The following is a 57,671-nucleotide window of genomic DNA, read 5'->3' on the forward strand; positions in this document are numbered from 1 at the left end:
ATGGCAGTAAGGTAACATTTGTATTTGATGTAGAGCTATCTAAATGATATGACAAATAAGTTATACTGATGAATTCGCACCATATAGACATTGAATCGCGTGAACAGCTTGAAGCAACATTGAAGCAATTTGCTGGAACTATTCTCGCTGTTTAACACAATCTTTACTTTTTACAGCAGATTACAGAAGAACAGTTAGTGATTCGAGAGGGTATATTAACGAAAAATATGAGAATGCAAGAAATAAAACAGGATAACAGTATGGCATTACTAGCGCTCGAAACGGAGCGGCAAGTAGTATTAGGAAAATTAAGCCTCGTTAAAATGAGCTCTGACCAATATATGGAGCTCAACAAACGCTTCAACGAGTTGACGAAGGAAATAAATGCGTTGAAAAAGAACTAAATAGCCAAAATGAAAACGAGAGTAGAAAAGAATCTCTTTTCTACCCTCGTTTGTTTAAAATAGATTTTATTAATCCCAAAACCCAGCAGTAACCTTAGTAAATGCAGGGGCTAATTTATTAACGAAGAATTCTGCTTTGTTATTATCTCCATCAACCCAACCAGAAATATTACGGAAGACTACCTCATAATATAGTTCTCCACTAACTTTGAAAGGTTCTACCGTTGTATCCCACAAGTCGTCTCTTTCTTTTAGCTGATAAAGATACATTTCTTTTGTCGGATGAATCAAATTCACCATATAGTCTCCCCCTGCTGAAGGAAATACTCTAGATTCTCCAGAGAATACATCATCGCCTAAGTAATCCCATACGCCAGCTCCCAAAATAGAGATTCTATTAGAGAAGATTTGAGGATTATAATCTAACGCTCTAACTGTAATATTGCCAATCTCTATTTCTTTTTGTGTTCCATCAAATATAAATTCTGATGCTTTAATTTCTATTTCTTCTGATAAATCTTGTTCTGAGGCATTTACTTGAGTGCTAAAAAGCAAGCCAAATGATAAGAATGTACCTAAAAATAAAGATTTTTTCATGAACTTCATCTCCCTAAAATTAATATTGAAACTCCACTTTATAGTTAATATTTTGAAACTAGATATAATTATAACATAATAACTAATATATAAATATTAAAATATGGTATATTTTATCAGTTTTCGATATATTTGATGAAATTAATCTTATTATTTGTTATATTCATTTTAACACTATAATTACAAAAAATAGAAGAGGGTGGGAGTTTGAAAAAATTTCTAGTATTTTTGTTAGTCATTTTATTTTTAGCGGCTTGTCAACTTAAACAAGAAAAGGGTGCACCTAAAGGAGAGATTAGTGTTAATAATAAAGATTATCAAATGGTGTATGCAGGATATGAGTGGATTGATGGCAATTTGGAAATACGAGCACCGAGGATGGGGAAATCAATATTTGACTATACTAGTGATTTTGATACATTAACAGTCTCAGGTGGGAGTGAGGTAATCATAGATATTGAAAAAGCGCCTGATACGATAGAGGTCCAACAATACAATCTTGATGGTGAAATGGAAACTGTCAATCTAGTTGATAATAAAATTTTATTACCAGCTATAGAAGATTATTATGTATATGAAGTTGTTGCCAAATGGGAGAATGGTAGTGAAGTAACATTTATATTTGATATCGAGCTATCTGATTGAAGGAAGTTATTCGAAAAAATTCAAAAATACATAGAGTTTTTAGAAGAGGAAGGTGTCATCTTACTTTCCTGAAACTTTCATAATTTTTTTACATTTTTCCGAAACTTTAGTGGAAGTTATTCGTAAATAAGGTAATACATAAGAAAGGGGGATGAAAGAGTTGTTTGGATTTTCACTCACCGCCATTTATTTGACAGTGCTGATTGTCGTAGGGAGTTGCACATTGCTCTACATGTTATTCGCTGATTTAGCGGACGGCGTAACAGAAGGTATACCTTTTTTCGATCCAGCCGTTATATTATCCTTTATTTCTATAACAGCAGCAGGAGGTTATTTACTTGAGCGCTTTACATCTATAGCAAGCATTGTTGTTTTCATAGTAGCATTAATTATCGCAGCTATTTTAACAGCGCTACTGTATTTCTTCCTTCTCGTGCCACTGCGTTCAGCAGAAGTGTCGCTCGTTTATACGGATGCCTCATTGGAAGGGCAAACAGCGAAAGTCATCGTTCCAATACCACTAGATGGCTTTGGTGAAATTGTCATCGAATCTGTTAATGGTATTATATCGAAGCGTGCGGCAAGCTACCAAAGTGAAGAAATTCCTTATGACGCAAAAGTATTAATTATTGAAGTAAAAGAAGGGACAGCTTTTGTTACATCTTATAACAAAGGCTTCACAAACACATAGTTTGGAGGAGAGAAAATGACATTTGAAACTGAGATGATTGGAACTTTAATTATTATTGGTGTTGTTGTGTTTATCATAATAGCATTTTTAGGGCTTTATATTAAGAAATATCGCACAGCTGGTCCAGATGAAGCATTAATAGTAACAGGAAGCTACTTAGGCTCAAAAAATGTACACAAAGATGAGACAGGAAATCGCATTAAAATTATTCGTGGTGGAGGTACATTTGTATTTCCAGTGTTTCAACAAGCACAGCCATTAAGCTTACTTTCTAGTAAACTAGAGGTAACAACACCAGAAGTGTACACAGAGCAAGGGGTACCAGTAATGGCAGATGGTACAGCAATTATTAAAATTGGTGGTTCCATTTCGGAAATTGCAACAGCAGCAGAGCAATTTTTAGGCAAGGATAAACATGAGCGTGAAATGGAAGCACGTGAAGTGTTAGAAGGACATTTACGTTCAATTTTAGGTTCAATGACAGTTGAAGAAATTTATAAAAACCGTGATAAATTCTCACAAGAAGTGCAGCGTGTAGCATCACAGGATTTAGCGAAAATGGGTCTTATTATCGTTTCCTTTACAATTAAAGATGTACGTGATAAAAATGGCTATCTTGAATCATTAGGTAAGCCGCGTATTGCGCAAGTAAAACGTGATGCGGATATTGCGACAGCAGAAGCAGACAAAGAAACGCGTATTAAGCGCGCAGAGGCAGACCAAGAGGCGCAAAAGGCTGAGCTTGCACGTGCTACAGAAATTGCGGAAGCTGAAAAGGATAACCAATTAAAGGTAGCGGAATATCGCCGTGAGCAAGAAATGGCTAAAGCTCGAGCTGACCAAGCATACGAATTGGAATCTGCGAAAGCAAAACAAGAAGTAACTGAACAAGAAATGCAAGTACAAATTATTGAGCGTCAAAAGCAAATTGAGCTGGAAGAGCGTGAGATTTTACGTCGTGAGCGTCAATATGATTCTGAAGTGAAGAAAAAGGCGGATGCTGAGCGCTATGCAATTGAGCAGCAAGCGGCTGCAGATAAAATGAAGCAGCTTGCACAGGCAGATGCTGAAAAATACCGTATTGAAGCACAGGCGCAAGCACAAGCGGAGCGCATTCGTCTTGACGGTTTAGCGAAGGCAGATGCGGAACGAGCACAAGGTACAGCAGAAGCGGAAATTATTCGTCTACGCGGTTTAGCAGAGGCAGAAGCGAAGCAAAAAATTGCAGAAGCATTCGAGCAATATGGTCAAGCGGCTGTCTTAGATATGGTTGTACGCATGTTACCTGAATATGCGAAACAAGTTGCAAGTCCATTGGCAAATATCGACAAAATTACAGTTGTTGATACAGGAGGTGGAGAAGGTGGCGGTGCCAACAAAGTTACTTCCTATGCAACGAATTTAATGGGCTCTTTACAGGAAACATTAAAAGCTTCATCAGGTATTGATGTGAAAGAGTTAATCGAAACATATGTTGGTAAAAATGCAGTGAAACAATATGTACAGCAAATGCCTGTAACAGTACCAACACCAACACCTGTACACCAAAAAGAAGAGAAGTTTGAAATGGCAGCAACAGAAGACTAAAAAATAGGCTGATGGGAAAGCAAGTTTACACTTGTGCTCCCCATCAGCCTTCTAATTTTAGTTATACATTTATTCAAAGCTATGTGCGTTATCGATGACTTCCTGAGGTACTGTAATTGTAGAAACCGCATTAATATTTTCAAATACGATTGTTGTTTTTTGATCTACAGTCATTTCATCGTCTTGAACTTTTGGTTTCATTAGCCAGTCTAATTGTATCTTTTTCACATCAAATGTACTTTTATCAATGACTACTTGGTAAAATGCATCTTCGAACTTTGTGCTTCGAAGCTCTGCTGAGTTTGGATTTGCATCAGATATGGTAAGGGCTAGTTGTTCTCTACTTAACTGTGCAAGTTTTTCACTGTCCCCCTTTAATGTTAAAATATATTTTTCACCATTTTCTTCATATGTAAAATCCTCAGCATATTTTTCAAGTATTTTTAACTGTTCAATTGTATTAATATTTAATCCGAAAGCATCCAACATTTCATTTAGCTCGGGTCCCTTTGGCATTTGTAACCATTCATCTTCGGAGCCTTCATATAAATATAAATTTTCATCTGCTGTTAAATACATTTTAAGATTCAGAACCTCTTCTGATTCTCCACTTTCTAGCTCTGTAGCAATTGCCTCACTATCGACGAAAAATTGATAGGGCTCCATAATTTGGTCTGCCTGTAATTTAGACTTCATTTCTACATTAGTCCCATCTTCCATCGTAATCGCTTGTGTTGCAGAAACAATTGTAGTATAGCTTTGAAGGTTATCTTGTTTTTCAAGCGCTTTTGTGAATATTTCTGTTAGTGCTATCTCTGGTGTTTTTGATGCAAATTCTGTTCCTTTCTTAGATGTATTCTCCTGTTGCGTGGATGAAGTCCCACATCCAGCAGCTAATACTGTAATACCTGCTATTGCTAAAAATAATACCTTTTTCATATTTATTACAACTCCTTTATATAATTTACTATTATAGCAATTTTAAATAGAACTATAATAGAGGAATTTGGATTTATTAAATTAGAAATGGATAAAATGTAAATTTTAACTATAGACAAACAAAATAAAGCCTATCGAAACTAAGAAATCCCTATGATGATTGCAAGGTATATAAAAAACGACGGAAGCCCTTTTTGAAAAAGAGTACTTCCATCGTTTTAGAAAGGGGAGTCCCATCTATAGAAAAATGCCTCCCTTTGTGAACATATACCACAATAATTGATTTAATTATTTATTTCTTGTGCATTGTCCAGTGCTTCTTGAGGAATTGTAATTGTTGTATTATTAAAGTCTTCATACTTCGTTGTCGATTTTTGATCGATTTTTGCTGTTATGCCTTCCATTTCCATTGAGATAACCATATCTAGCTTCATTTCTTTCAAATCATATGTCTTTTTATCAATTGTTAATTGATAAGTAGTATCTTCAAAAGAGAGGTTTTCCAATTGTTCAACAGGCGCTTCAGGCATTGTCATCGCTAATTGCTCTTCAATTAATTGTTTAAATTTATCGCCACCTGCATTTAATGTTAAAATATATTCATTATTCGTTTGCTCGAATGTAAAGTCAGTTGCATATTTCTCTAATAGTTTTAGTTGCTCAGATGCATCTGCTTGTACACCCGCTTGATTTAGCATTTCTTCTAATGAAGCTTCTTGCTGTAGCTTTAGCCATGTTTCGGAAGTGCTGTCATATGCATATAAACCATCATTAGCAGTCATATACATTTTGAGAGGCATATCAAGCTTTTCACCGCTTGTTGGCTCTGTCATGGAAATTGTGCCATCAATAAAAAATTGCATAGGCTCTTTTACTGCACCCATTTTTAAATTAGCTGTCGTATCAGCTTTTGAGCCATCTCCAATATCCATTGCTTGTGTCATTGTAATCGTTGCGTTAAAGCTTTGAATTTCATTTTGTCTCTCAACGCTCTTCGTAAATACCTCTTCTAGTGATAAATCGCTTTTTTCAGTCGTATTTTCTTTTGGTGTTGCTGTAGTGTTGCAACCTGCAGCAATTACTGCTACACCTGTTAACGCTAATAACATTTTTTTCTTCATTTAAATTACAGCTCCTTTATTGTCAATTACTATTTATACTGTTTTGTATAAGTAAAAGTTTCAAGAAAGCTGCTTTTTGATAAAAAGGTCCTGCTGTTTATAAATAAAATAGCACACATCCTACCATACAGGCACAGCCTGCAATAACAAAAATATGCCAAATTGCATGATTATAAGGGAGTCGATGCCATGCGTAAAAAATAGCACCAAACGTAAAGAAAAGCCCGCCTGCTAGTAGTAATAAGAAACCTTCTAGCTGTAAAAATGCGTAAACAGGCTTTATAACGAAAATAATGAGCCAGCCCATGGCGATATATAAGCCTAAAGAAAATGCCTCAAATCGGTGAATAAATAAACATTTAAAAACTACTCCAAATATAGCAATTCCCCAAATAATACATAATAAAGTAATGCTTAAGAGACCATCTAAAGTAATTAATAAAAACGGTGTGTAAGTTCCGGCAATTAAAATATAAATAGCAGAATGGTCAAGAATCGCAAAAAAACGTTTAAAGCGCTTAGGCATACTATGTAGTAACGTAGAATTCAAAAATAATATGATGAGCGATGCCCCAAATATACTGTACGAAACAATGTCAACAGCACTGCCTTTTGCGACTGCCTGTAAAATAAGTCCGACACAGGCTGGGATGCTAATGAGTAAACCGATACCATGTGTGATGGCATTCCATAACTCTTCATTTTTTGTTTTGTAGTCAAAAACGATGTTTTCCATTGAAATCACTCCTTATAAAATACTATAGTAAAATAGAAGTTCGTAAGACAGGCATATTTGTCATTAGTTGTAACTACAATATGTCATATGGAAAAAAGACAACTATCAATGAATAGTGATTACATTTGTCACCTTTACAGTGGTAATTCAAGTTAATTATAATAGGTAAGAAGAACATAAAGGATGTGTCATTAGTGGGACGAATTCATATTGTAACTGATTCAACGTGTGATTTAACAAAAGAGGAAATTGCGAAGCACGGCATTCATATTGTGCCATTAACAATTCAAATTGGACAAAATACATATGTGGACGGGGTAGACCTTGAACCTGTCACATTCATGGATATAATGAAACAATCTGCTGAGCTTCCCAAAAGCTCTCAGCCGGCACCTGGGAAATTTAAAGAGCTGTACGATGAGCTTGGAAAAGATGGAGATCAAATATTATCTATTCATATGACAGGTGCAATGAGTGGTACGGTTCAATCTGCTCGCCAAGCTGCTGAAATGACAACTTCAGATGTGACAGTTGTTGATTCACGCTTTATCGCGTTCGGCTTGGCATTCCAAATTCGTGAAGCTATTCGCTTACGTGATGAAGGCGCTTCAATGGAGGAAATTGTAGCCCGTTTAGATGTAGTGCGTGCGAATACGAACTTATTTGTTGTAGTTGATACGCTAGAAAACTTAATTAAAGGTGGACGTATAGGTAAAGGGAAAGGTATGATTGGCTCACTTCTAAATATTAAGCCAATTGCTAGTTTAGAAGGTGGCGAATATACACCTGTATCTAAGGCACGAAGCCATAAGCAAGTAGTGAATTATTTATTTAAACAATTCCAAGAAGATACTGCTAGTAAGACGGTAAAGGCTGTAGGTTTATCCCATGCGGGAGGATTACAGACAATGGGGCAGCCATTGTTAGATTTAATTAAATCAACAGGTTTCGATAATGCTGAAATTGCCTTTACTTCACCAATTATTAGTACACATACGGGACCAGGGGCAATCGGTTTTATTTATTTTGCGGAGTAGGACTTTGGCATTTACAATGAAGAAACACGCTAAAAATACCTTTCTATAAGGATTTTAGCGTGTTTGTTTTCGTCATATGCATTATAATGAAATATACATAAGTCAATAGATAGGTAGGGAAAGGAACGAATGAGGTTATTTTTTAGTGTGTTATGTTGTTTCATATTACTAGCTGGTTGCTCAGTTACGGTCGATGAGTCTGAAATAGAGCCAGAAGAGTATGAGAGATCACTTGGTACAGAAAGTGTACCAATGCCAATAGAGGATGCCCTTTACGTTGAACAAACTAAAAAAGAGAGCATTGTAGAAAAGCTGGGCGAAATGTTTCAATTAGACTGGCTTAATCGAAAGGAAATAGATGCACAGGACATTCAATATATCGCATTTGGGGACTCCCTAACAGAAGGGGTGGGGGATGAGTATAAACGTCAAGGATTTACAGAACGTTTAACTGAAAAACTAGAAAAATGGCCTGCGATTGCAACTGTGAACTTAGATAATAGAGGAAAAAAGGGAAGACGGAGCGAACGGTTATTGGAACTTCTTGAAAAAGGGCATTATGATAAGGAATTAGCAGATGCAAATTTGGTTACGATAACAATGGGTGGCAATGATGTCATGAAAATTGTAAAGTCCGATATCTTCTCTTTAAAGAAAGAAATGTTCGATGCTGAAAGAGAGAACTTTAAAAACAACTATGAGCAAATAATAGAAAAAATACGTGCACAAAATGCTGAAGTGCCGCTTATTTTAATTGGTTTTTATAACCCTTTCTCAATTGTAGTAGATGAAACAACGCCATTTGAAAAGATTATTGAAGAATGGAATAATGAAATTTTACAATTAGCGGTCCAAGATGGCAATGCGTGCTTTATTCCGGTAGACGACTTATTTCATACAAATGAAGATTTAGTGTACCATACAGACTTTTTCCATCCAAATGCAAAGGGCTATGAGCGAATGACAGATCGTATTGTGTCTGCAATGACTGCATGTGGTATTGAGGAAATGTCGGACGGTTTGATTGGATTTGAGGAGTGATATAGGATATGAATAAATGGAAAGTCGCCTTTTTTTTACTTGCAGGAGCTGTTATTTTTACACTCGTTTTCATCGTTTATTTGGCGACTTCGAAAGTGGAAGAAAAAGCAATTCCAGATCAGCAAAAAATAACGGGGCATGTACTAACTGTACAAACGACAGCAAAAGAATTCGAAGCAATTGCCAAAAAATATATGGGCAAGGGACCATTAGAGAAATCACCTATCCCCGTTGAAATAGAAGTAAACGAACAAGTACAGCTTTTTAGTGAGCTTATTGTCTTTGGCATTACGGTTCCGATTTCAATGGATTTTGAGCCGATTGTTAGCGATGGCAACATACGTTTAAAGCAAACAGAGGTGAATGTAGGGAAATTAAATATCCCACCCTCTACTGTCTTGAAACTAATGAAGGATGCGATTGAATTTCCAGACTGGATGATAGTAAGACCGAATGAAGAAGAAATTTATGTTGATTTATCGCGTATTAATATTGCTTCAGGCTCGAGAGTTCGCGCTAAGGAAGTTGATTTGAAAAATGATAAAATATTATTAGAAATCATTATTCCAGCAGAAGAGGTGAAGTAAATGTCAGAACGTGCAACTTTTGCAGGTGGCTGCTTTTGGTGTATGGTAAAGCCATTTGATGAATTACCAGGGATTGAATCAGTCGTTTCTGGATATACAGGAGGACATGTGGAAAATCCGACATATGAGCAGGTTTGCTCAGAAACAACTGGACATTTAGAAGCGGTGCAAATTACTTTTAACCCAGATGTGTTTCCCTATGAAAAACTGGTGGAGCTATACTGGAAATTAATAGACCCGACTGATGCAGGTGGCCAATTTTACGACAGGGGTGAATCGTACACAACAGCGATTTTTTACCATAGTGAGGAGCAACGCGAAATAGCTGAGCGATCTAAGGAGGCATTACAAGCATCTGGCAAGTTTAATACGCCAATTGCTGTGAAGATTATACCTGCAAAGCCTTTTTATGAGGCAGAAACGTACCACCAGCATTATTATAAGAAAAATCCAGCGCATTATGAGCGCTACGCTTTTGGCTCAGGGCGTGTTGCTTTTAGAGAAAGACATTGGGGTGATGAACATGAAAAATAAAGAGCAGCGTTTAAAGGAATTAAATGAGATGCAATATTATGTGACACAGCAGCAAGGCACAGAGCCTCCTTATCGCAATGAATACGACCAGCATTTTGAGCATGGTATTTATGTTGATATTGTATCAGGAGAGCCGCTATTTTCTTCATTTGATAAATTTGATGCAGGCTGTGGCTGGCCAAGCTTTGCAAAACCGTTAGAGGCGGAAGAAATTACAGAGCATTTCGATGCATCGCACGGCATGCGCCGCGTAGAAGTACGTAGTAAAACGGCTGATTCTCATTTAGGACATGTTTTCCCAGATGGACCTAAAGATTTAGGCGGTCTGCGTTATTGCATCAACTCAGCTGCATTGCGCTTCGTGCCGTTTGCAGAATTAGAGGAGCAAGGCTACGGTAAATATAAGGCTTTGTTTGAATAAGAGGCAATAGCTTTGAACTGAAGATATATAACCTAAAAAGCGTGGACAATCAATTGTAGAGAATTGATTGTCCGCGCTTTAATAATTTTCCCTATATTTTGAATTCTCCGACAACACTGCGCAGATCATCGGCTTGTTTCGCTAATTCAGAAGCAGCTGCATTTATTTCCTCCATAGATGCAGAGCCTTGCATTGCTGCTGAAGCACTTGTTTCTGTACTAAAGGCGGTTTGCTCTGCAATGGCATTTACTTCAATAAAGGAAGTACTGACAATGTTGCTATAATCTAATGTAATATTAATTTTTTCGACCATTCGGCTAATAATTTCTGTTGTGTATTCTGTTTGTTGTAAAATTTTAGCGAGTGAAGTATTCGTCTCGTTCGCTACTTCTACACCTTTTATCACAGATTGTACACCGCTATGATTTTGCGCAATAATGGACTTGACTTCAGTCTGAATGGAAGAAATAATTCCTGTAACTTCCTTTGCAGCATTTTGCGATTGCTCTGCTAGCTTGCGTACTTCATCAGCAACTACAGCGAAGCCCTTACCATGTTCACCGGCTCTTGCAGCCTCGATTGCAGCATTAAGAGCAAGTAAGTTTGTTTGCTCAGCAATGCCAGTAATTGTACTAATAATTGAAGTAATTTCCCCAGATTTTTTTCCGAGTGCTTCAACAGTCATTGTCGTGTTCGCCATTGTTTCCTCAATATCCATCATAACGTTTGATGAATGGCTGACTGATTTACTACCATCATTTGCTACAATTCGCATTTCCTCTGAGGCTTGGCGAACTTCTGTAGCTTCTGCATTTAAGTCACGCATAGATTGTTCTAATAGCTGCATATTTTGTGCTGCTTGTCCCATACGGTCAATAATCGTATTGCTATCATTGGCAATATCATGTGTAGAATTGGCGATCGAATCAATCATACGTGCATTTTCATCTGCTAAGGCCATCAATTCTTGAGAGCTCCCAGAAACGTTTTCTGCTAAACCAGAAACGCGTTTTATAAGTGTGGAAATAGAATTAATTAATAAATTTGTTGAATCTGCAATTTGTGCGAATTCATCATTTGTTTTAACACGTACACGTCGTGTTAAATCGCCACCTGTGCTAGCAATATCTAAAATAGATGTATTAATTGAGTGCGTATTACGTCGAATAGATTTAAATAATACAAAGCCCGATGTAATAGTTAAAATAATAGCGATAATGGCTAAAAAGAAAAATGATATTTTGGATGTGTTTGCATATTGCTCCAGCTCTTTAATCGTTTCTTCATTTTTACTTTCTAATAAACCAATTAATTTGATTGAATAATCATCGATATATGCTTTTATTGATTGCCCGCCACCGTTTTGCATTAGTTTCTGAGCATTTTCGAAGCCATATTTAGTGCGAGTATCAATCATGTTTTGAGAATGTGTTAAATAGACGCTATAAAGTTGATTAATCGAAGCAATCGTATTAGAAGCTTCCTCATTATCTGCCAAAATTACTTGCAGCTCTGAAATATTATTATTAATATTCGTTTTCACTGCCTCGTAGTCTTGTAAAATTTCTTCTTTCCCTGTAATAAGATATGTTTGCTCGTGGCTGGAAAGCTTAGCAATATCACTTGCTAAATTGTTTATTTGGATTTGTTGTTGCAAATTTTTATTAGCAAAATCTCGCAAGCTTGCTTGTAATTTAGTAATATTAGTGTACGATAGCAATTGCATTGCGAAAATAATTGCTAATAATAAAGAGAAAATGAGTAATACACGTCCGCGAATAAGTTGATAAAATTTTGCTTTTTTCTTTATATCAACGGGTGCATCTTGTTGTTTGGCTTTTTTTCGCCTTGCAAAAAGCTTTGTTGGTGCAGGTTTTTTCAATTTATTCCTTTTAAGTAGCAAATTTGTCACCATCTTTCTATAGGATAAATTATTCATCACTTTAATCAGTTTACCTATATGTAAACGCTTTGTGAAGTAGATTTTTGTAAAAAGGGGAGAAATTTTTGAAAAAGTCATTCTATTCTTACATTTTAACATACCGAGGTGGGGCTGCAGGTGACGCAAAATCTCAGTTTGCAGAGGCATGCTTTCACGATGTGAGCTTTCCTAAAATGTCGACATCTTTTGAAGAGTTATCACAATATATTGAAATGCAAGGAGATGATATTTTAACAGCCGCAACATTTGATGAGCTGTGGTCTTTATATGTAGAAAGATATGGTGAATAAAAATTGAAAAGCAAGACGTCTAACCTTGCGGAAAAAACGTAAAACAAGTATGATGTGAAGTGACTATTAATGAAACGAGGGACAAAATTATGAGTATTCATATTAATGCAAAACAAGGTGAAATTGCTGACATCGTATTACTTCCAGGAGACCCTTTACGCGCGAAGTATATTGCCGAAACATTTTTAGAAGATGTAACCTGCTACAATGAAGTGCGTAATATGTTTGGCTACACTGGTACTTATAAAGGAAAACGTGTATCTGTTCAAGGGACAGGTATGGGTGTACCATCAATTTCAATTTATATTAATGAGCTTATGGCAGAGTACGGTGTACAAAAATTAATTCGCGTAGGTACTTGCGGAGCGATTCAAAAGGATGTAAAAGTACGCGACGTAATTATTGCTCAAGCTGCAACTACTGACTCAAAAATGAACGAAATCATTTTCAATGGTATTGATTATGCACCAATTGCAAACTTCGATTTATTATTAAATGCATACAATGCTGGTCAAGCAGCAGGCTTAAGCCTTAAAGTAGGAAATGTCATGACAGCAGATATGTTCTATTCAGAGGAAAATCAAAATGAAAAATTAGCGCGCTACGGTGTATTAGCAGTTGAAATGGAAACGGCTGCACTATACACATTAGCTGCTAAATACGGACGCCAAGCATTATCGATTTTAACAGTTTCAGATCACATTGTAACAGGTGAAGCAACTTCTTCAGAGGAACGTCAAACGACTTTCAACGACATGATGGTTGTAGCACTTGAGGCTGCGATTCAGGAATAGTAGGGTATCAAAGGTTTGAAATTTGAGATAAATTTCAAAGGAACTACAATAAAAATTAATTAGATTTTTAATCCTCAATGGGTGACTCAATAAATGAGAGCCTGTTGAGGTTTTTTATAAAGGGTTAAAAGCTCCGTAGCGCCCCTTTTTTGGTCTTGACCAACATAGGAGTACGTATTAAGTGTTTCACGTATTGTAGCATGTCCTAATTATTACTTTACCTTTTCTGTTATGATAGCTGTCGGGAAATAATACATACCGAGTTCATTTAATTATTTTTCAGATATGTTGATAGACACGGTTCCAATATCAATATATTCTATCGTTAATGTGTTCCAACTACCTTCTTCTAGTAACGTATCTGATATTTGACTGCACATAGACATAGCAATATTTTCTTGTAGTAAATAATTTATTTGACGCTAAATCTATTACAGCTTTAATCTTGCCGTTTTCAACAGTTAAACTAATTAATCTATCGCTCTCACTCATACCTGAATACTCAATTATTTCTTTCACTTTAGTTATTGAAATTTCTTTGCTATGTCTTCAGTTTCCTCTTTAGCTTTCTGTTCGGCATCATTTTTAGCTTGTTCGCTAGATTTTGGATGCTCAATTGTATTATTTTCAGGGATCGTTTTTTCAGCTTTTTTCTCACCACAAGCGGCAAGCAGTAGTGCTGACATGGCTCCAATGTAAATCAATTTTTCATTAATAAAAACCTCCTCCTATATTATTGTATTCGGGAATAAAGGATAAAAAGTGCATATAAAAAAACAGACAACTGTGATTAGTTATCTGTTTTATAATTAAAACAATTAAAATTACTATAAACGTGTTTTATAAAATAAAATTTATTTTGTAATCTTTACATTATTAAATCTGTAATCTGTCCAGTTAGCACGAATTAAAATATTTATTGAATCAGCATCAACAGGAGCATAGAAAATAACATCTTCAGCAGTTACGCCAGGCTCAATATAGGTATCAGCGTGAGGAACATTTTCTTTTTTATACCATCTTTCAAAATTGAATTTAGAATTATAACTGTATTGTTTTCCATTTGCGACAATCTTAGATAAATCGCTTCCATTGCTCATTTTATCATTAGAATTATTTACATATGTAACATAAATTTTTAATGAATCAGAGTCTTGCACAACTTTATCAATTTTAACTGTTAAGTTATCAATTGTTTTTGACATTTCAGATGGAGTAATTGACTCAGTAGCGTTTGATGTAACAGCGTATGTTTTAGATTTGCTATCATAAGTTACTTTTCCACCAAAAAGCTCAGTAACATCATTTAACGGTACGTATGCCTTATTATTAATTAACTGTACATCAATAGATTGTTTTTTTCCGTTAAAAGTAAAATTGTATTTAGTTGCAGCGTAAGCGCCCATACTAAATGTTAAGAGTAAAATAAATACACTAATTATAACTGTTGATTTTTTCAAAATAAATCCCTCCTCTTTTAACTATAATAGGAAATTTAACGAGATTTGTACAGTATAAAAAAACAGACAACCAATATTAATTATCTGTTTTATATCTTCGTACCGTCTACCATTACAAAATGTGTCTCAAACTGGCTTCATACAGCATAGAGCATCGAAAATAGAACATGCATAGAGTATAAGCAATGGAGAGACTTGGTTTTAAAAGAGATAAATATACTTGTCGATGCTACGGTGATAAATCTAGAGAGAACATCATTTCGATACATATAGTTTTGGAATCAGGTGAAAGTGTAAATGATATTGCTAAGGAATACGAATTGGTAGAGCTACTGTTTATAAAATATTGTAAGGATGAAATTCATTTTGTTGTATAATTGTGAAATCAAATTTAGTGGGTTAAATGATAATTTTAAAATGAATTAGCAAATTCAAGGTTATAAATATAAGTATAATGAATACTCTTTGGCGACGAATTATTTTACTAAGTTATTAATTTTTTTACTGTTGTATGCAAGATTAGCAGTACACTAATAAAGTTATAAGGTTTACTTCGGCAAAATTAGGTATATTATATTTGTTGAATAGATTCATGCATTGTAACGTGTCCTAATAACTCTTCAATGACTTTAATACTCTTATTACCTCATTGGTAAGATGATTTATTTTTGATATTTATGTTATTATCGTCGTAAAGATATAAGAAAAAATACACTCCTACTTATAATAAATTTTAGTCAAACAAAGTTTTTGGAATTTTATTCTGAAATCAATGTCTAAATATTAGAGGCGGAGATAATTTGAGAAGAATTTTTATAGTATTGGCGGTAATTAGTTTTGCAGCAGTTGGTTGCTCCCAAGAACTAAAAGGTCAAGCAGGGCAACCGACAACAGATTGGGAACCTACAAAATACGAAACGATTAACAACTTTGATGGAGTAACGATGATTGTAAAGAAAGGAACAGCATCTTCTACTGGATTGACGGTGATATGTGAGAATAACTCTGACAAGCAAATTATCTACGGTGAACATTTTTGGTTGGAAAAGAAAATCAAAGGGAAGTGGTATCAAGTTCCATTTTCCTTAACAGGGAACCATGCTTTTACGGATATTGGTTACAACTTGGATTCTTTTAGTACCAAGGAATGGACAGTTGATTGGGATTGGCTCTATGGAAGTCTAGATAACGATGAATACCGTATAGTGAAAGAAATGGTGGATTTTAGAGATACTGGTGACTATGATAAATATCATTTGACAGCGGTGTTTACAGTTGATTAGCTTAACATAATTAGTATGTAATAACATTGTGAAATATTGTCCTTAAAGTAACAATTCATTATAAAGAAGAGGTAAGCAGTGAAATTTTTGACACAGTTGTTTATCCAGAATAATCAGCTACTATTTAATAAGAGCTAATAGAACAGTGTTTTTCATTTGAAAAAATAAGCAGCCGACTAAAGTATATTGGTTGCTTTTTCTTTTTCTGCTAAATGGCTACAAGTATAATTCCCTTCTTTTAAAAACATACTCCTTTTAGGAGGTGTTGAAGATGAATAAAATACATGGCCTGTTGCTTGCTGTTGTAGCAATTGTTTTATTATGGTCATCTATTCGACCATTTTCCTATAGCACATGGCTTGTTGAAGTAGGTCCTGCTGTAGTGATTATTATTATTTTACTCATTACTTACTCTAAATTTCGCTTTACGACATTATCCTATTGCATCATTGCCTTTTTATCCATTCTTACATTTATTGGTGGGCATTATACGTATGAGGAGGTTCCTTTGTTCAATTGGTTAAAGGAGGAATTCCACTTAAAGCGTAATGACTATGACCGATTTGGCCATTTTTTTAAAGGGCTTATGGCGATTGTCCTCCGTGAAATATTATTGCATTTTACACCACTAAAGCCAGGAGCATGGCTATCAACGATTTCCGTTAGCATGGTGCTAGCTATCGCTGCTCTTTATGAAATACTTGAGTGGCTTAGTACAAAAATTGCGCCACATAGTAAAACATCGAAGGACTTCCTCGGCATGCAGGGCGATAAATGGGATGCACAGTGGGATATGACATTTGCTTTTTTAGGAGCAATTTTGGCTATTTTATTGTTAAGCCATCTTCATGATCGCATATTACAAAAAAAACGAGAATAAATATTATTTTAAGCCGAGTGGAATTTTATGCTTTTCTTTCAACAGCACTGTGCCGTTTACTTTAATACAGCAATTTAATGTGATTAATCCGCCAAGTTTTACGGTCACCTTTGATACAGTACCATCTGCTTCCGCCATTTTACCACGTAGAGTCACAAAAGGGAGCAATTGCTTGAAGATGCTGTCACGACTTTTACAATCAACAATTTCATTATTAATCGCAAGCGTTTCCTCTGCCATCGCATTTGTAACACGAATGATATGACCATTGTAATCAACTTGCCAAACTTTAAAAGCGTCTTTTGCTAAATCTTCTTTAGCAATTGCCATTTCTTTTTTCATTTCTTCGCGCAAATTTTTAAACATCATTGAACCTCCGTAGCGTATACTTTTCATCTATATTGAATTATTGTACAAAAAATCCCACATATTGTGAAACTAAATAAAAAAATAAACGTCTAAGCTTTTCGAAGACTGTATAAACTGTTAAGATAGGTATAGTGTGCCGTACATAGTGGAAAATGAGAGTGGTGAAAGTAATGGATGAACAACAACGAACTGAGGAACAACAGGTACAGCAAAATGTACAGCAGCCTATAAAGCCTGCTGGGAAATTTATACGCATAAAGCCTTTTAAATTCATTATGCTGATGTTCCTGACAATTTTAGTAACAGCAGGTTTAACGATTTTTGCATTAACTTTTGGAGAACAGAAGGTAGTGGAAGTAAAAGTACCTGTTGAACGTGCAGAATTTAAACAGCTTTATGATGCATTTGATGAACTTAAGAAAAATTACTATGTCGAAATAGATGATGAAAAAGTAATTCATGGTGCAATTAATGGTATGTTTGATGCACTGGAGGATCCGTATTCTGATTATATGAATAGTGAGGAAGCAACAAACTTTAATGAAAGTCTATCTTCTAGCTTCCAAGGAATTGGCGCGGAAATACAAGAGCGAGACGGCTACATTATGGTCGTGTCACCAATTAAAAATTCACCTGCAGAAAAAGCAGGAATATTACCACAGGACTTAATTTTGTCTGTTGATGGTGAAAGTTTAAAGGGCTTAAGTGCCTCAGAAGCAGTTTTGCGTATTCGCGGTGAAAAGGGTACGTCCGTTACATTAATGATTCAACGTGGCGTTGAGGAAGAGCCGATGGAAATAAAACTTGTGCGTGACGATATTCCAATTGAAACCGTACATGGTGAAATGGGATCAGATAAAGTAGCACACATTCAAATTTCATCATTTAGCGAGCAAACTGCAGAGGAAGTAGCTAAAAGTTTAGCTGAATTTGAGGAACAAGGCATGAAGGGCGTTGTACTAGATGTCCGTCAAAATCCAGGTGGCTATTTAACGGCAGCGTTAGATATTTCGAATTTCTTTGTGCCAGAAGGCAAGCCAATTTTACTTATTCAAAGTCGTACAGGAGAGCCTGAAGCAATGGTTGCAGAAGGCGGGAAAAAATATAAAATTCCTGTTACAGTATTAATTGATGAAGGAAGTGCGTCTGCATCTGAAATTTTAGCAGGAGCATTACAAGAATCGGCTGGTGCCAAAGTAGTTGGTAAAACATCATTTGGTAAAGGTACAGTGCAAACAGTCGCAAATTTACCAGATGGTGCAAACTTGAAGTTTACTACAAGTAAATGGTTAACACCGAATGGTAATTGGATAAATGAAAAAGGTATCAAGCCAGATGTTGAAGTAAATACAGCACCTTATGCTTCATTACCATATATTGATCCAAAGCAAGAGTTGAAATTAGAAACAAACTCGAAGCTTGTGAATGCGGCTGAACAAATGTTAGAGGTACTTGATTATAAGGTAGGGAAAGTTGATAACGTCTTTGATCAAGATACTGAAGCTGCAGTGAAGCAATTCCAAGCAGCAAACGAGCTGGAAGAAACAGGTATTTTAACTGGCAAGACAACATATGCATTAATGGATGCATTACGTGAAAAGCTACGTGCTGATGATCCGCAATTATTGAAAGCGAAAAAGCTTTTAATCGGTGAGGAATCGGAAACAGAAGCTAGCGATGAGTAAAAGCTGAAAAATCATTTTGATGCGTTCATCGTAAAAATATAAATTTTTATCAAATAATTAATGGGCTGTTGGGAGAGGTGAAAACTTTCCTAACAGCCCCTTTCTTGAGGTGTGAAAATAATGAAAGATGTTTATTTATTAAGTGGATTTTTAGGAAGTGGCAAAACATCGCTTTTAACAGATGTTATTCGACAGTTTAAGGAACAGGGCTTGAAGCCAGCGGTAATTATGAATGAGCTTGGTAAGCTACCTTTTGATTCCCAGGCGGTCGAGGAAGATGTCCCGCTAAAGGAAATGTTGGAAGGGTGCATTTGCTGTACAGGTGCTGAAAAAACGGAGGCACAAATTCAATCTTTGCTATTTGACCAGCAATTTGATGTGTTATTAATTGAAACAACAGGAGCAGCTCATCCTGTAGAAGCGTTAGATGCGGTTTTTTCCCCTTTATTTGCTGAGCAATTAAATATTAAGGGGATTGTCACAGTTGCGGATAGTAAGCTTTGGTTAAATCGTTCCACATTATCACCGCAAGCACGTTCGCTATTTATGGAACAAATTCGTCATGCGCACGTACTGCTTGCCAATAAAATTGATTTATTAACAGAAGAAGAACAAGCACAGGTAGTTTATGAGCTGCAAAGCTTTAATTCACGTGCGGTGCTATTACAAACAACAAATGGGCGAGTGCCTATTAAATTTCTGCAGCAAATGCAATCAATGGTTCAGCCTACTAAGGATGAGATTACGCCAGCACAAATTGGCAAAAGCTTTAACTTAGGCTCACGTTTAGTGCAGTTTAAAACAAGCTTTAGCGAGGAAGAGTTTGAGGCGTGGGTCCGCTCATTGCCTGAGACGGTTTATCGTATGAAAGGCTATGTACCTATTACAGGTGTGCGCAACCCGATGCTATTCCAATACGCATACGGGATGGTTCAATGGCTACCTGAATACGTAAAAATGGAACCGAAGCTCGTTATTATTGGAGAAAATATTAGCTCTATTTCGATTATCGGAGATTAAAAATCTAGCAATATTGAAAAGTGTCAACCGCTTTTAAAGTGTAACTGTTGCATGCAATGGTAAATGGTACCTGAAAAGTGGAATAACAAACACTGTTTTTTCAATATTTTTTGTTGTCAATGGTTTCATTGGTAAAGTTTAGCGAAAAATGCGGCGATTCTTTCTTGTATGCTTACTAGCGTAAAGGAGGAATTGCAAAATGAAAAAAACATTAACAGCAGTTTTTGCAACTTTTTTATTAGCAGCACCAATTCAAATAGGTTCTGCATCAGCAAATGGATTTGAGGGACAACAAGGACAAGTGAAGCAAGCAACAGATTGTAAAGTGATATATAAATGGCCAACAAATCATAAATGGCAAATATTTATGCCATCTATGGATAAGCAAATAGAATTTAAGTTTCCGAACTTTGTACCAGCACCACCGGCTAAAGAAAAGCCCAAAGGTTCCAGCACCACCGGCTAAAGAAAAGCCGACAGATTCAAATGTGGTAACAGAAAAACCAACTGTACCAACACCACCGGCTACAGAAAAGCCATCAAATTCGAACACAGTTACAGAGAAACCATCTGTACCAACAAATTCGAATATTAATGCATTTGAACAAGAAGTTGTTAAATTAACGAATGCAGAACGAGTAAAAGCTGGTTTAGCACCATTTAAAACAGATGATGCACTAATGGCAGCAGCACGCGAAAAATCACAGGATATGCAAAGCAAAAATTACTTTTCACATACGAGCCCAACATTCGGTTCACCATTTGATCGAATGAAAGCTTTAGGAATTGCGTATAAAAGTGCAGGAGAAAATATTGCACAAGGTCAACGTTCACCACAAGAAGTAGTTCAAGCTTGGATGGATTCACCAGGTCACCGTGCTAACATTTTAAATGCACAATTTACGCATATCGGTGTTGGATATGTAGCAAACGGTAACTACTGGACACAACAATTTATTCAAAAATAAATTAAGACGTGGCACTGCTGGAAATAAGTGTCTAAAATAGGATTTAAAGAACGATCGCAGAGACAATAGAAAGAGTCATTGGGAAAATACTTCATTTTTCCCAATGACTCTTTCCGCATTTTTATCTTGATTCAGTAGAGGTTTATCAAATATTCGAGAATTCGTCTAATAATAGTCTAGGATGGTTTTTACAGTAAGCTAAAAAATGTTAGTCAAGGCATAATTGATTAAGATACTCACATCGAATTTTCCTATATCATCTATATCTTTTTTGTTGCATATAGTACAATAGGGAGTTGTAAATCATTGTACTGGGTTAGAAGTGAACTTAATAAATAAAGCAGTCGGTTAAATATAAGCATGAAAGAATAGGGGAATTGATGTGAAACAACAAACAATTATTTTAACAGGTGGAGGAACCGCGGGGCATGTATCTCTTAATGAAGCAATAATACCTTCGTTAATAAAGGAAGGCTATGAAGTTCATTATATTGGTTCTTACGATGGCATAGAAAAAGAGTTAATCGGCAATAATTTCCCTGAAATAAAATATCATAGCATTTCGAGTGGGAAATTGCGTCGCTATTTTTCAGTCAAAAATTTTACAGATCCATTTCGTGTTTTATATGGAATTAGTCAAGCATTTTCGATTATTAGGAAAGTAAAGCCTTCTGTTATTTTTTCAAAAGGAGGGTTTGTTTCAGTTCCTGTAGTAATGGCAGCGAAATTAGCCAATATTCCTGTTGTTGTACATGAGTCAGATGTAACGCCAGGTTTAGCTAATAAACTTGCATTACCGTTTGCTTCGCATGTTTTTACGGTATTTAAAGAAACAATGCAACATTTACCAAGTGATAAAGCTACATGCACGGGCTCAATTATAAGGCAGCAATTATTTCAAGGGTCGCGGGAAAAAGGATTAAAACTATGTCAATTTGAGCAAGCATCTAAAAAAATATTACTCGTTATGGGAGGGAGCTTAGGCTCTGTTGTTTTGAATGATGCACTGCGTATGAATTTGGCGGATTTACTACAAAAATACAACATAATTCATTTATGTGGCAAAGGTAATGTGGATTCGTCGTTACTAACACTAAAAGGCTATAAGCAATTCGAATATGTGACAACAGAGTTGCCAGATTTATTGCATGCAGCAGATTATGTTGTATCTCGTGCTGGTTCAAACTCTATTTTTGAATTTCTAGCTTTGCAGAAGCCAATGTTACTTATTCCGTTATCTGCTAGCAAAAGTCGTGGTGATCAAATATTGAATGCCAATTTATTCAAAAAGCAAAAATTTGCTCATGTACTGGAAGAGGAAGCTTTAACGAAGCTATCATTTATCGATGCATTGAACTATCTAGTGGAACATGAAAGCGAAATGATTGATGCGATGGCTGATGCAGAGCGACCTAAAACGCCAGATGAAATGGTAGTACTTATCACACAATATGAAAAATGACTTATAGGAGGTTAGGGAGGCTAGTTTGATTTGTTTTTCCTAAACACTTTCTATACTCGAATTACATTATAGAAGGGGGTGTTAGAAAAGCTTTGACTTTTCCAGCACCCCCTTCTTATTACATCGCTTGTTCTTCAGCGTCAACTTGAGCATTCGCTGTAGTTAAGTAAAACAAATCTTTTGGAATTTTAAATAAATCAAATTGGGCTTCTCCTCGGTTAATTTGTTCTAAAAGAGCAGGATGTGATTCCGAAGCACAAACAACGTATGGTAGCTTTAGAGCTGCTGCCTTTGACCGGCTATTTTCTTTACGAATACGTAAAAAAACTGTATGGAAATCATAGATGAAAAAAAGCTCTTGTAAAAACAATAACTTCGCTTTTTGATTGTAGCCCATTCCTTGAAATGGCTGCCCAATCCAAGTGCCTAGGAAGCCCGCACCGTCTTGAATATCATAAATGCTAATTGTTCCAATTGGCTGTCCCCAATCATCTACTATTGTTCTAGAAATCGCAGTACCAGCTTGCTCTTCTTCAATTAGTTGTTTCGTCATAAATAAATATTCTTCAGCTGATGTTGCTTTTTGGCGAACAAAGGGAAAAACAGATGGATGGCTTAATAGTTGATAAAGTTCAGTTGCTTCATGTACATCACGGTGTTTCAGCATGCGAAACGCCTCCTTTAAATAGGGAATAGGTAAAAAATCACAAGGCATGCATTTCGAACTTAACTCCTATATAACCTAGACACCTTACTATGTTACAACCTTTAGTTATTCGCTACTTTGCATATGAAATTATGGTTAATTATGCCCTGGCTATTTTTAGTTCTGCTTTTCAAGCATTAAAAGTTGAAAAATAACCGTTATCAAATTGCCAACGGTTATAGAAGCCCAAGATATGCGCCAGAGGCAATCTTTGGATTTCAACAAGCGTCTGAACACCTGCCGAATAAAGAGATATTTTCGTGAAAATATCATATAATACTATAGGTTGTTTCTGCAAGTATTTTTCTTGAAAAAACAAAATTAGTTTCAAGTAGCCTTATTATTCAAAATTGTCAGATAATAACATAACTTTAGGGGTGAAATAAAATAGTAAATCTATAGTGTATTTTTTTCAAAAATATCTATTTTGTTAGGGCAAAGAATGTTGATATAATATATTTACAAATGTAATTTTTTATTTATATTTATTTCCTTTTTTGTTGAATTTAAAACATTAAACTTGAGTTGTCAGATTATTTTGCATCAAAAATAGCACTCTAGTACATGCTTTTTTATCGCGAAAACTTAGTGACAGCAACATGCAAGACACAAATAGAAGAACGAGATTGTCTAAAATATGGAGAACAATATCTACTCTCATGGATTGTAAGAGTTTGGACATAATAAAGCTAAAGAGAAATGGACTTTGTACCGATAATAGGAACTGAGACATAATAAAAAAACAAAGCGATATATTAATTTTATCCCGTTGTAGACGAGTAATAGAAACGATAATAAATCTTTATATAGATTTCAAAATATAGTATGGAGCAAAAAATAGATTACTTGGTAATAATGCTCTTTAATTACTTTACCTTGCTAATATGGTAAAATAGTGATTTTTTATCTGAGTTTACTTAATATTTTAGCTTGTGAAAGTGAAGATGCATATAAAGCAAATTCTGGCCTTTACAGGTAGAGTATGAATACTTTCATTCAACGAGTATCGAATATCTCGTTGGGTGAAAAAAGATTTGTGGCGTAGCTCGTGTGAAATTGGGGGAACCAGGCTGAAAATTAGCCATAATGTAAATTATATAGACAGAGTATAGGGTAGGTGTCACAAATGATGGTGCAGCCATTTCTTTCGGAAATCCAATTTAATATAATGTTTAAAGATAGTAAAGATATGGTCTTTTTTATGAAAAAAAGAGGCGATGATTTTGAGTATTTGTATGTAAATACTGTTGCAAGCCTCCTTTTTGATACTGCTCCATGCGGGAAAACGGTTTCTGAATTGATGCCTAAAAAACCAGCAAACATGATTTTAAATTATTATAATTTGGCTGTTGAAACAAAAGAACAGCGAAATTTTCAAGATTACGATTATTATACTAACGAGGTACGAAAGCACGAAACAACAATATTTCCGATATTTTTTAATAATGAAATTTTCATTTTGGCTATATCAAAGGAAATTGCTTTTGATCGTGACTTACAAGATAAATATTTATTTATGCGCTCGGTTTTCTTTAAAACGTTTTTATCAACTGTTTTAATATCAAGTGATTTAACATTTTTAGAGGCTAATGAGCGTTTTATTGATGATTTCGGAATTTGCGCAAAAAGTATGCAAGGTCAGCCATTTCTAAACTTACCTCTAATTAGAGAGCCTTATGTATCTGAGTGGCAACACTATTTAGCAGATGCGCAAAAAGGTGATAATTTTACGTCGAAAATTGTTAAATTTATTGATAAAGAAAACAAAGTACGCAGCTTTACAGCAACCTTTTCACCTCTAATAGATGAAAGTGGCAGCGTTATTGCAATCTTTTTAATTTTGCAAGAAATTACAGATTTTATTGAGCAACAAAAGGAACTACGTGAAACATCACATGGCTTAGCGATTATAAAAAATGCAATTAATAATGCTGTAGAGTTGTCAATTGTAGATGGTAATAGGAAAATTATTGATTTAAATGACCGCTTCATGGCGCGGACTGGTTATACGAGAGAAGAATTAATTGGTCAAACGCATGATATATTGGATTCGGGTTATCATCCACCTGAATTCGGTAAAAAAATGTGGGAAACATTGCGTCAAGGAGAAATTTGGCAAGGTGAAATATGCAATCGCTCAAAGTATGGTGAATTGTATTGGGTAGATACAACAATTATTCCTTTAATGAATGCTGCTGGAGAAATTGATAGTTATTTCTCGGTTAATTACAATGCATCTGATAAAAGGCGCTTGATGATTGAACTGCAAAATATCGAGCGTACTTTCCGCATTATTACTGAAAATATGAATGATTTTATTGTTATTATGGATGACAATGGGATTATTCAATATGTTTCACCTTCATATGTTCGCACCTTCAAATATTCAGAGGAAGAATTGATTGGTAAAAATTATTCATCCTTTTTAACGCAAGAAAGTGAAGGAACTTGGTTGTCACAATTGAAAAATATGGAACGCAGTGAAATGACGATTGAGTTAGCATTACAGGCGAAAACAGGCGATATTATTTGGACGGAAGGGAAATATAAAGCTGCTAAAAATGAACGAAAAGAAGATACCTATCAAATTATTATGGTATCACGTGAAATAACGGAACGTAAAAAACTTGAAAATTCTTTGCGTTTTATGGCGTACCATGATAATTTAACGCAACTGCCAAATAGAAGATATTTGGAAAAAGAATTTCCGCGCGTGCTCCATTTCGCAAAGGAAAATGCTCGCTCTATCGCAGTTTTATACATTGATGGAGATAATTTTAAAGATGTTAATGATCAATATGGTCATGATGTTGGTGATGAGTTTATCAAATTGACCGGTGAGCGAATTGCATCAAGCATTCGGGCAAGCGATTTTGCTGTGCGAGTAGGTGGAGATGAATTTGTTGTAGTATTAGCGGATCTTTCTATTATAGAAAATGAGCGCAAAAAGGTGATTAAAGATATCATTGCTCGTATTCAGGAAAACTTGCAGTTTGGTGCAGACATACAGGGAAATCATTTTAAACCGACCGTATCAATTGGCGCAAGCTATTACCCTGATCATGCTACGACGTTAGAAGCGTTATTGGAGAATGCAGATAAAGCGTTGTATAAAGCAAAAACCGTAGAAAAAAATGGCTTCAAAATTTATGATGACGTACAATAAGGATAGAGGTTGATTCAATAATGACTCCAGCTATCCATAAAAATGTCCTAAAGGCTTTTATGGAGCCTTTAGGACATTTTTTTAGGAATCAGAAGACAATTCAAAGATGGTGATATCAAGTGAAGAAAATATTGTTAGTGGAAGATGAAAAAAATATTTCGCGTTTTATTGAATTAGAACTAAAGCATGAACAATTTGAAGTGAAGTGCGTGTTCGATGGACGGGAAGGTTTATCTGAGGCACTTACAAATAATTATGATTGTGTATTGCTTGATGTCATGTTGCCACAATTAAATGGTATCGAAGTATGTAGACGGGTTCGCCAACAGTCTGATGTGCCGATTATTTTGTTGACGGCTCGTGACGCAGTAATGGACAGGGTTGCAGGGCTAGATGCCGGTGCAGATGATTATATTGTCAAGCCATTTGCTATCGAGGAATTACTTGCACGTATACGTTCAATTATGCGGCGTGTTGGAAACCAAACAGTGGACAAGCTTCTTATATGTCGAGATTTAGAAATTGATATGGAAGCATATGAAGTAACATTTGAAAATAAAAGGCTCGATTTGACAAAAACCGAGTATGACTTGTTGGTGTTTTTAGCACAAAGTCTAAATAAAGTATGTACACGTGAGCGCATTTTAGAGGCGGTGTGGGGCTTTGATAGCGAGGTGGAGACAAATGTCGTCGATGTGTATATACGCCATTTGCGCACAAAGCTGAATACTAGAGAACAGCCTTATATAGAAACTGTGCGTGGCGTTGGCTATGTGATGAGAGGCTGAGTAATGAAAAGACTATTTAATCTGTCACTTAAAGAAAAATGGATGCTTTCGACGGCTATAACAATTTTCATTAGCTATGCGATTATTTGTGTAATTTTATATATCTCTTTGCATACATGGCTATTGAGTAATGAGGAGCGTAACGCATTAAGAACTGCAGAGGATATTAGCGTGTTTTTTGAAACGCCAGCAATTACAATCCAACAATTGCAGCGTAATACAGGATTGATGAAAGCAATTACGAATCAGGAACAAACAGTGCGCATTATGAATTTAGATGGAGTAGAGCTTCTTAGCATAAGCCCCCGCGTTGATGATGCGCTTCCAGCAGTGCCTACAGCAGCAAGCTATGAGGAGTTACTGCGTACAGTAATTCGTAAGACTGCTGTTCAAGGTACGGATGCTTATGTGATTGAGCGCATTGTACAAATTGGACCATTCCAAGGCTATATGCAATTAATTCATCCACTTACAACATTTCATAAAATGATGCAGTATGTTTTAACAACAATGATTATTGTAGGTATAGGTGCATTATTACTCGTTGCATTTATTAGCTATTACTTAGCGAATCGTTTAATTCGCCCACTTCAACAACTACGCGATTCAATGCGACAAGTTCGTGACAAAGGTTTAACAGAGCGTGAAGCCTTTACTTATCACGCAGACGATGAAATTGGTGATTTGCTAACGATGTATGATTCCATGTTAGAGGAGCTGAATATTTCGTTTACACAGCAGCAGCAATTTGTTGCAGATGCGTCACATGAGCTGCGCACACCTATTCAGGCTGTTGAGGGACATTTATCGCTACTCGCACGTTGGGGCAAGAACGACCCGCAAATTTTAGATGAATCCATTGAGAGCTCCTTAATTGAAGTGAAAAGAATGAAGAAGATGATTGAGGAGCTATTACAGCTAGCTAGAAGAGAGCAAGTTGTAATTTCTGAAGCAAACGTTGCCATTGTTTTACCACAAGTTATCAATGAATTAATAACAGTATATCCAGACACTGTATTCAACGTTGAGGAAATAGCACACAAGGAATTAGTAGCAATTTCACCTGAAGCGCTTGCACAAATATTGCGCAACATTATTGAAAATGGAATACGATATAATGAAAGCGTTCCTAAAATTATTATCTCTACAGCACAAATTGATGGTTGCTTTTATATTGAGATTAAGGATAATGGTATAGGGATTGCAGAAGAGCACTTACCGTTTATCTTTGATCGTTTTTACCGAGTGGATGAATCACGTCAGCAAAATGGTGGAGGTACTGGACTTGGTTTAAGCATTACAAAAATGCTGGCAACAAAATATAATGTCGAATTGAAGGTGCACAGCAAAATTCATCAAGGAACAACATTTTTGTTAAAAATTCCTTTGAAAAAGTGAGGAATTTCGAGAAGATGCTTTCGTTTTTCTATAGTTAGCTAAAAATTTGACTTATTTATTGAAAAATAGTTGTATTTTTTGTAGAGAGTAGTAAGATTGAAGTGGAAAAATGTTCTCCGCTAAACAATGGAGAATATAAGTATACAAAAATAAATAGGCTCAGCTATTTTTTAAGTAGTAGAGAGCCAAGAAATGTTTATTTTAAAATGGAACTGCCATGCAGGCAAAATTTGGAGGTTATTTTCATGTCGAACAATGTATTACCTGGTTCCCCTTGGTCAGCGTTTGCAGGCCCTAACTTAGGTTATGTCATGGAGCAATACGACTTATTTCTACAATCTCCCGAAGAAGTAGAACCAGCTTTAGTTGAATTGTTCCAACAATACGGAGCGCCTGTTGGAGTAGAAGGTGAAGTTGCTGTAACTGGAGGAGCGGTTACTTCACAAGCTGATTTTGGCAAAGTGCTAGCTGCAGTAAAACTAGCAGATACAATTCGCTCTTATGGTCATTTAGCTGCAGATATTTACCCATTACAAAACCGTGCACTTAATACTGCTAAAATCGAAGAAAGCACATTTGGATTAACTCAAGCTGATTTAGCTGAAATTCCAGCTACAGTATTCTTTAAAAATGTACCTGCAGGTATTCAAAACGGTCGTGACGCAATTGCTTATTTAAAATCTGTCTACACAGGTAAAATTGCATTTGAATACAACCATGTAGGGACAAATGAAGAGCGCGAGTGGTTCCAATCTCAAATCGAGTCAGGTGCGTTATCAACAGCAATTTCTACTGATGAAAAGAAAGCGCTATTAGATCGTTTAACACATGTTGAAAACTTTGAAAAATTCATTCATAAAACATTTGTAGGTCAAAAGCGTTTCTCTGGTGAAGGTTTAGATACACAAATCGTTTTATTTGATGAAATTTTAAAAACAGCTGAAGCAAAAAATGTGAAAAATGTACGCATCGGTATGGCTCACCGTGGACGTTTAAATGTATTAACACATATTTTAAACAAGCCATACGATATGATGTTCTCTGATTTTGCACACGTTTCAAATGATTTATTTATGCCGGAGCATGGACGTTTACAAATTACAAAAGGCTGGACTGGCGACGTAAAATACCATATGGGTGCATCTTATGTACGCGATTCAGGAATGAATGTAAAGCTTGCTTATAACCCATCTCACCTAGAAATCGGTAATCCAGTAGTGCTAGGCTCAACTCGTGCGACACAAGATGATGTATTCGCTAACGGACGTGCCAAGCATGACGCTACTTCAGGATTAGGTATTTTAGTGCATGGTGACGCAGCATTCCCAGGTCAAGGTATCGTAACTGAAGTAATGAACTTTGCGAAAACAGAAGGCTTTACAACTGGCGGTACAATTCATATTATTGCGAACAACATGATCGGGTTTACTACAGAGCTATATGATTCTCGTTCATCAAATTATTCATCAGACCCTGCTAAAGGCTATGATATTCCTGTTATTCATGTGAATGCAGATCACCCAGAGGCAGTAGCACAAGTTGGTCGCTTTGCAGCAGAATACCGTCAAAAATTCGGTAAAGATATTATTGTTGATTTAATTGGTTACCGTCGTCATGGTCATAATGAAACGGATGACCCAACTGTAACAAACCCTGAAACTTATAAATTAGTATCAAAGCATGATCCAGTGCGTGCACTTTATGGCGCAAAATTAGTTGCTGAGGGAATTGTAACTGAGGAAGAAGTAAAAGCGCTTGACAGTGCTGCATACGCAGAGATGCAAGCTGCATATGATCATGTGAAGGAAATGGCAGAAAAAGATGAGCATAAGCATCTTGAAATGCCAGAGGAATTAAAAGTAGACTTCCCACAAATCGACACAACGACAAGTGTTGAACGTTTACAAGCAATTAACGAAGATTTACTAGTATTCGCAGAAGGCTTTGAGCCACAAAACAAACTAGGTAAAATTTTAGAAAAACGCCGTGATGCATTTGCTACTGGCAAAATTGACTGGGGTCATGCAGAAACATTAGCATTTGCTACAATGCTTCAAGATGGCACGCCGATTCGTTTCACTGGTCAAGATGCACAGCGCGGTACGTTCTCTCAACGTCATTTAGTATTACATGACAAAAACAATGGTAACGAATTTACGCCATTGCACCATGTTCAAGGTACAAACGCCTCATTCTCAGTATATAACTCACCTTTAACAGAGGCTGGAGTAGTTGGCTTTGAATACGGCTATACTTTAGAAAATGACAATGTGTTAACAGTTTGGGAGGCACAATTTGGTGACTTTGCAAACATGGCACAAGCAATGTTTGATAACTTCATTTCAGGTGCTCGTGCAAAATGGGGGCAAAAATCAGGCTTAGTCCTTCTTTTACCGCATGGTTATGAAGGTCAAGGTCCTGAGCACTCATCAAGCCGTATTGAGCGTTATTTACAAATGGCTGCTGAAAATAACTGGTTTGTTGCGAACTGTTCAAATGCAGGGAACTACTACCATTTACTACGTCGTCAGGCGGCATTGTTAGGCACTGAGGGTGTACGCCCATTAGTTGTGGCATCACCAAAATATTTATTACGTCATCCTTTAGCAGCTGCTAATGCTGAGCAATTAGCAGACGGCTCATTCCAAGAAATCATTGAACAACCTGGTCTAGGCACGAAGCCTGAAGCAGTAGAGCGTATCGTCTTAGGTACAGGTAAAGTGATGATTGATTTAGCAGACCGTGTGAAAGATGGAGAAGGCTTTGAACACTTACACATCGTTCGGGTAGAGCAATTATATCCATTCCCAAGTGCACAACTTGCTAATATAATTGCGCAATATCCAAACGCGAAAGAAGTTGTTTGGGTACAAGAAGAGCCGAAAAACCAAGGTTACTGGAACTATGCAATTGAAAAATTATATGAGCTTTCAGAAGGCAAAAAACTACGCTATGTAGGTCGTCCTGCAATGAGTTCAACATCTGAAGGTGATGCAGATGCTCATAAAGAAGCACAAGCAGCAATTATTGCAGAAGCCGTAACAGAGGCAGCAAAAGTAAAATAATAGTATAATGTTGTTAGATGCAAGAATAGGCTACTAGCCTTGTGTGCAGTAGCCTTTCTATATGTTGTTTAATTAAAGGAGGAAATGAAAGTGGCTGAAATTAAAGTCCCTGAATTAGCAGAATCGATTACAGAAGGTACAATTGCCCAGTGGGTGAAAAAAGTTGGAGACCGCGTTGAAAAAGGCGAGTTTATCGTTGAATTAGAAACAGATAAAGTAAACGCAGAAATTATTTCTGAAGAAGCAGGTGTATTAACACAAATTCTTGCTGCAGAAGGCGATACTGTGCTTGTTGGACAAGTAATCGCAGTAGTAGAAGCAGGTGAAGGCGCTGCTCCAGCACCAGCAGCACAAGAAGCTACACCAGCACCAGCAGCTCCTGCTGTGGAAGCACCAAAAGCTCCTGCAACACCAGCTCCAGTTGTTGAAACAACTTCAAATGAGCGTGTAGTAGCTAGCCCAGCAGCTCGTAAATTAGCGCGTGAAAAAGGTATCGATTTAGCGGCTGTATCTCCAGTAGATCCACAAGGTCGCGTTCGCGTTCAAGACGTAGCAGCACATGGTACAGCGCCAGTTGCAGCACCTGTAGCAGCTCAAACAGGCGGCCCAGTTGTATTTGCTCCAGCAGCAGAAACTGACCGTGTGACAATTGAAAAAATGTCTCGTCGCCGTCAAACAATTGCAAAACGTTTATTAGAAGTTAAGCAATCAACAGCGATGTTAACAACATTTAACGAAATTGATATGACAAACGTTATGGCATTACGTAAACGCAAACTAGAGCAGTTCGTAAAAGATAACGATATTAAACTAGGCTTCATGTCATTCTTCACAAAAGCGGTTGTAGCAGCACTTAAGAAATACCCTTATGTAAATGCACAAATCGTTGGTGATGAAATCCATTTAAACAACTTCTTTGATATCGGTATTGCGGTATCTACTGAAGAAGGTTTAGTAGTTCCTGTAGTACGTGATGCAAACAGCAAAAACTTTGCAGAAATCGAGAAGAGCATTGCGGAGCTTGCAGGGAAAGCACGCGACAAAAAATTAGGCTTAAACGACATGGCAGGCGGTTCATTCACTATTACTAATGGTGGTGTATTCGGTTCGTTAATGTCAACACCAATTATGAATGGTACACAAGCTGGTATTTTAGGTATGCACTCAATCGTTCAACGCCCAGTAGCGATTAACGGTGAGGTTCAAATCCGCCCAATGATGTACGTGGCATTATCATATGACCACCGTATTATCGATGGTAAAGATTCAGTTGGCTTCTTAAAAACTGTTAAAGAGTATATCGAGAACCCAGAAGATTTATTATTAAATTCTTAATAAAATAAAAGCAGTCAGGCAAACCGCCTGACTGCTTTTTTGTAAGAAAAAAGTCCCGTTTCGCCCAAGCAATGCCGAAATTCGCTCATTGAGGGTAAGGTGGACTTGAAATCGATTTGATGCTTTTTTTAAATTCAAAGATAAATGATATTGACAATGATTATTTCATAGTATAATATATTACCTAATAACTTTATAAAAATACCTCACGTTCTAGTGAGGTAGAGGCGCGATATTTAATAGTTTTTCATGGAGTTTTGAGCAACAGTGAAATGAAGAAGAAGGAAATATCGCCGAAGTGTATCGGAGAGCTCGCATTCGATATGCTGGGTCTGTAGTGAATAACTGCAGGACTGTCTTGGGTATTTCTTTCCAGCTTACTCAAGTTGCGCTATCTCAACAATGGAACTAAGAGGATTTGGGCTTTTATTTTATTAAATTACAGCGACCTAAAATTCTTTAGGTCGCTTTTTTGTATATGAGAAAGCCCAGAAAATTAATAAAAAGGGGAAATTTAACATGAGTAAAAAATGGTTATTGTTACTTGTTGCGATGTTAACAGCTATGGTTCTAGTTGCATGCGGCAATGGAGAAAAAGAAGGAGCATCTTCATCGGAAGGTGGAGATGGGAAAAAGGTTTTAAAGGTTGGTATGGAAGCGGGCTATCCACCGTTTAACTGGACACAGCAAACAGATGCAAATGGTGCAGTAAAACTTAGCGGCTCTGCTGAATACGCGGGCGGTTATGACGTGCAAGTTGCGAAAAAAATTGCTGATGAACTTGGTATGGAGCTAGAAATTGTTAAAACAGAATGGGACGGCTTAGTGCCAGCATTACAATCTGGTGTTGTAGATGCGATTATTGCGGGGATGAGCCCAACAGCAGAACGTAAACAATCAATCGACTTCACATCAAATTACTATACATCTGATTTTGTCATTGTTGTGAAAAAGGGCAGCCCATATGAAAATGCTAAAACATTAGCGGATTTCTCAGGAGCAAAAATTACGTCACAACTGAATACTTCAAACTATTTAGTAATCGACCAAATTCCAGGTGTTAAAAAAGAAGTAGCGATGGATAGCTTCCCAGCAATGCGTGTAGCAGTTGAATCAGGCGCAATTGATGGCTATGTAGCAGAGCGTCCAGAAGCGATTTCCGCTGCAATGGCAAATAAAAATTTCGCATATGCTGATTTAGAAGAGGGCTTTGTAACAGACCCTGGTGCTACAGATGTTGCAATTGGCGTACGTAGAGGCTATGAGCTTACGGATAAAATGAGTGAGATTTTAGACAGTATTTCAGCGGATGAGCGCCAAAAATTAATGGAAGAAGCTATTGCTAACCAACCAGCATCTGCTGAGTAGCAAACAAGTTAAGTTCATCTAGGGTATTTAGAAAGTATGTATTATTTACTTTCAATGTAACCAATTAAGCTTCGGTATAATTGTATCCTGATTTTTTGAACTTGCGAGAGAAACTTCTTCAAAAAGGGTGAGGGGGTGTCTAAAATGACTTTTCAGGCACTCCCTTTTATAGATAATAACGGCTTGCTGTTAGGAGGATATTTATGAATTTAGAAACGATTATTTCAATTTTGCAAAATAGCTGGCCGATGTTTTTACGCGGTGCATATATGACACTTGCTATTGCGGTTATTAGTACAATTATTGGTGCGTTTATCGGATTTTTTATCGGTATTATGCATACAATTCCAATGAAATCATTGTCATTGAAAACGGTATTGTTAAAAATCGGTAATTTTCTTTTAACATGCTATGTAGAAATTTTCCGTGGTACACCAATGATTGTACAAGCAATGGTTGTATTTTATGGTCTATATGCGTATGGCATTGAATTAAATCGCTTTGTTGCAGCACTTGTAGTTGTTGGTTTAAATACAGGGGCATATATGGCTGAAATTGTTCGTGGTGGTATTGTATCAGTTGATAAAGGGCAATATGAGGCTGCACAAGCAATCGGGATGAATCATGTTCAAACAATGATTTATGTTGTACTACCACAAGTTGCTCGTAATATTTTACCGGCAACAGGAAATCAATTAATAATGAATATTAAAGATTCAGCCGTATTGAGTGTTATTAGTGTAGCAGAATTATTTTTCCAAACGAAATCTGTGGGAGGCGCGAATTTTAAATATGCGGAGTCCTTTTTAATAGCAAGTATTATGTACCTTATTATGACATTTACAGCGACACGCCTTTTACGTGTAATGGAGCGTAGGCTAGATGGTCCAAATGCCTATAAAGTAGATAAAGAAAGTGAGGGGCAAATACAGTGACAAATGTTATTGAAATTAAAAACTTAAGCAAATCATTTGGCTCTCATGAAGTATTACGCGATGTGAATTTTTCAGTAAAAAAAGGTGAGGTTGTATGTTTAATTGGCTCATCTGGCTCAGGTAAATCAACGCTTTTACGCTGTGTCAATTTATTGGAAACACCTTCAGGAGGCAATATTATTTACAACGGTGAAAATATTTTAGATAGCAAGCATAATGTGGAGCAATATCGCACGCATTTAGGTATGGTATTTCAGCAATTTAATCTATTTAATAATTTAAATGTTATCGATAATTGTACTGTTGGTCAGCAAAAGGTTTTAAAAAGGAGCAAGGCAGAAGCTATCGAGAAGGCAATGAAATATTTAGAAGTCGTTGGCATGGCACAATATAAAAATGCGAAGCCTCGCCAGCTATCTGGTGGACAAAAACAGCGCGTAGCGATTGCCCGTGCATTAGCAATGGACCCAGATGTTATGTTGTTTGATGAGCCGACATCGGCATTAGACCCTGAAATGGTGGGGGAAGTATTAAAAGTAATGCGTATGCTTGCGAGTCAGGGAAATACAATGTTAATTGTGACACATGAAATGGAGTTTGCACGTGAAGTAGCGGATCGCATTGTCTTTATGGATAAAGGCGTTATTGTTGAGGAGGGCCACCCAGACCAAGTGCTTGTTAATCCTCAGCATGAACGCACAAAGGAGTTTTTAAAGCGTACTTTGAAAAGCTGATATATATCAGCTTTTCAATATGTATAGTGACGTGTCTAACGTCTAGAGTTCCATTCAGAAATGATAATGAAAACAATAGCAAAAGCAATTGCTAAAGCCCAAAACCAGCTTGGTATGCTTGACATAGTATTCACCTCATGTATTATTTTAACATGCTTGTAAAATCGCTTCAAACAAGTGCTAACGAAAGTTAAATTATTTGTGTGAAATGCTATCATTAAGGAAAAAAATCGTATAAAATAATAGGGAAATCAATTACACCTTGATAAATTCTCGTTCAGATTTTTGGTACTCGTGCAGGGAGTCCTCTTCAGAATCTGTGACATTTATAGAAACAAGGTAAATGTTAAGCAAATAAAGTGAGGTTTCGTTCATGTTACATTTAAAATGGAAAGATGCGCCTACAATTCGCACGGTGAAATGTGTGCATACAAATGCAGCAAAATATTTAGTATCAAATGTACTAACAGTCGGAAAAGAATACGAAGTAAAAAATGAAACTGAGGAATTTCTATTTGTAGTAGACAACACAGGAAAAGTTGGAGGCTATTACAAAGATTATTTTGAGTAATTATCAAAAAATGACCAAAACCAGCAATGGATTTGGTCATTTTTTTATCTCGATTTGGAAAAAGTTTTCTATACCAAAAGCTCCTGTCTCTCCAGGTAGCTAAAAATAGACAAAGAACAAATAATACATCTCTCGTTAAAATTCCCTAAATATATATAGTTCGTTTAAAAATTTTACGTTCCTATAAAATTAATTACCAATGGAATTAGCTAGCTGAACTAATATTTCAGGTGTTAGTTTATTAGATACTCTTTTATCAATACCGAATATATATTGCCAATTATCTCGTTCAAACACAAATAAATTAAAACCTATTTGGGGTAATTTTTCTAGATACTTTGCCTCAATTCCATTGTTTAATTTGAAAATGTTAGCGGTATATTTGTCGTTGTTAAATTCAATTTTATGCTCGATAGGTCGAACCTCAATTTTGAAATGATTTTTGGGTGATAGATTATTTATAAATTTCACTTCAAAATAATCATTCGTTTCTCCATCTAAATTATTTAACCTGCCAACTTGATGGGTAAAACTTATTGGTGGTACCAAAAGTGGTAACTGAAGTTTTTGTTTAAAATGCTGTTCAAAATCTTGTGAGGCTTCTATTACTGTTTTGTATCCTATTTCAGAAAGAATCTCTTCATAAGGCTGTGGGGAATCACTTAGGGTAGCAGAGATTGTACTATTGTTTGTAATTAAGGGTGCTAACGCAAATAAAAGAAACAGAAAGCTTTGCATTTCATCTCTCCTAAATTATATTTAAGCATATTATCCACCAGTTCAATTACAACTATTCTTTTCTAAATTAATCAACTGTTCGCAAATATATAGTGACTAATAAGAAAAAATCCTGTATACACACAGGATTTTTAATCAAACTATTTTGTGAAATTATAGTAAAAGATATGGTTAGTCAATAATAAGACTTTATATGGAGTCATACATATCACTTGTTTTTGCATGGACACGGAGCGTTTCTTCAATATCTTGCAATAATTTTAATTGCGTTTGCTTAAATTGATCGATATCAGAATGTGAAATGCCGCTTTGCTTTGACTTCATTTGAAGCATTTTTCCATTTTTTCGTGCTAATTCATCGGATGCGCGCATTAACTTATCCTGTGCCTCTGCTACGCGGCGCTGTTGATTCATTGTTAGCAACATAGAAATTTGCGTTTGCCACATCGGAATTGTTGTCATAACAGATGCCTGTATTTTATCGATTAATAGCTGGTTTGTTTGCTGCATTAAACGAATTTGAGGGGCAGCCTGAATAGCGATTTCTCGTGATATTTGTATATCATAGAGACGACGATCAAGCCATTCAATCGCCATTTTTTGATCATTTAATCGCTGTAATTCCATTGGGTCAGTCGGCTCAGTCATAGGAAGCTGTTTTTTTGCATCAGCTAGCTTTAATTCACCTGCTGCAATATATACATTAATTTCGGCAAAATATTGCTCGTTTAAGGCGTATAAATCATTTAATAGCTTGAAATCACGCAATAAACCCATTTGTGCATGCTCTAATTGAATTGCCAGACGGTCAATCTGTGTACTTAGTCTTTTGTAATGTGTCATTACTTCTTGTGTTGACTGTTTTTGCTTTGAGAAAAGTTTACTTAAAAAACCTTTGTCTTGTTGGATCAGTGCATCTGGGTTAATTTGCTCTAAATAAGAGACAAGCTGCGATAATACCTCGCCAACTCTGCTATGATCTTTGCGCTCAATATGGACTGCCATATTTGCGGTAAAATCACGAAGCGCTTGCTGGGCCTTTAAGCCGAAAGCAAGCACATTTTCATATATGTTGATTTTTAGTTCACTCGCCAACCCAAGTGCACGGCTTTTATCATCTTGGCTTAATGCAGCGTAAAGAGGGCTTACTGATTGGCTTGCTTGTGCCAGTTGAAATTCTTCCTCAGCAATTTCAGCGAAGCGACTCCCCGCATTTTTAAAGGCTTCAAATGGATTTTGTTGCATGATTATTCACCACCGATTAAACGATCTTTCCTTTTTTTATTTTCAAGCTTTGCATAATCAAGCTCAAGCTTTAGATGCTCAATATCAGAGCTTAATGCAAGCTTTAAGTCATCTTCCATTGTGACATACAGCTCTTTCAGCGTTTTGCGTGTTTCTTCTAATGCTAAATGAATATCAGTACCACCAACCTGCTCTTTTGTTAATAATGTGTACTTGTCTATTAGCTGTACAGCGGATGGTAGGTGAGAGTAGAAGAAATCCTCTACTGCATAAAATTTTTGCGGATTTGTTTGGACAATATAAATAATTCGCTTTGCCAGCTTATTCATTTCATTAATTAATTTAAAAGAGCGAACAGAGCGAACGCGTACATATTGTTGCATTAATAGGGTTAAGTCATTTTTTGCTAGTTTGATTTGTTGTTCAATAAGTTGATATTCCGAGCGTGTTAAGCCAAGCATTTTGCTACGTTTTGCCTTTTGGAATGCTAAGATTCCTTTATTACTTGCATAATAGCTTGCGATCGTTAACAGCGGCACGATAAAAATGCCTAAATCAAAATTAATAACAGTAATAACAAATACAGCAAAGCTAATGATTAAGCTGAGTCCATGTCGGTTGATAAAATTCATTGTGCTAAGCATTTTCGTACCTCCTATATATATTATTACTACTAAATACGAGCTAGCTGAAAAAAAGTTTCATCAATATATTTTTTCTTATACTTTATGCTAAAAATACATATAGACAAAGCCCCAAATGGCTTTGCCTACACATGTATTTATCTTAATACGGCAAATCTGTTGTATTTTATGCGAAGATACCATTTTTAAAGTTTTGGTTGGGCAAATTAAACTAAATTCGTTTTAAATAATGTCAGTTTTCATTGTTTTATAGCCTTTTAAGCTATCAAAGATTTCTAATGTAAAACGATTAGATTGTGCTTGCAGGCTAACACCTTGCTCAACAAAATGAATAAATTCATCAACTGCAGCGGTTGTACCTTCAATTTCCGCCTCAATATTATTTTTTTCATTTAATATGCAATAGCCTTTTAAGCCAAGCTCAAATGCTTTTTGTTTAATGAAAAATCGATGTCCTGTTCCTGTAGCATCTCCAGAAAATATCACACGTACACGTTTCATAGTGAATCGACACTCCTTTTGCATCAATTACGCCTTGGCGTAATTGCGTCCAGATTTTTTTCGAGCTCGCTCGAAAAGCTCCTCTTCAAAAATCTGTGACATCCGCCGGGGCGTTTATCTTGATTCAGTGCGTGTTTGCACACTCACTGAACCATAGAAAACAAAATATAGCATTCATCTCACCACCTGTAAAGGTGGGAGTTTTCTGTTGAATCAAGATAAAAGTTTTTAGCTGATTGTGCATTATATGAGCCGAAGCATCATTTAGGTAGCTTGTCTTTCCTTAGAAATTATTGCAATTAAATCATTAATATAATGTAGCACTTGCTCAGATGCTTGGTTAATTTCTTTTAAGCAATCGTCTGCAACTTGGATATTACCATTATTGTACGCCTCTACAGCTTGTTTCGCAAATACATGGACTTGCTCATGATAATAGTCTAAATCAATAAATGATTGATGTGAACCTAGACGACGCTGTGTTTGTTCATTTAAATACCATTTGCCAAGACGGCATTCTTTATGTGAGGACACATCGCTAGGCTGCAAATGCTCTAGCCCTAAAAACATATTGTAAACGCGCCATTTCCATAAAATATGGTCAGCTTTTGATAGCTGTAATAATGCAATACTTGATAATGAAACATTATGATCTGAAATAAGCTCAGTGCGGAAACGATTAATTTCTTTCCCTAAATAATGAATATCATGGGATGTAATATCGCTAAAGTGTTGAATATCCTCTTGAATGCTTGAAATATCTCCAATGCGGGCAGACATATCATCAAGTGCAGCTGCTTGTTGCTGAGAAATTGCTGCAGTATTTGTAACATCCGCATCAATCCCCTCAATTGCTTCAACAATTGAAGCTAGAAGTGGCAATGATTGTCTCGCCTCAGTCGTGGCATCCTTAATTGTCATCGTTGTTTCTTTGATTGATTGTGCTACAGAATTCGAATAGGATTTTAGCGCATGTACATTATTGGAAACTTCCTCTAATGCAGAGACCGTTCCTTCGGCCAGTTTTCGAACTTCCTGTGCAACGACAGCAAAGCCTTTGCCATGCTCGCCAGCACGTGCCGCTTCAATGGAGGCATTAAGCGCTAATAAGTTCGTTTGGTCGGCAATTTGATTAATTAAAATGACTACTTGTTCAATGTCATCGATGTACTTTTGTAGGTTCGTAAAGCCATCAACAATTGCTGTAAACGTTTCCTCTGTTGTGAAAATCTCTTGCAGTGCATGCTCAATTGCCTGCTGACCTTTCGCTGCATAAGAAACAGATTCATTCGTTTTTTCTGCAATGCGAGTGGAAGTACGTGCAACTTCTGCAATGGAAGAAGTGAGCTCTTCAATCGCTGCAGAAGAGGAGGCAATTTCCTTCGTTTGATTATTTAAGCTAATTACTAAATCCTTCATATGCATAATACGTGCATGGGCATCAGTTAATGTCGACACTTCTGTAACGACATCTTCCATAAAACGCTCTGCAAAAATTTCCGTTAAAAGCTGTAACTCAATATTAATTGCTGCGGCAATTGTTTTTAAAAAATCATTTGAGGTAGACTGCTTATGTAATACGTGTGAAAGTAGGTAAAACGACAACTGATTCCAAACGACAACTAATTTACCAATTTCAAATTGCTGTTCTCGAAGCATATTAAAAAATATAATTCGCTGATTTAAATAGTCATTATCCCGTTTATCATTAAAAAAGCTCTGTAAATACGCTGAAATTTGCTGAGACGATACAGAATGCCGCGCATTTGGTGCAATTTCATCTAAATGCTGCGCTAGAAATTGCTCTAAAGAGGGATTTGAATCTTTTAGATGTTGAGATATTTTTATTAAATTTTGTTCATCTTGCTGGGAGAAATGATTAAAAGCGAGAATGTCATAAAAACGCCCTGCAGCTTGTAAATCCGTACCTCTTGTGAAGAAATCATGAACATTTGCTTTTCTTTTGAATGCTGTAAACAAAAAAATCACTCCAATTGGCATTTTTAATTTGTGAGAAAAGTCCCCTTTATTGAAGTCACATTACGGCTATTTTATCATAGCGAGTTGGGGAATAATAGACAGAATAATGAAATGCTTTTGAAGGAATAGTAATATTGATAATCACCAATGATTAAATCCGAAAGAAATTGCACATACTAAAATCGTAATTCACCTACAAATGTATGTATTTTTATAATGAAAAAACCTATTTTCATAGGTTAAATTTACGTATTAATGGATGTACAATGTATGTAACATAATATTAAGGAGATGTTTTTTATGTCATTCAAACATATTACAATCGCAGGATCTGGGGTATTAGGTAGCCAAATTGCTTTTCAAACTGCATTTTTCGGCTATGATGTAACAGTTTACGATATTAATGATAAAGCATTGGCTGCTGCAAAAGAGCGCTTTGAAAAATTAACATCTGTCTATGGTGAATATTTCAACGATCAAGCACGTGCTGAAAAAGCATTTGCTAGCCTTTCATATAGCTCAGATTTGGCTGATGCAGTAAAAGATGCTGATTTAATTATTGAAGCAGTACCTGAGGTAGTTGATATTAAAGTAAATTTCTATACACAATTAGGAAAAGTAGCACCAGAAAAAACAGTTTTCGCTTCAAACTCATCAACAATGCTGCCAAGCCAGTTTGCTGAATATACTGGTCGTCCTGAGAAGTTTTTAGCATTGCATTTTGCGAATGAAATTTGGAAAAATAATATTTCAGAAGTGATGGGACATGCTGGTACAGATCCAAAATATGCTGATTTAGTAGAGGAATTTGCGAAAACAATCGGCATGATACCATTCCGTCTTCATAAAGAACAACCTGGTTATATTTTAAATACATTATTAGTTCCATTTTTAAATGCTGCACAATATTTATGGGCAAACGAAGTTGCTGATCCACATTCAATTGATAAAAACTGGATGATTTCAACTGGTGCTCCAGTCGGTCCATTTGGCTTCTTAGATATTATCGGTATGACAACACCTTATAATTTATCCAATGCGAAAGCGGAACAAGGCGACCCAATTGCAAAATTAATTGCTGATAAATTAAAATCAGAGCTAATCGATCAAGGTAAATTAGGTGTAGCGTCAGGTGAAGGCTTCTACAAATACCCAAACCCATCTTACAAAGAACCAGATTTCTTAAAATAATATCGAAATCCAAGGCTGTCGAGTCAATTTCTCGACAGCTATTTTTATAACTCCGTTTTTCCAATAAAGGTATTAGAAAAAATTGAAGTTTACCCATTCAAAAAAACTTTATAATACTGCATTTTTAGTTATTCTCTTGCTTCAGGTCTACACTACTCGACTTAAATTGATTTAAAATGTTAAAATTATAAATATTAAAAGGAGTGTTGTCTATGAAGGAAAATAAATTTCAAATTACTGCCGCAACTGTTGCGATTGTTATCATCATGGGCTTTGTAGCTACTCATTTTATCAATATAGAAAATACATATAGATCAAATCAGCAGATTATCGAAGAATGCTTTCAGGATTTTGAGCAAGGAAGCACAATAACAATTACAAAAATAGGAACTAATCAACCAGTATCGTGTGAAAAACAATAATGAAAACTCCACCTCCATTTTGATAGGAGCGGAGTTTTCATTATTTAATATCTATTACCAATGATTTCACCTGTTACAGCATCAATACAAGCGATTTTCTTTTTCGATTTTTTCTCACAAAGCTTATAAACTAATTTTTCATAAGGCTCATCCTCATCATATTGAAGATCCCATTTTAAAATTGCATCAATGCTACTCCAAACATTTTTGAAGTGTTCTTCGGTAATAAGAGACTTTTTATCAAAGGCTTTTATTTCATCGACTGTAATGTATGGATGCATTAAAAACTCGATAAAACCTGTTGTCATATTCACAGATAGGTAAAAGTGCTCGCCATCAATTAATTGACCGTCGCCAATATGTAAATAAAATTTGAAAAAGGCGCGCTGACTCTCTTCGTTCAGACTTGGCTCGCCATCCTTTATTAGCATAAATGGTACGAATTCTTCAAAATGAGTTGCTATAAAAGAATAAGCAATTTCCTTGCACTGCTCATAGCTTAACTGTAAATTCCCAGCTCTTTCCTTAAACCATAAAAATTCCTTTAGCTTTTTTGTTTCTTTATCAATCTTCACTTTTACTGTATTTTCACTGCGCTCGCGTATAAAGCTATCAAAGGTAAGATCATTAGGAGAATCCCAATTTTCGTCACGCCATACGATTGCTATACAATCATCCATTTCTTCTTCACGAATACGAGTCATGGAACGGGGGATACCAATAATTTCTTCAATAATATGTTGTTTTGCTTGGGCTGGTATATGAGGAAAAGGAAGAAACGATTCTGGTAGCTCCTCTTCATCCTCTGCAAAGCTAGTTTTTCCAGTAACAGCATCGAATGCTTTATAAAACTGTTCATTTTCATAAATAAGAAATAGGCCAGATTGTTCAATTGTGTAAACATCTTTTGAAAGAAATCGCAATTGTAGCTGCCATTTTGCTTGTTGAATACATTGTGTTAGTAGCTTGTCTTTATCAAAAAGCTGTTTTGGTACATTTGGTATAGTCTTTGTAAAACTGCGATAATTAAAATTAATAACTTCCCCAGAAGAGCTTACCTCGATTTTACAATACGGTTTTGATAATGGGGAACCAGCGACAAATTGTTCATAGGTAAACTTGCTGCTCTTCTCTTTTTCTTCCGTTGATGAAAGGGTGAAATATTGTAATGCCTCTGGATGCTCTTTATGTAAAAAATTTTCTGCAATCATTCGTTTTTCGACAATAGATAGCTGCATATTTAAATCGGCATAGCTGTCTATTGAAAGCTCTATTAGTTTCCCTTCATTATTTAATGTTACTGCAATGCCATCATTTAAATAATCATCGGCAGCCCAAGCAAATGAAACTTGGTCATCACTATAATCCTCAATAATAAGCTTAAAATCATCTGGCATACTCACAAATTTTAATGCTTTTTCAGCTAATTGCTCCTTTAACATATTAATCATCACTTCTTTCTCAATTGGTTTATACATAATTGTTTCCATCTGATGTTTTAAAGATAGCCGTCCACGATACAAATACATTTTAATTGTATTTAGCGGTTTATTTAGCATTTCACCTATTTGAATAAGCGAAAAGTCATAAAAATAATGTAGTACAATGGCAGTACGATACTCATTTCTTATGTAAGTTAATGCTTCATGCACAAAATCATATGGTAAAGGTGAATTGTCTACATGATCTAATTGTTGCAATATCTGCTCTGTTTCAACAACAAGAGTTCGTTTTCTTTTGCTTAAAGCAGCGTAGCATTCATGAATTAATATTTTAAATAGCCATGTTGAAAAATATTTTGGCTCCTTTAATTGATAAATTGATTGATAAGCCTTTAAGCATGTTTCCTGTACAATATCAAGCGCATCCTCTTGATTATCAACATAGGATATTGCCTTTGCCAAAAGGCGTGGCTTTTCTTGCTCAATTATTAAATCAAAAGCTTTAGTGTCTCCTTGGATTGCTTTTTTCACTAACTTTTCCAATAACTCATCCCCCCTATATACTTAGATATGTAAAGGAGCAAAAAGGTTTCAAAATTACTTACACGAATATTATTATAATGCTTCTAAATAGTTAATATTTCAATCAAACAGCAAAAAGCTGTCAGAAAAGCGGCGCGCTAACCTGCTTTTCAGACAACTTTAAGCTTCTAATTATTCATATCTTTAAGACCAGGGCTATGTTCGTTTGGCATCTCTGGCATTACTGGTACTGGGAATCCTTTTGGTGGAGGTGTCACTTCAAGTGTTCCACCATTTCTACTTGGCGTTTGCCCTTGGAAAATTTCTTGGATACGTGTTTGATCTAATCTAAAATTAAATTGAGCATTATGGAATCCCATTTCCACGAACTTTCTGCATTCTGGATATTTATTGATATCGTAGTTCGGTACAGGGAACAGTTTTCCCCAATCTACACCTAAAGTTTCCAATGCTTTAGCAAATGCATTTTGATGAGCGTTGTCCCGCACAATCAAAAAAGCAAGTGTTTCTCTAAATGTCTGATTAGAGCTCATTTCATAAATACGTGTTTTTTGAAGCACACCCGTAGATTCAAGTACTAAATTGTCTAATAAATCTGCAATGAGGTTCCCGTGGGCGTATACCCATGAACCATTCCAAGGGTTACCTGCAGCATCCACAGGTAGAGATGCTTGTGCTCCTATAATATAGTGATGTGGATTAGCGTGTCTAACCGCATCATCTAATGGTGCTTGATCCATACCACTATTGCCAGGGAGAGAAGACTCCCCAGAATCATTCAGTAATTGGTTAATGGTATTTTGTACTAGTTCTACGTGGGCAATTTCTTCTAAGAAAACGCCGCGAAGTAAATCGCGGTATTGAGTTTCTTTTCCTCTAAAATTTGAGCTTTGGAAAAAGTATTGCATCATCGTTCTCATTTCACCATAATGGCCACCTAGTATTTCTTGCATAACACGAGCTGCTTCAGGATCAGGCTTGTCTGGTTTAATGATGTTGATTAATTCCTCTTTGTAATAATACATTCATACACCTGCAATCATTTTATTTTTTTGGATAATCTACATGCAGTGGAGGAGGTACGAGCCAACCTTTATTTTTATTTAAACGTAAAAGTTTAGCACCAAGCTGAGCTTTAGCGATATGGAATTGACCGTACATAAAGGCAATATCTTCTCTAGTGGAAGAAGCCATTGCTTGGCTACATGCTACTAATCCAACAGCAATGTCCGCAGAAAGCGCAGCGCTAATTTCTGGATCATTGAATTTTGCACCTGGTGGTATGTCTTGTGGTCTTGCTACAGGTCGCTCAGGTGGTGCAGGAGGTAACCCAATACCGTTAATTTTTAAAATCTTTTCTAACTGTCTTACTTCTTCTCTGCAAACGTCGATGATATCTTCAATAATTTTTTTGAGATCTTCGTCACCAGCATGATTGTAAAATGTTTGTTTGCCAGCAATCATGCCGTAGTTTGCCATTAAATTTGACCAAATGCTAAATACTTCACCATAATGCAATGGTTCATCTTTTGGATTGCCACTAAGTATACCCATACTACACTTCCTTTCAAATTTGTGCACTTGCATGCAGTTCTAGTATGGGTTAGTACAGAGGAAAAAATACAACTATTTAGGCGACCTATTTAGCAGAACAAGGAAGCGGTAAGTTAGCAGAAAAAAACCGGCAAAAAAATTGCCGGTTAGGGGTAATAATCAACTTATTTTGTACCGTTTTGATTACGGTTATTTGTGAACTTACCTGATGCTAGTTGCTTGTTGGCTTCTGCTTTTTGTACTTGTTGTCTAACTTCGTTTACATCAGTTTCCGCCCCAAACTCCTCATTCATTTTATTCGGAGTTTTTGGATTAAAGTTTTGATTATTATTTTTTGGCATGAAATTCACCTCCCTGAAAACTAGTCTGTACAAAGGAGGTTTTATTATGCGTAAATTTTTTTATTAATGAAAAATTACTTAATGACAAATAAAATTGTCCCTAATGAATTTCCATTGGATATTGCTTTATATCTCAGTTGATAATGGATGTAGATTAAAGTCATAAAGCGAAAAAACTTTGGGTTACTTATTGCTTTGTGGAAAGCGATTGTTAGGTAAATCACTTTGTTAGTAGCTTTAATTATTTGGATAGGAATCACTTTATAATTAAAAATTTCATATTTTATATTATTTCTTTTTAAAATTTGAACAATTTCCCTTGAAGATGTCGTCTAAGGTATTAATTAAGGAGGTGTTATTGTTGGAGCATCTAGTGGAACAATACGGTGAATACTTATTTCATCTCGGCTATTTATATGTAAAAGATAGGCAGCTAGCAGAGGAAATTACTCAGGATGTTTTTCTGAAATATATGCAACAGCCAGAGAAATTTCGTGGAGACGCATCATTAAAGACATATTTAACAAGGATTTTAATTAATCGCTGCTATGATGAGCTAAAGAAAATTAAACGTAAAACGCTATTCAATCAATGGCTGTTTAAAAAAGATAAAAATCAGCCTTCTATTGAGCATACATATATTAAGCAAGAAGCTTATCAAACATTGTTGGACAAGGTTTTACAATTATCTCTACATTATCGGGAAATTATAATTTTATACTATTACGAAGAATTTGAAGTAAAGGAAATCGCAAATTTATTAGGTTTATCGGAAAATACAGTGCGTACAAGATTGCGCCGTGCACGCGAAATACTAAAAACAGATCAGCAATTAGAGGAAATCTACCAATATATGAGGGGGATGAATCATGAATCAATTTAAAAAGCAGCTACAAAGTGATCTTCAAAGGAAAGTGCCATTCACGAACGAACTGAAGAATCGCATTATTCATAATGAAAAAACAAAATCGAGCAATCGATGGCGTTTAATTCCTGTTTATATCTCATTAGCGGCTATCGTGTTTTTTTTACTATCAACTATAAACAAGTCTGACATACAGCAGGTCGTAGAAGAAAATGCGACTATACTAAAGCCTGACACACAGCAAGCTGTTGATAAAAATACGACTATACACGCAAGCTATGATAAAGCACCAAGTACCATTTATAAAGATATTCAAAATGCACCATTAATAAACGGAGAGCACAAAAACTATTTTCGCATTAATTCAGTAAATAGAATGCTTGTTTTTACGGTAGAAAATACAGGAGCAAATCCATTTACGTGGAAAATATATAAGCCTAATAATGAAGTCTGGTATAATGGATCACTGGCTCCAAATCAGTCTAAGTCTTATATAATTGATGATAAAAATGCGGTTGCAATAGGTGAATATCATTTATCTGTAATTTCTAGAAATGGTGGACCTGGCAATGTGAGCTTTACAATAAAAGAAAAAGAATCTTTACTACCTATTTTAAATGAGGGAAAACATATTGTAGATGTAGAATATAGTGATTTTTTAGGCGATTCATGGATGCTGTATTCACCATTAATTATTGATGAAAATGCTAGTATTACTTACGGGGATTATATTGTTTATTATGGGAAAAACGGTCTTGCAGGCTCAACTGTTTTAGGGCTGCCTGGAGATGAAGTAGTGATTGAGCAAGGTAGGGTGCTTGTTAATAATGAAGAGCTGCAAATTCATGGCTTAAATAAGAAAATTGATAAAATGACGCAAGACAATCCAATGACAAACCCCTATTTTTTCCATAGAAAAGGGGAGGCAACGGATCGCTTCATAGACCAAAAAATGTTAGCTAATGAAAATGAATGGATTATTTATAATAATGAAGGCGGTCATACAATTTTAAATATCACAAATGCACAAATCGCCGGAAAAGTAATTGGTGTCCAAAAATTTGAGCCAACATTTGAGTTAAATACAGAGGAAAAAGCACTCTATGAGGCATTTAAAGCAAGCCATAATTTAGAGCTATTACGAAATATTGCACCGCTAACAATTGCAAAAATTTATATTGTAGCTGAAATGGAGCAAGAATATAGTATGTACAAAGCTTTATTTACTACTATTGATGATGAGGAAACAAGAGAGGTAAGGGATTATATTAAAAAAGCACAGCCTGTACGGGAGGCTTATTTTACGAAGGAAATTGAGCAACTAGGAGCGGCAAAAGTATTCGCAGGTCTAGAAACAGGTGAATTTATTCAACAGTCAGAGGATTACGGAACTATTACATTCTTTTCTTCCATAGATGGAATGGAAACTAGGGTAACAATGAGGAAAAATGACAAGGGAATTTGGCAGCCTGCTTTTAGCCGACCGATTTATTGAATAGTTGGAACTCATTATGTGCGATATCGTCCATCAATTGAAACAATTGTATTTCAAGACATGCAGCTTTCTATTGATGACACCTATGATTTTAAAAACAAGGGGAGTGATAATTTTGAAGAAACATATCCTTCTTGCTGTATTTGCACTTGTTATGTTATTCATAACGGCATGCTCAGATGCTCAAAATGATTTTTCAACTGTTGAAAAAACGATTGTAATAGGCAACCCAACTGTAGAAGAGGTAATGGAACTCGACCCTGATGCGGATATTTTTATTTGGAATAACACTGTCTATAAAACGCATATTGATTGGGTTGATGCATTAACTTTAATTGAAGACGAATTAGTAGGAGCGATTGAATTGAATAGCGCTACCTTAAGTAAATTTTCCAATTTAGCCGCTAATAAATTGCCAGTTGGTACAGAAATTTATACAGCAACTGAGAGAAACGATATTTTAATTGCAAAACATGATGATGAAACAAAATATTATTTAATGCTAGTGGAAGGCTAAAGTGAAAAGCGTGCTCAATTATTCAAATCGAGTGCGCTTTTCTGAATTTTCCGTTTCCTTTATATTGGAAAAATAGTATGATGAATGTAAAGAGATGCATGAACAAAGGTAAAAAAACGGGGCAAACTGTAGGCTCCTTTATTTTTGTACAATTTGGATTAAGTTGCCACAAGTATCATCAAGAACAGCAATCGTTACGTTGCCTGCTTTTGTCGGCTTCATTGTGAACGTTACACCTTTTTCCAATAATTTTTCATATTCTTTTTCGATATCTGCTACACCAAACATCGTTGTTGGAATGCCTTCAGAATAGATTTTCTTTTGATACTCTTTGGCAATAGGATGCTCATCAGGCTCTAATAATACTTCTGTTCCATTAGGGTCTTCAGGTGAAACAACTGTAAGCCAGCGATACTTACCAAGTGGCTGATCCTCTTTTTTAATAAATCCTAGCTTGTCTGTGTAAAATGCCAATGCTCTGTCTTGATCCTGTACAAATATACTTGTCACAATTACTTTCATAAAGTGATCCTCCTTATTTAGGTACGTACATACGTTCTTTTTATTGTATCATATTAAAAGCTAGCGATACAAATTATTTGGTAGAAAATTTTAGGAGGTTAAGACAATGTCATCATACAATTTTAGACTAGATACAAGTAACAAGTATGATTCTGAGGAAAAATATAATGAGAGAAACACTCAGATAGAAGAGGCGTGGAAAGCTTTCACAGGTTATTTTTTAGAAAAAGGTAGTAAAGTGGCTTTTAAATATTGGACAGAGGATACTATATATGGAGATAAGAGATATTCTAGCTGCGGTATAAAAGCTTTTTTAAATTCAAGCGAAGAGCATCACATACATACAGATTGTGATAATTTAACAATTTTAACGATGAAAAAACAAATGATATGAAAGAAAAAATAATCAATAGTACGGGAGTTGCAGTTAGCAAAATTACAGCCTTCTTTCAAATAAATATTATGGACGTAGCTGGCAATGAAATATATAGTTCACAGGACTTTGGCGATAATTTGTTACTATCTTTAACAGAGCAAGATTTAAAAATTATCGAGAGAAAAGTAAATCTGAACATTCTTGAAAAATCGTTATAAAAAGATATAGCAACGAAAGTGGGAGAACTATGAAAAAATGGACAACGAAAAGCTCAACGTATCTTTATAAAACCGACTTCGGCAATTTGAGGAAAGATGTGTGTGTGCTGCCAAATGGCTTTGTTATTAATGATTACTATGTAAACGAATATGTTGATTGGGTGAATGCGGTAGTTATTACACGAGATAATAAAATTGTCTTAGTCAAGCAGTATCGCTACGCGGGAGATGATTTTTTCTTGGAAGTTCCAGCAGGGAAAATCGAGCAAGGTGAATCGCTAGAAGAAGGTATTTTGCGTGAGGTTCGGGAGGAAACAGGCTTCACTTCAGATGTTTCACCTATAAAGCTAGGGGAGTTTTTTGTGAATCCAGCAACTCAAACAAATAAAGTAGCTTCCTTTTTAATTACAGATGCTTATCAAAATAGTAACCAGCAATTAGATAGTACAGAAGAAATCGAAGTAGCGTTATTTGATTTTGATGAATTTGAAAAGCTATTCAAAGATAATCAAATTAGCATCCAACTATTTACAGTGACTGCCTATTATTTGGCGAAAAGTAGGTTAGGAGGGAATTAATGCAGCGTTTTCGTATTGTTGTTGTTGCGATGTTCTTGTTAGTAATGCTTGTAGGTTGCGCAGAAAATACCAAACAGGGAGAAATACAAACGACTTTTCTACCAGTACAATATGCTTTTAATACAAAGGATATCCAAGCTGTTGTAGGGCATGCAGACAATGTTTTTGTTGCGTATGTAGAAAAAATGGAAGGAACAACATACAAGCATCCTGTAAAAGTGGGACTGAAGGAAGTAACAAGCCCATATACAAACTATTCAGTAACTGTTATAGAAAATGTAAAAGGTACACGATCGACAGATAAGCCAATTTCGTTAGAGAAATTTGGTGGAATAAATGAAGCGGGCAATCTTTATATCATTCCAGAAGGAGATGCGCTACCTGAAGAAGGTAAGTACTATATATTTAACACCTATAATCAGTCAGATGGTTCCATATTAGCATCTGGTCAAAATTCCACAATTGCATTAGATATAGAGAACGCAGAAGAATTAGCGAGTAGCGAGATATTTCGCCGTTATGTAGATGCGGCTGAAAATAAATAATACAAGTTCAAGTTTGAAGAAATGACTCCATTTTCAAAATGAGGTCATTTTTTTTGAAAAGATTTTTTTCAATACAACGATTTATCATTTCAAATCGTCTCAATAATGAGGATAAGTTTCGGAGGCTCAAAATGACGAGTAAAGATCCATTTGAATTGGTTGAAACAATTTATTTAGAGCATTATCTATATTTAAAAAATTATTTAATAAAGCTTACTAAAAATGAGGCAATTGCAGAGGATATAATTCAGGAGCTTTTTACAAAAATACTAAAAGACCCTGCCAAACTAATCGAAGTTACGTATATAAAAAGCTGGTTGATTAAATCTGCGAAAAATACTTTGCTAGACTATTACAAAAAGAGAAAGCCTGTACTATTAAATGATGAAGCGATTATTGAGGAATTGCTAATTAATTATCAAACACCAGAATTTAAAGCTCTTTTGCATGCTGAGATTGACTTTGCTTTAAAAGATTTATCGAGGCAGGAGCAATTGATTTTATTGGCAAAATTCCATTATGGCTATAATTATGAGGAAATTAGTGAGCTACTAAATATACCTGTTTCAACGATTAAATCAAAAGTTTTTCGAATAAGAAAAATGATGGTGAAAAGGGGTTAAATAAATGCATGAATCAAACAAAATTCATATTCTGTCACAAGAGCTGATTGTCATGTTTGATGAGCTAGAAGACGAGGCACAAAAAATTGTGCATGAGCATATGAAAGAATGCCGAGAGTGCCAAAAGCTTTATGATAATCTACAAATGAAAGCGATTGTTTATAACGATTTTCATGATAGTGACAAGCTGGAAATTAAGCCTTTAAAAAAAATAATTCATTTCCATCAAGGTCTGAAAATCATGTTTTTTGCAGTTCGCCTAGCATTAATCAGCTTTATCCTATTTACGAGCTTCCATTTTTACAATTGGGAGCTATCTAGTAAAGCAGCTTTAGAGTTTATAAAAGGTGCGGTATTTTTCTTTTATTTTCCTAGTATTATTTTTTTAACCGTGTTCGCTTTTGCATTCTTTAATAAAAAATGGGTATGGCTGCTTATTTTATTCGATTTTATAATTATATTCTTTTTAGATGTAATTATCGCTATTTTTATATAGATGGGGAGGGGATGGCATTGACTATATTGCTTTTTTTAGGCTTCAGTTATGGGATATTAATTTTTTTATTTACACTTATCGTTGCCAAAAAAATAGGGAAAATTTATATTGCATCCATCATTACCGCCATTATAGGAGTTTTCATTGTTGTTTATAGCATTTTCAAAATCGGCGGTTTTGAAGGGATGGGCTATGGCATATTGGGATTATGTATTTTTGGAGTAGCCATTTTAGGCGGATTACTTACACCATTCATCGCAAAAAGTATGAATAACAAACCGTTCAATAAATTAGATAAAATAGTATTGATTGTAGTTCCTATTTTATTATTTGCTGTAACAGGGGGAACTATTGCGACTACACAAAATTATTGGGAAATGAATAAAGGCTATTTAGATGTGAAAGATTCTTATCCGCATAGTTATTATACAATAGCTGGAATTTCAGAAGGAAGCAAGAAAATCCATATCCGTTTAGGGGAAGAATATAAAGGGAAAAAGCTACAAATTCAAAGCGTTAAAAAATTCGGTAATACGGAGGTAATCGTAAATATTATAGAAGGTGAAAATCCCGATAAAGTACCTTATATTGAAATAGGTATGACGAAAATCGTGGAACCACTTGTTGTGAAAACGGCAGATGGAGAAATTATCGAGCCAAGAATTAAGTGAAGTGTTGAAAACTAAAGTAAATACCAAAGGCTGCAGTCATATAATATAGCGGGATATCACTCTTTTTTAAAAAGAGTATATCCCGTTTTTCCAACTGCCTCTTTGAATGTTTCTAGCAAATCTTGCCCACTAAGCCCTTTAGCAATCATAGATTCTAATAACCACGTATACTCATCATATAAATCTTCAACAGGCCGAATGAGTAGATGATCCTCTATTATTTCCATCGTCAATTTTTCACCGCTTTTTAATAAAGCGCGGCATTGTTCAGGAATCGTAATGGATTGCTGCTCAGATAGTTGGATTAATGTTATTTTCATTTAATACACCTTCCTTGACTATTATATTTACCACATTGACAAAGGGGTTAGCCCCATACAGACAATAAAGTTCTCGTATCATTGTCTTCTGTAACATATTGCACATTTTCATATCCACAGTAGAGCGCGTGATTATATAATGTTTCAAGCATTGTCTGTTGCTTGCAATAAATGGATACATAGCTACAATCTACAATGATTAAAGCCAATTCGCAATCACTTTTTACAAAATCCTCATATGTTTTAATAGTGCGCATTTGCAGCGTAGGAAAAGCCTTTAAGTCAGCAAAAATGACATAATACGTATTTGTTTCGATGCGAGCTTTTAGCTTGTTGCCTTCAATGGAGCTCATTTCGTTAGGATATAGCTCCCCCCCGATATCACCATCTTTCATAATATACGATTCGCCAGCACCAATTTGCCAATGAAATGCTGAGAGATTAATGGGTTTTAATAAATCATATAGAAAACGCCCCCATTGATTGGGGATTAAAAAAGTAATGCCTATATTCAATGTTGCAATCCTCCATAATTATTTTAGATAATATTACCATACTAAGTAAGCAATTTTGAATGAAATACTAGTATGTACATATAATTTTTCTTATAATTAAGGAAATCGTGGTGAATTATTGAAATACCTAACAGGAGGAGAAAATGATGCTACGTCTATTATTGCAGAAAATACTAATTGCTCTTATTGCAACGGTTCTTTTTTCTTTCATCTCTGCTTGGTTTGCGTATACACCAGAAGCTAGTCAGGCAAGTAATACATCTTACATAAGCTTTATAGGCCTTGTTTTATTAAATATATTATTTGTAGCGAGTCTCTACTTTACAGTCGGAATTTTGGCTTCATGGTTAATTGATGCAAAGGTAACAAAAGTTTTTTTAAATTTTTTAAGCTATTTACTTTGTGGAGCGATTGTAGGTGGAGCATTTTATTCATTTAATATGCTATCAAAATATATGAATTGGTCTGATTTTATTAGCTTTAGTATTGCTGGCGCTAGTGCTGCTGTAATATTTTGGTTTATCCAAAAAGCATTCCAGCTATTTGTTTTTACAAAACCTGCTAGCAACCACTGAAAATTAAGTACATTGTCTATGAGAAATTTCTATTAAGCATTAAAAAAGCTTAATGGAGATTTTTTATTTTTTAAAGGATAGCTATATAAGCTATACTTTTAGCTTATGTATAATAGCAAGTTGTATGAATAGTAGCTTTAAACCTTTATGATATGGAAGATTTACTATATAATTGTTAATGATTTCATAATTTGTGAGGGTGATAGAAATGCACATACCAATTTTGTATGAAGATAATCATTTAATAATTGTAGAGAAACCAATAAATATTCCTGTGCAGCAGGATGAAACAAATGATCCCGATTTATTAACATTATTAAAACGGGATATTAAAATTCGCTATAATAAGCCTGGAAATGTATATTTAAGCTTACTTCATCGCTTAGATCGACCTGTAGGTGGTGCCATGGTTTTTGCTAAAACTTCTAAGGCAGCCTCAAGAATGTCAGACTTATTAAGAAAACAAGAAATCGAGCGCGGTTATTTGGCAGTTGTACGAAGGCGAGTGAAAAAGGAGGAAAATACACTTGTTCATTATTTATGGAAGGACCAAAAGAAAAATATTGTCTTTGCTAGGAAAGCCAATTACAAGGATGCCAAAAAGGCAATACTCCATTATCGTGTTGTCAAGAGAACTAGCGATTTAACATTAGTACGAGTGCAATTAGAGACAGGACGCTCACATCAAATTCGAGTTCAATTCCAACAAATTGGCCATCCACTTTATGGGGATCAAAAATATGGATCAGAAATAAATAAAAAGGGACAGCAAATAGCACTATGGGCACATGAATTATCCTTTACCCATCCTGTAACAAAAGAATCCGTTACCGTTATATCTGAACCACCTAAGCAGTATCCGTGGAATATTTGGAACTAATTTATTTTTAATAGAAGAAGGTGTAATGGCTCGACAATATTAAGGAAAAGTCAGTTTCATTAAAGTATGAATGTTACTAAAAAATCTCTAGAATAGAGTGTAGTTCCATGACTTTAAGTTTAAAACAAGGAGAAATATAATGGATTTAACAGTCAAAACAACAACAGGCACTTTAAACATACGGGTCGCTGCATGGATTGAAAATAACGGCAAAATATTATGTACAACATATTCAAATGGAATAACGACACTTCCAGGTCGGCGTGTAAAATTACACGAAACAACAGAGGAAGCAATCATACGTGAAATAGCTGAGGAAATGAGTGTCTCGTTCAAAAATGTTGAGACATTAGCGATTATAGAAAACTTCTTTACACTCAACAATCAATCTTTACATGAATTCATCTATGTATTTAAAGGGACTATTGATTATTCTGAAATAATAAATACAAGTGAGGCCGAAGAGCAATTTCATTGGATTGATTTAGAGGACTTGAACCAATTAAAGCCAAGTATAATCCAACAGTTGCCTCAGCTTATTAAACAATTCTCTCTGCCAATACATTTGGTGAATAAAGATAACCAATGAATTTGTTTATTAAGAACCTTTTCAATAATAGAATAAGGAGGAATTTATATGGTTATGGCAACATTTCGTATGCAACCAATAAAAACCGTGTTCTCCATTTTATTTATTATTTTAGGTATGGTGACGATGATGAAATATCAGCAATTAGAGGTAGGCTCTATTGAAAGTGTCATTGCCTTAATTCAAAGTCAACAGTTTAATGGAGAAGTTTATAAAACACTCTATTTAAATGTTACCTCTTTTTTAAGTTTACTTATAATTGCATTATTTTGGATAAAGCCTGCTTTAAAGCGCAATTGGCACTATGAGTATGCTGGTGGACAAAGATGGATAAACATTATTGTTAGTATTTTGTTAGTGACGTTTTCTTTTGTATTTAGTCTTTATTTGTTGCAAAAGTTTACTGGATTCATTGTTGCAGGTGTGCTTATGATGTTGATTTTTGGCAATAGCGATAGCCAAGGACAGAGAGAATCCTATTAAATCGTTATATTAGCAACCATTATGGCACTTGATGCATTTTTTGATTATAACAGGGCATTAATTTGCAGTATTTTAGAATAATAAATCAAAAAATTCCAAAAGGAATTACAGGTTATTTCCCCTTGAAATCCCAATTTGGCAATGATATACTAATGCAAATATTTTCGAGAGGTTGATGGATGGAACATGATCAAATAATTCTATTTTAGACGCAAAATGTATACGCATTTTCAATTAAAATAG

Annotated in this window: 64 protein-coding genes and 1 riboswitch (1 of these 65 only partly in view); of the genes, 43 read left to right on the forward strand and 21 right to left on the reverse strand. The window is 35.5% G+C overall.

The features are described from left to right. Both TY13_RS10970 and TY13_RS10975 read left to right on the forward strand, forming a co-directional pair. Positions 1–10 carry the 3' portion of a hypothetical protein gene (locus TY13_RS10970; protein WP_042475485.1) on the forward strand. Its footprint begins 182 nt before the window's first position, so 10 of the gene's 192 nt are visible here — the last part of the coding sequence; the start codon falls outside the window, past its left edge; the stop codon is at positions 8–10. 187 nt (positions 11–197) lie between these two features. Next, positions 198–404, forward strand: a complete 207-nt coding sequence (locus TY13_RS10975) for a hypothetical protein (RefSeq protein ID WP_042475487.1) — start codon at positions 198–200, stop codon at positions 402–404. A gap of 69 nt (positions 405–473) precedes the next feature. On the opposite strand, the gene TY13_RS10980 is transcribed toward TY13_RS10975, so the two are convergent. Beyond that, the gene (locus tag TY13_RS10980; protein ID WP_042475489.1) at positions 474–1,001 is read right to left on the reverse strand and encodes a hypothetical protein; all 528 of its coding nucleotides are present in this window, start codon (positions 999–1,001) and stop codon (positions 474–476) included. A gap of 207 nt (positions 1,002–1,208) precedes the next feature. On the opposite strand from TY13_RS10980, the gene TY13_RS10985 reads away from it, so the two are divergent. From TY13_RS10985 to TY13_RS10995, 3 genes are all read left to right on the forward strand, one after another. Beyond that, positions 1,209–1,646 carry a hypothetical protein gene (locus tag TY13_RS10985; protein WP_042475492.1) on the forward strand — a complete coding sequence of 146 codons (438 nt, stop codon included), beginning with the start codon at positions 1,209–1,211 and terminating at the stop codon, positions 1,644–1,646. 151 nt (positions 1,647–1,797) lie between these two features. Beyond that, positions 1,798–2,337 (forward strand): NfeD family protein, encoded by a 540-nt coding sequence (locus TY13_RS10990; RefSeq protein WP_195891686.1) that lies wholly within the window; start codon positions 1,798–1,800, stop codon positions 2,335–2,337. Positions 2,338–2,370: 33 nt separating this feature from the next. Beyond that, positions 2,371–3,924, forward strand: a complete 1,554-nt coding sequence (locus TY13_RS10995; protein WP_154661596.1) for a flotillin family protein — start codon at positions 2,371–2,373, stop codon at positions 3,922–3,924. Between the two features lie 69 nt (positions 3,925–3,993). Here TY13_RS10995 and TY13_RS11000 read toward each other — a convergent pair whose 3' ends face one another. The 3 genes from TY13_RS11000 to trhA all read right to left on the reverse strand — a co-directional run bounded on the left by TY13_RS11000 (position 3,994) and on the right by trhA (position 6,720). Further along, complete coding sequence (locus TY13_RS11000) at positions 3,994–4,863, reverse strand: DUF6612 family protein (protein ID WP_042475496.1); 870 nt, start codon at positions 4,861–4,863, stop codon at positions 3,994–3,996. A 284-nt stretch (positions 4,864–5,147) separates the two neighbouring features. Next, complete coding sequence (locus TY13_RS11005; protein WP_042475499.1) at positions 5,148–5,984, reverse strand: DUF6612 family protein; 837 nt, start codon at positions 5,982–5,984, stop codon at positions 5,148–5,150. A 97-nt stretch (positions 5,985–6,081) separates the two neighbouring features. Then, positions 6,082–6,720 (reverse strand): PAQR family membrane homeostasis protein TrhA, encoded by a 639-nt coding sequence (trhA, locus tag TY13_RS11010; RefSeq protein ID WP_042475501.1) that lies wholly within the window; start codon positions 6,718–6,720, stop codon positions 6,082–6,084. A 194-nt stretch (positions 6,721–6,914) separates the two neighbouring features. Between trhA and TY13_RS11015 the strand changes: the two genes are divergently transcribed. The 5 genes from TY13_RS11015 (at position 6,915) to msrB (ending at position 10,340) form a co-directional block, all read left to right on the forward strand. Beyond that, on the forward strand, positions 6,915–7,757 hold the full coding sequence (locus tag TY13_RS11015) for a DegV family protein (protein ID WP_042475505.1): 843 nt from the start codon (positions 6,915–6,917) through the stop codon (positions 7,755–7,757). 129 nt (positions 7,758–7,886) lie between these two features. Next, positions 7,887–8,798 carry a GDSL-type esterase/lipase family protein gene (locus tag TY13_RS11020; RefSeq protein WP_042475507.1) on the forward strand — a complete coding sequence of 304 codons (912 nt, stop codon included), beginning with the start codon at positions 7,887–7,889 and terminating at the stop codon, positions 8,796–8,798. An 8-nt stretch (positions 8,799–8,806) separates the two neighbouring features. Further along, the gene (locus tag TY13_RS11025; RefSeq protein WP_042475511.1) at positions 8,807–9,385 is read left to right on the forward strand and encodes a YpmS family protein; all 579 of its coding nucleotides are present in this window, start codon (positions 8,807–8,809) and stop codon (positions 9,383–9,385) included. Continuing rightward, the gene (gene msrA, locus TY13_RS11030; protein WP_042475514.1) at positions 9,386–9,919 is read left to right on the forward strand and encodes a peptide-methionine (S)-S-oxide reductase MsrA; all 534 of its coding nucleotides are present in this window, start codon (positions 9,386–9,388) and stop codon (positions 9,917–9,919) included. Then, on the forward strand, positions 9,909–10,340 hold the full coding sequence (msrB, locus tag TY13_RS11035; protein ID WP_042475516.1) for a peptide-methionine (R)-S-oxide reductase MsrB: 432 nt from the start codon (positions 9,909–9,911) through the stop codon (positions 10,338–10,340). The genes msrA and msrB overlap by 11 nt, the downstream gene beginning before the upstream one ends. 91 nt (positions 10,341–10,431) lie before the next feature. Here the strand turns inward: msrB and TY13_RS11040 are convergent, their stop codons facing one another. After that, a complete protein-coding gene (locus TY13_RS11040) occupies positions 10,432–12,255 on the reverse strand; it encodes a methyl-accepting chemotaxis protein (RefSeq protein WP_042475518.1) in 1,824 nt (607 codons plus the stop codon). Positions 12,256–12,347: 92 nt separating this feature from the next. Here TY13_RS11040 and TY13_RS11045 point away from each other — a divergent pair, with 92 nt between their 5' ends. After that, positions 12,348–12,572: a YozE family protein gene (locus tag TY13_RS11045; protein ID WP_042475521.1), complete on the forward strand. Its 225-nt coding sequence runs from the start codon at positions 12,348–12,350 to the stop codon at positions 12,570–12,572. An 89-nt stretch (positions 12,573–12,661) separates the two neighbouring features. Then, positions 12,662–13,366: a purine-nucleoside phosphorylase gene (gene deoD / locus TY13_RS11050; protein WP_042475523.1), complete on the forward strand. Its 705-nt coding sequence runs from the start codon at positions 12,662–12,664 to the stop codon at positions 13,364–13,366. A 524-nt stretch (positions 13,367–13,890) separates the two neighbouring features. On the opposite strand, the gene TY13_RS11055 is transcribed toward deoD, so the two are convergent. Together TY13_RS11055 and TY13_RS11060 are read right to left on the reverse strand one after the other, a co-directional pair. Continuing rightward, entirely contained in the window at positions 13,891–14,052 is a 162-nt protein-coding gene (locus tag TY13_RS11055; protein ID WP_195891687.1) for a hypothetical protein, read from the reverse strand. Between the two features lie 168 nt (positions 14,053–14,220). Next, entirely contained in the window at positions 14,221–14,826 is a 606-nt protein-coding gene (locus TY13_RS11060) for a stalk domain-containing protein (protein ID WP_042475527.1), read from the reverse strand. Positions 14,827–15,626: 800 nt separating this feature from the next. Here TY13_RS11060 and TY13_RS11070 point away from each other — a divergent pair. Together TY13_RS11070 and TY13_RS11075 are read left to right on the forward strand one after the other, a co-directional pair. Next, a complete protein-coding gene (locus tag TY13_RS11070; RefSeq protein ID WP_042475535.1) occupies positions 15,627–16,109 on the forward strand; it encodes an immunoglobulin-like domain-containing protein in 483 nt (160 codons plus the stop codon). 271 nt (positions 16,110–16,380) lie between these two features. Further along, positions 16,381–16,989 (forward strand): DUF2238 domain-containing protein, encoded by a 609-nt coding sequence (locus TY13_RS11075; RefSeq protein ID WP_042475538.1) that lies wholly within the window; start codon positions 16,381–16,383, stop codon positions 16,987–16,989. Positions 16,990–16,992: 3 nt separating this feature from the next. Here TY13_RS11075 and TY13_RS11080 read toward each other — a convergent pair whose 3' ends face one another. Then, the gene (locus TY13_RS11080; protein ID WP_230199423.1) at positions 16,993–17,358 is read right to left on the reverse strand and encodes a hypothetical protein; all 366 of its coding nucleotides are present in this window, start codon (positions 17,356–17,358) and stop codon (positions 16,993–16,995) included. 170 nt (positions 17,359–17,528) lie between these two features. Between TY13_RS11080 and TY13_RS11085 the strand changes: the two genes are divergently transcribed. From TY13_RS11085 to TY13_RS11105, 5 genes are all read left to right on the forward strand, one after another. Next, complete coding sequence (locus TY13_RS11085) at positions 17,529–19,043, forward strand: lmo1851 family serine protease (protein ID WP_042475544.1); 1,515 nt, start codon at positions 17,529–17,531, stop codon at positions 19,041–19,043. A gap of 120 nt (positions 19,044–19,163) precedes the next feature. Continuing rightward, positions 19,164–20,063 (forward strand): CobW family GTP-binding protein, encoded by a 900-nt coding sequence (locus TY13_RS11090; protein WP_042475548.1) that lies wholly within the window; start codon positions 19,164–19,166, stop codon positions 20,061–20,063. A 199-nt stretch (positions 20,064–20,262) separates the two neighbouring features. Further along, positions 20,263–20,529 (forward strand): hypothetical protein, encoded by a 267-nt coding sequence (locus TY13_RS21315; protein WP_042475550.1) that lies wholly within the window; start codon positions 20,263–20,265, stop codon positions 20,527–20,529. A 22-nt stretch (positions 20,530–20,551) separates the two neighbouring features. Next, positions 20,552–21,031, forward strand: a complete 480-nt coding sequence (locus TY13_RS21320; protein WP_195891688.1) for a CAP domain-containing protein — start codon at positions 20,552–20,554, stop codon at positions 21,029–21,031. 382 nt (positions 21,032–21,413) lie between these two features. Next, positions 21,414–22,493, forward strand: coding sequence for an undecaprenyldiphospho-muramoylpentapeptide beta-N-acetylglucosaminyltransferase (locus tag TY13_RS11105; protein ID WP_042475552.1), 1,080 nt, complete (start codon positions 21,414–21,416; stop codon positions 22,491–22,493). A 118-nt stretch (positions 22,494–22,611) separates the two neighbouring features. On the opposite strand, the gene TY13_RS11110 is transcribed toward TY13_RS11105, so the two are convergent. Continuing rightward, on the reverse strand, positions 22,612–23,160 hold the full coding sequence (locus TY13_RS11110; RefSeq protein ID WP_042475554.1) for a GNAT family N-acetyltransferase: 549 nt from the start codon (positions 23,158–23,160) through the stop codon (positions 22,612–22,614). 1,165 nt (positions 23,161–24,325) lie between these two features. Between TY13_RS11110 and TY13_RS11115 the strand changes: the two genes are divergently transcribed. The 9 genes from TY13_RS11115 (at position 24,326) to TY13_RS11155 (ending at position 36,559) form a co-directional block, all read left to right on the forward strand. After that, complete coding sequence (locus TY13_RS11115; RefSeq protein ID WP_081796969.1) at positions 24,326–26,365, forward strand: diguanylate cyclase domain-containing protein; 2,040 nt, start codon at positions 24,326–24,328, stop codon at positions 26,363–26,365. A 119-nt stretch (positions 26,366–26,484) separates the two neighbouring features. Beyond that, a complete protein-coding gene (locus TY13_RS11120) occupies positions 26,485–27,153 on the forward strand; it encodes a response regulator transcription factor (protein ID WP_042475559.1) in 669 nt (222 codons plus the stop codon). A 3-nt stretch (positions 27,154–27,156) separates the two neighbouring features. Then, positions 27,157–28,551, forward strand: a complete 1,395-nt coding sequence (locus tag TY13_RS11125) for a sensor histidine kinase (protein WP_042475560.1) — start codon at positions 27,157–27,159, stop codon at positions 28,549–28,551. 245 nt (positions 28,552–28,796) lie between these two features. After that, positions 28,797–31,616: a 2-oxoglutarate dehydrogenase E1 component gene (locus TY13_RS11130; RefSeq protein ID WP_042475562.1), complete on the forward strand. Its 2,820-nt coding sequence runs from the start codon at positions 28,797–28,799 to the stop codon at positions 31,614–31,616. 90 nt (positions 31,617–31,706) lie between these two features. Beyond that, positions 31,707–32,951 (forward strand): 2-oxoglutarate dehydrogenase complex dihydrolipoyllysine-residue succinyltransferase, encoded by a 1,245-nt coding sequence (gene odhB / locus TY13_RS11135; RefSeq protein WP_042475564.1) that lies wholly within the window; start codon positions 31,707–31,709, stop codon positions 32,949–32,951. Positions 32,952–33,165: 214 nt separating this feature from the next. Further along, a riboswitch (Lysine riboswitch) is annotated at positions 33,166–33,353 on the forward strand. A 117-nt stretch (positions 33,354–33,470) separates the two neighbouring features. Next, positions 33,471–34,319 carry a transporter substrate-binding domain-containing protein gene (locus TY13_RS11140; protein ID WP_042475566.1) on the forward strand — a complete coding sequence of 283 codons (849 nt, stop codon included), beginning with the start codon at positions 33,471–33,473 and terminating at the stop codon, positions 34,317–34,319. A 203-nt stretch (positions 34,320–34,522) separates the two neighbouring features. Continuing rightward, positions 34,523–35,254 (forward strand): amino acid ABC transporter permease, encoded by a 732-nt coding sequence (locus tag TY13_RS11145; protein WP_042475569.1) that lies wholly within the window; start codon positions 34,523–34,525, stop codon positions 35,252–35,254. Next, complete coding sequence (locus TY13_RS11150) at positions 35,251–35,988, forward strand: amino acid ABC transporter ATP-binding protein (RefSeq protein ID WP_042475572.1); 738 nt, start codon at positions 35,251–35,253, stop codon at positions 35,986–35,988. The genes TY13_RS11145 and TY13_RS11150 overlap by 4 nt, the downstream gene beginning before the upstream one ends. Before the next feature lie 373 nt (positions 35,989–36,361). After that, complete coding sequence (locus TY13_RS11155; RefSeq protein WP_042475574.1) at positions 36,362–36,559, forward strand: DUF6501 family protein; 198 nt, start codon at positions 36,362–36,364, stop codon at positions 36,557–36,559. Between the two features lie 189 nt (positions 36,560–36,748). On the opposite strand, the gene TY13_RS11160 is transcribed toward TY13_RS11155, so the two are convergent. The 5 genes from TY13_RS11160 to TY13_RS11180 all read right to left on the reverse strand — a co-directional run bounded on the left by TY13_RS11160 (position 36,749) and on the right by TY13_RS11180 (position 41,667). Next, entirely contained in the window at positions 36,749–37,297 is a 549-nt protein-coding gene (locus tag TY13_RS11160) for a hypothetical protein (protein WP_042475576.1), read from the reverse strand. A 189-nt stretch (positions 37,298–37,486) separates the two neighbouring features. Next, positions 37,487–38,542, reverse strand: a complete 1,056-nt coding sequence (locus TY13_RS11165) for a toxic anion resistance protein (protein WP_230199424.1) — start codon at positions 38,540–38,542, stop codon at positions 37,487–37,489. Between the two features lie 2 nt (positions 38,543–38,544). Further along, on the reverse strand, positions 38,545–39,186 hold the full coding sequence (locus TY13_RS11170; RefSeq protein WP_042475583.1) for a 5-bromo-4-chloroindolyl phosphate hydrolysis family protein: 642 nt from the start codon (positions 39,184–39,186) through the stop codon (positions 38,545–38,547). Positions 39,187–39,408: 222 nt separating this feature from the next. Next, on the reverse strand, positions 39,409–39,687 hold the full coding sequence (locus tag TY13_RS11175) for an acylphosphatase (protein ID WP_042475586.1): 279 nt from the start codon (positions 39,685–39,687) through the stop codon (positions 39,409–39,411). Between the two features lie 264 nt (positions 39,688–39,951). Continuing rightward, complete coding sequence (locus tag TY13_RS11180; protein ID WP_042475911.1) at positions 39,952–41,667, reverse strand: methyl-accepting chemotaxis protein; 1,716 nt, start codon at positions 41,665–41,667, stop codon at positions 39,952–39,954. A 300-nt stretch (positions 41,668–41,967) separates the two neighbouring features. On the opposite strand from TY13_RS11180, the gene TY13_RS11185 reads away from it, so the two are divergent. Both TY13_RS11185 and TY13_RS11190 read left to right on the forward strand, forming a co-directional pair. After that, positions 41,968–42,858 (forward strand): 3-hydroxyacyl-CoA dehydrogenase, encoded by an 891-nt coding sequence (locus TY13_RS11185; protein ID WP_042475588.1) that lies wholly within the window; start codon positions 41,968–41,970, stop codon positions 42,856–42,858. Positions 42,859–43,070: 212 nt separating this feature from the next. Beyond that, positions 43,071–43,280 carry a hypothetical protein gene (locus TY13_RS11190; protein WP_042475591.1) on the forward strand — a complete coding sequence of 70 codons (210 nt, stop codon included), beginning with the start codon at positions 43,071–43,073 and terminating at the stop codon, positions 43,278–43,280. Positions 43,281–43,324: 44 nt separating this feature from the next. On the opposite strand, the gene TY13_RS11195 is transcribed toward TY13_RS11190, so the two are convergent. From TY13_RS11195 to TY13_RS20720, 4 genes are all read right to left on the reverse strand, one after another. Further along, entirely contained in the window at positions 43,325–45,265 is a 1,941-nt protein-coding gene (locus tag TY13_RS11195; protein WP_042475594.1) for a sigma-70 family RNA polymerase sigma factor, read from the reverse strand. Positions 45,266–45,432: 167 nt separating this feature from the next. Next, positions 45,433–46,290: a manganese catalase family protein gene (locus TY13_RS11200; RefSeq protein WP_042475597.1), complete on the reverse strand. Its 858-nt coding sequence runs from the start codon at positions 46,288–46,290 to the stop codon at positions 45,433–45,435. Positions 46,291–46,309: 19 nt separating this feature from the next. After that, complete coding sequence (locus tag TY13_RS11205; RefSeq protein WP_042475601.1) at positions 46,310–46,819, reverse strand: DUF3231 family protein; 510 nt, start codon at positions 46,817–46,819, stop codon at positions 46,310–46,312. A gap of 164 nt (positions 46,820–46,983) precedes the next feature. Then, a complete protein-coding gene (locus tag TY13_RS20720; protein WP_074432960.1) occupies positions 46,984–47,160 on the reverse strand; it encodes a gamma-type small acid-soluble spore protein in 177 nt (58 codons plus the stop codon). Positions 47,161–47,512: 352 nt separating this feature from the next. On the opposite strand from TY13_RS20720, the gene TY13_RS11210 reads away from it, so the two are divergent. The 3 genes from TY13_RS11210 to TY13_RS11220 all read left to right on the forward strand — a co-directional run bounded on the left by TY13_RS11210 (position 47,513) and on the right by TY13_RS11220 (position 50,037). Then, entirely contained in the window at positions 47,513–48,043 is a 531-nt protein-coding gene (locus TY13_RS11210) for a sigma-70 family RNA polymerase sigma factor (RefSeq protein ID WP_230199429.1), read from the forward strand. Continuing rightward, positions 48,030–49,520 carry a S26 family signal peptidase gene (locus TY13_RS19845; RefSeq protein WP_052344311.1) on the forward strand — a complete coding sequence of 497 codons (1,491 nt, stop codon included), beginning with the start codon at positions 48,030–48,032 and terminating at the stop codon, positions 49,518–49,520. The genes TY13_RS11210 and TY13_RS19845 overlap by 14 nt, the downstream gene beginning before the upstream one ends. 115 nt (positions 49,521–49,635) lie before the next feature. Further along, positions 49,636–50,037: a hypothetical protein gene (locus tag TY13_RS11220; protein WP_052344312.1), complete on the forward strand. Its 402-nt coding sequence runs from the start codon at positions 49,636–49,638 to the stop codon at positions 50,035–50,037. Between the two features lie 138 nt (positions 50,038–50,175). On the opposite strand, the gene TY13_RS11225 is transcribed toward TY13_RS11220, so the two are convergent. Further along, the gene (locus TY13_RS11225; protein WP_042475606.1) at positions 50,176–50,559 is read right to left on the reverse strand and encodes a VOC family protein; all 384 of its coding nucleotides are present in this window, start codon (positions 50,557–50,559) and stop codon (positions 50,176–50,178) included. A 106-nt stretch (positions 50,560–50,665) separates the two neighbouring features. Between TY13_RS11225 and TY13_RS11230 the strand changes: the two genes are divergently transcribed. The 6 genes from TY13_RS11230 to TY13_RS11260 all read left to right on the forward strand — a co-directional run bounded on the left by TY13_RS11230 (position 50,666) and on the right by TY13_RS11260 (position 54,066). Continuing rightward, a complete protein-coding gene (locus tag TY13_RS11230; protein WP_042475609.1) occupies positions 50,666–50,953 on the forward strand; it encodes a hypothetical protein in 288 nt (95 codons plus the stop codon). A 229-nt stretch (positions 50,954–51,182) separates the two neighbouring features. Then, entirely contained in the window at positions 51,183–51,731 is a 549-nt protein-coding gene (locus tag TY13_RS11240) for an NUDIX hydrolase (protein ID WP_042475613.1), read from the forward strand. Next, positions 51,731–52,276 (forward strand): hypothetical protein, encoded by a 546-nt coding sequence (locus tag TY13_RS11245; RefSeq protein WP_042475615.1) that lies wholly within the window; start codon positions 51,731–51,733, stop codon positions 52,274–52,276. The genes TY13_RS11240 and TY13_RS11245 overlap by 1 nt, the downstream gene beginning before the upstream one ends. Before the next feature lie 131 nt (positions 52,277–52,407). Next, positions 52,408–52,899 carry an RNA polymerase sigma factor gene (locus tag TY13_RS11250; RefSeq protein WP_042475617.1) on the forward strand — a complete coding sequence of 164 codons (492 nt, stop codon included), beginning with the start codon at positions 52,408–52,410 and terminating at the stop codon, positions 52,897–52,899. Between the two features lie 4 nt (positions 52,900–52,903). After that, positions 52,904–53,395 (forward strand): hypothetical protein, encoded by a 492-nt coding sequence (locus TY13_RS11255; protein ID WP_042475619.1) that lies wholly within the window; start codon positions 52,904–52,906, stop codon positions 53,393–53,395. Between the two features lie 17 nt (positions 53,396–53,412). Next, positions 53,413–54,066, forward strand: a complete 654-nt coding sequence (locus tag TY13_RS11260; RefSeq protein WP_052344313.1) for a YesK family protein — start codon at positions 53,413–53,415, stop codon at positions 54,064–54,066. 56 nt (positions 54,067–54,122) lie between these two features. On the opposite strand, the gene TY13_RS11265 is transcribed toward TY13_RS11260, so the two are convergent. Continuing rightward, entirely contained in the window at positions 54,123–54,386 is a 264-nt protein-coding gene (locus TY13_RS11265) for a hypothetical protein (protein WP_042475622.1), read from the reverse strand. Between the two features lie 47 nt (positions 54,387–54,433). Beyond that, positions 54,434–54,901, reverse strand: a complete 468-nt coding sequence (locus TY13_RS11270) for a DUF2691 family protein (protein WP_042475624.1) — start codon at positions 54,899–54,901, stop codon at positions 54,434–54,436. Positions 54,902–55,044: 143 nt separating this feature from the next. Here TY13_RS11270 and TY13_RS11275 point away from each other — a divergent pair, with 143 nt between their 5' ends. The 4 genes from TY13_RS11275 (at position 55,045) to TY13_RS11290 (ending at position 57,428) form a co-directional block, all read left to right on the forward strand. Continuing rightward, complete coding sequence (locus TY13_RS11275; protein ID WP_154661591.1) at positions 55,045–55,476, forward strand: hypothetical protein; 432 nt, start codon at positions 55,045–55,047, stop codon at positions 55,474–55,476. A 208-nt stretch (positions 55,477–55,684) separates the two neighbouring features. Next, positions 55,685–56,356 (forward strand): RluA family pseudouridine synthase, encoded by a 672-nt coding sequence (locus TY13_RS11280; protein ID WP_042475630.1) that lies wholly within the window; start codon positions 55,685–55,687, stop codon positions 56,354–56,356. A 139-nt stretch (positions 56,357–56,495) separates the two neighbouring features. Beyond that, positions 56,496–56,945, forward strand: a complete 450-nt coding sequence (locus TY13_RS11285; RefSeq protein ID WP_042475631.1) for an NUDIX hydrolase — start codon at positions 56,496–56,498, stop codon at positions 56,943–56,945. Positions 56,946–56,993: 48 nt separating this feature from the next. After that, positions 56,994–57,428, forward strand: a complete 435-nt coding sequence (locus TY13_RS11290) for a hypothetical protein (protein ID WP_042475635.1) — start codon at positions 56,994–56,996, stop codon at positions 57,426–57,428. Positions 57,429–57,671 lie beyond the last annotated feature (243 nt).

This window comes from Bacillus ndiopicus, from assembly GCF_000612805.1.
GTDB classification, from domain to species: Bacteria; Bacillota; Bacilli; order Bacillales_A; family Planococcaceae; genus Metasolibacillus; species Metasolibacillus ndiopicus.

Bases quoted from the DNA above. Each gene is read 5' to 3' on its own strand.
- TY13_RS11250 (WP_042475617.1), top strand. From the start codon at position 52,408: ATGACGAGTAAAGATCCATTTGAATTGGTTGAAACAATTTATTTAGAG.
- trhA (WP_042475501.1), bottom strand. From the start codon at position 6,720: ATGGAAAACATCGTTTTTGACTACAAAACAAAAAATGAAGAGTTATGG.
- TY13_RS10980 (WP_042475489.1), bottom strand. From the start codon at position 1,001: ATGAAAAAATCTTTATTTTTAGGTACATTCTTATCATTTGGCTTGCTT.
- TY13_RS11275 (WP_154661591.1), top strand. From the start codon at position 55,045: ATGATGCTACGTCTATTATTGCAGAAAATACTAATTGCTCTTATTGCA.
- TY13_RS11290 (WP_042475635.1), top strand. From the start codon at position 56,994: ATGGTTATGGCAACATTTCGTATGCAACCAATAAAAACCGTGTTCTCC.
- TY13_RS11225 (WP_042475606.1), bottom strand. From the start codon at position 50,559: ATGAAAGTAATTGTGACAAGTATATTTGTACAGGATCAAGACAGAGCA.
- TY13_RS11155 (WP_042475574.1), top strand. From the start codon at position 36,362: ATGTTACATTTAAAATGGAAAGATGCGCCTACAATTCGCACGGTGAAA.
- TY13_RS11005 (WP_042475499.1), bottom strand. From the start codon at position 5,984: ATGAAGAAAAAAATGTTATTAGCGTTAACAGGTGTAGCAGTAATTGCT.
- TY13_RS11170 (WP_042475583.1), bottom strand. From the start codon at position 39,186: ATGCTTAGCACAATGAATTTTATCAACCGACATGGACTCAGCTTAATC.
- TY13_RS11205 (WP_042475601.1), bottom strand. From the start codon at position 46,819: ATGGGTATACTTAGTGGCAATCCAAAAGATGAACCATTGCATTATGGT.
- TY13_RS11090 (WP_042475548.1), top strand. From the start codon at position 19,164: ATGAAAGATGTTTATTTATTAAGTGGATTTTTAGGAAGTGGCAAAACA.
- msrB (WP_042475516.1), top strand. From the start codon at position 9,909: ATGAAAAATAAAGAGCAGCGTTTAAAGGAATTAAATGAGATGCAATAT.
- TY13_RS11140 (WP_042475566.1), top strand. From the start codon at position 33,471: ATGAGTAAAAAATGGTTATTGTTACTTGTTGCGATGTTAACAGCTATG.
- TY13_RS11125 (WP_042475560.1), top strand. From the start codon at position 27,157: ATGAAAAGACTATTTAATCTGTCACTTAAAGAAAAATGGATGCTTTCG.
- TY13_RS11285 (WP_042475631.1), top strand. From the start codon at position 56,496: ATGGATTTAACAGTCAAAACAACAACAGGCACTTTAAACATACGGGTC.
- msrA (WP_042475514.1), top strand. From the start codon at position 9,386: ATGTCAGAACGTGCAACTTTTGCAGGTGGCTGCTTTTGGTGTATGGTA.
- TY13_RS11280 (WP_042475630.1), top strand. From the start codon at position 55,685: ATGCACATACCAATTTTGTATGAAGATAATCATTTAATAATTGTAGAG.
- TY13_RS11075 (WP_042475538.1), top strand. From the start codon at position 16,381: ATGAATAAAATACATGGCCTGTTGCTTGCTGTTGTAGCAATTGTTTTA.
- TY13_RS11200 (WP_042475597.1), bottom strand. From the start codon at position 46,290: ATGTATTATTACAAAGAGGAATTAATCAACATCATTAAACCAGACAAG.
- TY13_RS11025 (WP_042475511.1), top strand. From the start codon at position 8,807: ATGAATAAATGGAAAGTCGCCTTTTTTTTACTTGCAGGAGCTGTTATT.
- TY13_RS10990 (WP_195891686.1), top strand. From the start codon at position 1,798: ATGAAAGAGTTGTTTGGATTTTCACTCACCGCCATTTATTTGACAGTG.
- TY13_RS11230 (WP_042475609.1), top strand. From the start codon at position 50,666: ATGTCATCATACAATTTTAGACTAGATACAAGTAACAAGTATGATTCT.
- TY13_RS11190 (WP_042475591.1), top strand. From the start codon at position 43,071: ATGAAGGAAAATAAATTTCAAATTACTGCCGCAACTGTTGCGATTGTT.
- TY13_RS11085 (WP_042475544.1), top strand. From the start codon at position 17,529: ATGGATGAACAACAACGAACTGAGGAACAACAGGTACAGCAAAATGTA.
- TY13_RS10995 (WP_154661596.1), top strand. From the start codon at position 2,371: ATGATTGGAACTTTAATTATTATTGGTGTTGTTGTGTTTATCATAATA.
- TY13_RS11255 (WP_042475619.1), top strand. From the start codon at position 52,904: ATGCATGAATCAAACAAAATTCATATTCTGTCACAAGAGCTGATTGTC.
- TY13_RS11110 (WP_042475554.1), bottom strand. From the start codon at position 23,160: ATGCTGAAACACCGTGATGTACATGAAGCAACTGAACTTTATCAACTA.
- TY13_RS11265 (WP_042475622.1), bottom strand. From the start codon at position 54,386: ATGAAAATAACATTAATCCAACTATCTGAGCAGCAATCCATTACGATT.
- TY13_RS11165 (WP_230199424.1), bottom strand. From the start codon at position 38,542: ATGCAACAAAATCCATTTGAAGCCTTTAAAAATGCGGGGAGTCGCTTC.
- TY13_RS11175 (WP_042475586.1), bottom strand. From the start codon at position 39,687: ATGAAACGTGTACGTGTGATATTTTCTGGAGATGCTACAGGAACAGGA.
- TY13_RS11130 (WP_042475562.1), top strand. From the start codon at position 28,797: ATGTCGAACAATGTATTACCTGGTTCCCCTTGGTCAGCGTTTGCAGGC.
- TY13_RS11245 (WP_042475615.1), top strand. From the start codon at position 51,731: ATGCAGCGTTTTCGTATTGTTGTTGTTGCGATGTTCTTGTTAGTAATG.
- TY13_RS19845 (WP_052344311.1), top strand. From the start codon at position 48,030: ATGAATCAATTTAAAAAGCAGCTACAAAGTGATCTTCAAAGGAAAGTG.
- TY13_RS11040 (WP_042475518.1), bottom strand. From the start codon at position 12,255: ATGGTGACAAATTTGCTACTTAAAAGGAATAAATTGAAAAAACCTGCA.
- TY13_RS11160 (WP_042475576.1), bottom strand. From the start codon at position 37,297: ATGCAAAGCTTTCTGTTTCTTTTATTTGCGTTAGCACCCTTAATTACA.
- TY13_RS11080 (WP_230199423.1), bottom strand. From the start codon at position 17,358: ATGATGTTTAAAAATTTGCGCGAAGAAATGAAAAAAGAAATGGCAATT.
- TY13_RS11055 (WP_195891687.1), bottom strand. From the start codon at position 14,052: ATGTCAGCACTACTGCTTGCCGCTTGTGGTGAGAAAAAAGCTGAAAAA.
- deoD (WP_042475523.1), top strand. From the start codon at position 12,662: ATGAGTATTCATATTAATGCAAAACAAGGTGAAATTGCTGACATCGTA.
- TY13_RS20720 (WP_074432960.1), bottom strand. From the start codon at position 47,160: ATGCCAAAAAATAATAATCAAAACTTTAATCCAAAAACTCCGAATAAA.
- TY13_RS11240 (WP_042475613.1), top strand. From the start codon at position 51,183: ATGAAAAAATGGACAACGAAAAGCTCAACGTATCTTTATAAAACCGAC.
- TY13_RS11000 (WP_042475496.1), bottom strand. From the start codon at position 4,863: ATGAAAAAGGTATTATTTTTAGCAATAGCAGGTATTACAGTATTAGCT.
- TY13_RS11185 (WP_042475588.1), top strand. From the start codon at position 41,968: ATGTCATTCAAACATATTACAATCGCAGGATCTGGGGTATTAGGTAGC.
- TY13_RS11145 (WP_042475569.1), top strand. From the start codon at position 34,523: ATGAATTTAGAAACGATTATTTCAATTTTGCAAAATAGCTGGCCGATG.
- TY13_RS21315 (WP_042475550.1), top strand. From the start codon at position 20,263: ATGAAAAAAACATTAACAGCAGTTTTTGCAACTTTTTTATTAGCAGCA.
- TY13_RS11020 (WP_042475507.1), top strand. From the start codon at position 7,887: ATGAGGTTATTTTTTAGTGTGTTATGTTGTTTCATATTACTAGCTGGT.
- TY13_RS11115 (WP_081796969.1), top strand. From the start codon at position 24,326: ATGATGGTGCAGCCATTTCTTTCGGAAATCCAATTTAATATAATGTTT.